General features: G+C 74.6%; 44 protein-coding genes (1 of these 44 running past the window's edge). 13 read left to right on the top strand and 31 right to left on the bottom strand.

What is annotated here, in order from left to right; translation table 11 throughout:
* Together eccCa and ABD345_RS28660 are read left to right on the top strand one after the other, a co-directional pair.
* Positions 1-3,548: the 3' portion of a type VII secretion protein EccCa gene (gene eccCa, locus ABD345_RS28665; RefSeq protein WP_344556146.1), read on the top strand. 406 nt of this gene lie to the left of the window's left edge; the window shows 3,548 of its 3,954 coding nt (coding positions 407-3,954); its start codon lies off the left edge, out of view; the stop codon is at positions 3,546-3,548.
* A 472-nt stretch (positions 3,549-4,020) separates the two neighbouring features.
* The gene (locus tag ABD345_RS28660) at positions 4,021-5,430 is read left to right on the top strand and encodes an APC family permease (protein ID WP_344556144.1); all 1,410 of its coding nucleotides are present in this window, start codon (positions 4,021-4,023) and stop codon (positions 5,428-5,430) included.
* A 133-nt stretch (positions 5,431-5,563) separates the two neighbouring features.
* Here ABD345_RS28660 and mycP read toward each other — a convergent pair whose 3' ends face one another.
* The 4 genes from mycP to eccB all read right to left on the bottom strand — a co-directional run bounded on the left by mycP (position 5,564) and on the right by eccB (position 9,519).
* Positions 5,564-6,931 carry a type VII secretion-associated serine protease mycosin gene (mycP, locus tag ABD345_RS28655; RefSeq protein ID WP_344556143.1) on the bottom strand — a complete coding sequence of 456 codons (1,368 nt, stop codon included), beginning with the start codon at positions 6,929-6,931 and terminating at the stop codon, positions 5,564-5,566.
* Between the two features lie 143 nt (positions 6,932-7,074).
* A complete protein-coding gene (locus ABD345_RS28650; protein WP_344556141.1) occupies positions 7,075-7,365 on the bottom strand; it encodes a WXG100 family type VII secretion target in 291 nt (96 codons plus the stop codon).
* Positions 7,366-7,443: 78 nt separating this feature from the next.
* Positions 7,444-7,743, bottom strand: a complete 300-nt coding sequence (locus tag ABD345_RS28645; RefSeq protein ID WP_344556140.1) for a WXG100 family type VII secretion target — start codon at positions 7,741-7,743, stop codon at positions 7,444-7,446.
* A gap of 180 nt (positions 7,744-7,923) precedes the next feature.
* Positions 7,924-9,519 carry a type VII secretion protein EccB gene (gene eccB, locus ABD345_RS28640; protein ID WP_344556138.1) on the bottom strand — a complete coding sequence of 532 codons (1,596 nt, stop codon included), beginning with the start codon at positions 9,517-9,519 and terminating at the stop codon, positions 7,924-7,926.
* Between the two features lie 261 nt (positions 9,520-9,780).
* On the opposite strand from eccB, the gene eccE reads away from it, so the two are divergent.
* The 3 genes from eccE (at position 9,781) to ABD345_RS28625 (ending at position 14,317) form a co-directional block, all read left to right on the top strand.
* Positions 9,781-11,166 (top strand): type VII secretion protein EccE, encoded by a 1,386-nt coding sequence (eccE, locus tag ABD345_RS28635; RefSeq protein ID WP_344556134.1) that lies wholly within the window; start codon positions 9,781-9,783, stop codon positions 11,164-11,166.
* Positions 11,166-11,924 carry a hypothetical protein gene (locus tag ABD345_RS28630; RefSeq protein WP_344556132.1) on the top strand — a complete coding sequence of 253 codons (759 nt, stop codon included), beginning with the start codon at positions 11,166-11,168 and terminating at the stop codon, positions 11,922-11,924. The genes eccE and ABD345_RS28630 overlap by 1 nt, the downstream gene beginning before the upstream one ends.
* Positions 11,925-12,109: 185 nt before the next feature.
* Positions 12,110-14,317: a MinD/ParA family ATP-binding protein gene (locus tag ABD345_RS28625; protein WP_344556131.1), complete on the top strand. Its 2,208-nt coding sequence runs from the start codon at positions 12,110-12,112 to the stop codon at positions 14,315-14,317.
* Between the two features lie 59 nt (positions 14,318-14,376).
* Here ABD345_RS28625 and ABD345_RS28620 read toward each other — a convergent pair whose 3' ends face one another.
* Together ABD345_RS28620 and ABD345_RS28615 are read right to left on the bottom strand one after the other, a co-directional pair.
* The gene (locus ABD345_RS28620; RefSeq protein WP_344556130.1) at positions 14,377-15,321 is read right to left on the bottom strand and encodes a bifunctional riboflavin kinase/FAD synthetase; all 945 of its coding nucleotides are present in this window, start codon (positions 15,319-15,321) and stop codon (positions 14,377-14,379) included.
* Positions 15,322-15,384: 63 nt separating this feature from the next.
* Positions 15,385-18,891, bottom strand: a complete 3,507-nt coding sequence (locus tag ABD345_RS28615) for a serine protease (protein WP_344556128.1) — start codon at positions 18,889-18,891, stop codon at positions 15,385-15,387.
* A gap of 377 nt (positions 18,892-19,268) precedes the next feature.
* Between ABD345_RS28615 and ABD345_RS28610 the strand changes: the two genes are divergently transcribed.
* A complete protein-coding gene (locus tag ABD345_RS28610; RefSeq protein ID WP_344556126.1) occupies positions 19,269-19,778 on the top strand; it encodes a GNAT family N-acetyltransferase in 510 nt (169 codons plus the stop codon).
* 29 nt (positions 19,779-19,807) lie between these two features.
* On the opposite strand, the gene truB is transcribed toward ABD345_RS28610, so the two are convergent.
* From truB to rimP, 8 genes are all read right to left on the bottom strand, one after another.
* The gene (gene truB / locus ABD345_RS28605) at positions 19,808-20,713 is read right to left on the bottom strand and encodes a tRNA pseudouridine(55) synthase TruB (RefSeq protein ID WP_344556125.1); all 906 of its coding nucleotides are present in this window, start codon (positions 20,711-20,713) and stop codon (positions 19,808-19,810) included.
* Positions 20,714-20,807: 94 nt separating this feature from the next.
* On the bottom strand, positions 20,808-21,983 hold the full coding sequence (locus ABD345_RS28600) for a DHH family phosphoesterase (RefSeq protein ID WP_344556123.1): 1,176 nt from the start codon (positions 21,981-21,983) through the stop codon (positions 20,808-20,810).
* A gap of 2 nt (positions 21,984-21,985) precedes the next feature.
* Complete coding sequence (rbfA, locus tag ABD345_RS28595) at positions 21,986-22,423, bottom strand: 30S ribosome-binding factor RbfA (protein ID WP_344556119.1); 438 nt, start codon at positions 22,421-22,423, stop codon at positions 21,986-21,988.
* A gap of 139 nt (positions 22,424-22,562) precedes the next feature.
* On the bottom strand, positions 22,563-22,859 hold the full coding sequence (locus ABD345_RS28590) for a DUF503 domain-containing protein (protein ID WP_176190225.1): 297 nt from the start codon (positions 22,857-22,859) through the stop codon (positions 22,563-22,565).
* Positions 22,860-22,986: 127 nt separating this feature from the next.
* On the bottom strand, positions 22,987-26,088 hold the full coding sequence (infB, locus tag ABD345_RS28585) for a translation initiation factor IF-2 (protein ID WP_344556116.1): 3,102 nt from the start codon (positions 26,086-26,088) through the stop codon (positions 22,987-22,989).
* Between the two features lie 190 nt (positions 26,089-26,278).
* On the bottom strand, positions 26,279-26,581 hold the full coding sequence (locus ABD345_RS28580; RefSeq protein WP_344556168.1) for a YlxR family protein: 303 nt from the start codon (positions 26,579-26,581) through the stop codon (positions 26,279-26,281).
* 69 nt (positions 26,582-26,650) lie between these two features.
* A complete protein-coding gene (gene nusA, locus ABD345_RS28575; protein ID WP_344556114.1) occupies positions 26,651-27,652 on the bottom strand; it encodes a transcription termination factor NusA in 1,002 nt (333 codons plus the stop codon).
* 2 nt (positions 27,653-27,654) lie between these two features.
* On the bottom strand, positions 27,655-28,197 hold the full coding sequence (gene rimP, locus ABD345_RS28570) for a ribosome maturation factor RimP (protein ID WP_344556112.1): 543 nt from the start codon (positions 28,195-28,197) through the stop codon (positions 27,655-27,657).
* Positions 28,198-28,425: 228 nt separating this feature from the next.
* On the opposite strand from rimP, the gene ABD345_RS28565 reads away from it, so the two are divergent.
* The 3 genes from ABD345_RS28565 (at position 28,426) to ABD345_RS28555 (ending at position 31,123) form a co-directional block, all read left to right on the top strand.
* Positions 28,426-29,385: a ferritin-like domain-containing protein gene (locus ABD345_RS28565; RefSeq protein ID WP_344556110.1), complete on the top strand. Its 960-nt coding sequence runs from the start codon at positions 28,426-28,428 to the stop codon at positions 29,383-29,385.
* A gap of 237 nt (positions 29,386-29,622) precedes the next feature.
* Positions 29,623-30,522 (top strand): aminoglycoside phosphotransferase family protein, encoded by a 900-nt coding sequence (locus tag ABD345_RS28560; protein WP_344556108.1) that lies wholly within the window; start codon positions 29,623-29,625, stop codon positions 30,520-30,522.
* A gap of 49 nt (positions 30,523-30,571) precedes the next feature.
* On the top strand, positions 30,572-31,123 hold the full coding sequence (locus tag ABD345_RS28555) for a GNAT family N-acetyltransferase (RefSeq protein ID WP_344556106.1): 552 nt from the start codon (positions 30,572-30,574) through the stop codon (positions 31,121-31,123).
* Between the two features lie 7 nt (positions 31,124-31,130).
* Here the strand turns inward: ABD345_RS28555 and ABD345_RS28550 are convergent, their stop codons facing one another.
* The 7 genes from ABD345_RS28550 to ABD345_RS28520 form a co-directional block, all read right to left on the bottom strand.
* On the bottom strand, positions 31,131-32,006 hold the full coding sequence (locus tag ABD345_RS28550) for a GNAT family N-acetyltransferase (RefSeq protein ID WP_344556166.1): 876 nt from the start codon (positions 32,004-32,006) through the stop codon (positions 31,131-31,133).
* An 81-nt stretch (positions 32,007-32,087) separates the two neighbouring features.
* Positions 32,088-33,248 (bottom strand): flavodoxin-dependent (E)-4-hydroxy-3-methylbut-2-enyl-diphosphate synthase, encoded by a 1,161-nt coding sequence (gene ispG, locus ABD345_RS28545; RefSeq protein ID WP_033253947.1) that lies wholly within the window; start codon positions 33,246-33,248, stop codon positions 32,088-32,090.
* 128 nt (positions 33,249-33,376) lie between these two features.
* Complete coding sequence (locus ABD345_RS28540; protein WP_344556164.1) at positions 33,377-34,672, bottom strand: M50 family metallopeptidase; 1,296 nt, start codon at positions 34,670-34,672, stop codon at positions 33,377-33,379.
* A gap of 31 nt (positions 34,673-34,703) precedes the next feature.
* Positions 34,704-35,933, bottom strand: coding sequence for a 1-deoxy-D-xylulose-5-phosphate reductoisomerase (gene dxr / locus ABD345_RS28535; RefSeq protein WP_344556103.1), 1,230 nt, complete (start codon positions 35,931-35,933; stop codon positions 34,704-34,706).
* 109 nt (positions 35,934-36,042) lie between these two features.
* On the bottom strand, positions 36,043-37,485 hold the full coding sequence (locus tag ABD345_RS28530) for an aldehyde dehydrogenase family protein (RefSeq protein ID WP_344556101.1): 1,443 nt from the start codon (positions 37,483-37,485) through the stop codon (positions 36,043-36,045).
* 126 nt (positions 37,486-37,611) lie between these two features.
* Positions 37,612-39,177 (bottom strand): PucR family transcriptional regulator, encoded by a 1,566-nt coding sequence (locus ABD345_RS28525; protein ID WP_344556099.1) that lies wholly within the window; start codon positions 39,175-39,177, stop codon positions 37,612-37,614.
* A 151-nt stretch (positions 39,178-39,328) separates the two neighbouring features.
* The gene (locus tag ABD345_RS28520) at positions 39,329-41,344 is read right to left on the bottom strand and encodes an ATP-binding protein (protein ID WP_344556097.1); all 2,016 of its coding nucleotides are present in this window, start codon (positions 41,342-41,344) and stop codon (positions 39,329-39,331) included.
* Positions 41,345-41,563: 219 nt separating this feature from the next.
* Here ABD345_RS28520 and gabT point away from each other — a divergent pair, with 219 nt between their 5' ends.
* From gabT to ABD345_RS28505, 3 genes are all read left to right on the top strand, one after another.
* A complete protein-coding gene (gene gabT, locus ABD345_RS28515) occupies positions 41,564-42,919 on the top strand; it encodes a 4-aminobutyrate--2-oxoglutarate transaminase (protein WP_344556095.1) in 1,356 nt (451 codons plus the stop codon).
* Between the two features lie 366 nt (positions 42,920-43,285).
* Positions 43,286-43,924, top strand: a complete 639-nt coding sequence (locus ABD345_RS28510; RefSeq protein ID WP_344556093.1) for a phosphatase PAP2 family protein — start codon at positions 43,286-43,288, stop codon at positions 43,922-43,924.
* Positions 43,925-44,045: 121 nt separating this feature from the next.
* Entirely contained in the window at positions 44,046-45,125 is a 1,080-nt protein-coding gene (locus ABD345_RS28505; RefSeq protein ID WP_344556092.1) for a glycoside hydrolase family 18 protein, read from the top strand.
* A gap of 22 nt (positions 45,126-45,147) precedes the next feature.
* Here the strand turns inward: ABD345_RS28505 and ABD345_RS28500 are convergent, their stop codons facing one another.
* Positions 45,148-45,480 carry a DUF2218 domain-containing protein gene (locus ABD345_RS28500; RefSeq protein ID WP_344556091.1) on the bottom strand — a complete coding sequence of 111 codons (333 nt, stop codon included), beginning with the start codon at positions 45,478-45,480 and terminating at the stop codon, positions 45,148-45,150.
* Between the two features lie 139 nt (positions 45,481-45,619).
* On the opposite strand from ABD345_RS28500, the gene ABD345_RS28495 reads away from it, so the two are divergent.
* Positions 45,620-46,090, top strand: coding sequence for a MarR family winged helix-turn-helix transcriptional regulator (locus ABD345_RS28495; RefSeq protein WP_344556089.1), 471 nt, complete (start codon positions 45,620-45,622; stop codon positions 46,088-46,090).
* A gap of 9 nt (positions 46,091-46,099) precedes the next feature.
* Here the strand turns inward: ABD345_RS28495 and ABD345_RS28490 are convergent, their stop codons facing one another.
* The 9 genes from ABD345_RS28490 to ABD345_RS28450 all read right to left on the bottom strand — a co-directional run bounded on the left by ABD345_RS28490 (position 46,100) and on the right by ABD345_RS28450 (position 57,446).
* Positions 46,100-46,873: a ZIP family metal transporter gene (locus ABD345_RS28490; protein WP_344556162.1), complete on the bottom strand. Its 774-nt coding sequence runs from the start codon at positions 46,871-46,873 to the stop codon at positions 46,100-46,102.
* A 221-nt stretch (positions 46,874-47,094) separates the two neighbouring features.
* On the bottom strand, positions 47,095-47,538 hold the full coding sequence (locus ABD345_RS28485) for a DUF6278 family protein (protein ID WP_344556088.1): 444 nt from the start codon (positions 47,536-47,538) through the stop codon (positions 47,095-47,097).
* A gap of 61 nt (positions 47,539-47,599) precedes the next feature.
* Positions 47,600-49,261 (bottom strand): restriction endonuclease, encoded by a 1,662-nt coding sequence (locus ABD345_RS28480; protein ID WP_344556087.1) that lies wholly within the window; start codon positions 49,259-49,261, stop codon positions 47,600-47,602.
* A 202-nt stretch (positions 49,262-49,463) separates the two neighbouring features.
* The gene (locus ABD345_RS28475; RefSeq protein WP_344556085.1) at positions 49,464-50,969 is read right to left on the bottom strand and encodes a hypothetical protein; all 1,506 of its coding nucleotides are present in this window, start codon (positions 50,967-50,969) and stop codon (positions 49,464-49,466) included.
* 320 nt (positions 50,970-51,289) lie between these two features.
* The gene (locus tag ABD345_RS28470; RefSeq protein WP_344556083.1) at positions 51,290-51,937 is read right to left on the bottom strand and encodes a YigZ family protein; all 648 of its coding nucleotides are present in this window, start codon (positions 51,935-51,937) and stop codon (positions 51,290-51,292) included.
* 80 nt (positions 51,938-52,017) lie between these two features.
* The gene (locus ABD345_RS28465; protein WP_344556081.1) at positions 52,018-53,304 is read right to left on the bottom strand and encodes a DUF6986 family protein; all 1,287 of its coding nucleotides are present in this window, start codon (positions 53,302-53,304) and stop codon (positions 52,018-52,020) included.
* 149 nt (positions 53,305-53,453) lie between these two features.
* On the bottom strand, positions 53,454-55,100 hold the full coding sequence (locus ABD345_RS28460; RefSeq protein WP_344556079.1) for a DUF2637 domain-containing protein: 1,647 nt from the start codon (positions 55,098-55,100) through the stop codon (positions 53,454-53,456).
* Between the two features lie 313 nt (positions 55,101-55,413).
* Entirely contained in the window at positions 55,414-56,082 is a 669-nt protein-coding gene (locus tag ABD345_RS28455; protein WP_344556078.1) for a response regulator transcription factor, read from the bottom strand.
* Positions 56,034-57,446 (bottom strand): sensor histidine kinase, encoded by a 1,413-nt coding sequence (locus tag ABD345_RS28450; RefSeq protein WP_344556076.1) that lies wholly within the window; start codon positions 57,444-57,446, stop codon positions 56,034-56,036. Before ABD345_RS28450 ends, ABD345_RS28455 begins: the two co-directional genes overlap by 49 nt.
* Positions 57,447-57,671: the final 225 nt, after the last annotated feature.

Genomic DNA, 57,671 nt, shown 5'->3' with positions numbered 1-57,671 from the left:
TGGCCGAGGGCCGCCGCCTGTGGGAGCGCCGGCCCACCGACGCGGACTTCGCGCAGATCCGGGTGGGCCTCGGCCCGCTGCAGCTGTCGACGCCGCTGGTCGCGCCGCAGACCGCGCCGATGGACGAGTTGGAGCCGCTCGCCGCGGAGGCGATGGGCACCTTCATCAAGACCCACGGCACCCTGCAGGACCTGCCGCTGGCGGTCTCGCTGCGGGCGTTCTACCACATCACGGTGTGCGGCGACCCGGACTCGGTGTACGGCAACGTGCGGGCGATGGTGGCCCAGTTGGCGACCCTGCACTCCCCCGAGGACCTGATGATCGGGGTGGCCGCCGCGCCCGGCGCGGTGGAGGAGTGGGAGTGGGCGAAGTGGCTGCCGCACACCCAGCACCGCAAGGAGAGCGACGGGGCCGGTTCGCGGCGGCTGATCGCCTCCGGGCTGGGCGAGTTGGAGGAGCTGCTGGCCAACGAGCTGGCGGGCCGCAAGGGCTTCTCCCGGGACAGCACGCCGACCCCGGACCAGCCGCACCTGGTGGTCATCATGGACGGTGCCTCGGTGCCGGTCGACTCGATGATCGCCGGGGCGGAGGGCGTCCAGGGCGTCACCGTGATCGAGGTCGTCCCGGGTGACCTGGACGAGCCCAACGGCCACCTGGTGATCACCGTCGGCAAGGACGAGCTGCTGCTGGAGGCGGCGTCCGGGGCGAGCTACCCGGGCAAGCCGGACAGCCTGTCGGCGTGGCAGTCCGAGGCGCTGGCGCGGCAGTTGGCGCCGTTCCGGGCGTCCGCGGGCGGCGACGACAGCGACCCGTCGCTGGTGTCGATGGACTTCACCGAGATGATGCACACCGGCGACCCGGGCTCCTTCGACCCGGCCCGGCACTGGCGCCCCAAGCCGATCCGCGAGAAGCTGCGCGTCCCGCTGGGCGTCGGCGTCAACGGCGAGTACGTCTGGCTGGACCTCAAGGAGGCCTCGCTGGAGGGCATGGGCCCGCACGGCATGTGCGTCGGCGCGACCGGTTCCGGCAAGTCCGAGGTGCTGCGCACCATCGTGCTGGCGCTGGCGGTCACCCACTCCTCCGAGGTGCTGAACCTGGTCCTCGCGGACTTCAAGGGTGGTGCGACCTTCGCCGGCATGTCGGAGATGCCGCACACCGCGGCCGTGATCACCAACCTCGAGGGCGAAGCGACCCTGATCGACCGCATGCGCGACGCGATCGAGGGCGAGATGAACCGCCGCCAGGAGCTGCTGCGCGCGGCGGGCAACTACGCGAACATCAACGAGTACGAGCGGGCCCGCACGGCCGGCGCGCCGCTCGACCCGCTGCCCTCGCTGCTGATGATCATCGACGAGTTCTCCGAACTCCTCACCGCGAAGCCGGACTTCATCGAGCTGTTCATCCAGATCGGCCGCATCGGCCGTTCGCTCGGCATGCACATGCTGCTGGCCTCGCAGCGACTGGAGGAGGGCAAGCTCCGCGGCCTGGACACCTTCCTCTCCTACCGCCTGGGCCTGCGCACCTTCTCGGCCGCCGAGTCGCGGGCCGCGATCGGCGTGCCGGACGCCTACCACCTGCCGCCGATCCCCGGCGTGGGCTACCTCAAGTTCGGCTCCGACGTGATGGACCGCTTCCGCGCCGCCTACGTCTCCGGCAAGTACCGGGCGCCGGGCACCCAGCGCGCGGTCGGCGGCGTGGTGGTCACCGCTCAGCCGGTGCTGTTCACCGCCGCCGAGGTGGAGGTCGTCGAGCCCGAGGTGGAGGTCCTCCCCGAACTCCCCGAGGAGGAGGAGAAGGACGAGGCGCTGCTGGACACCATGCTCGACGTGTTCGTGCAGCGCATGATCGGCCAGGGCCCGCCCGCCCACCAGGTGTGGCTGCCCCCGCTGGACGACTCGCCGTCCGTGGACAGCCTGCTGGAGCCGCTGCAGATCAGCCCGGACCGCGGCCTGACCCCGGCGGCCGTCCGCCAGGGCAACCTGGTCGTCCCGGTCGGCATCGTCGACAAGCCGCGCGACCAGCGCCGCGACGTGATGTACCTGGACTACTCGGGCGCCGCCGGCCACGGCATGATCGTGGGCGGTCCGCGCTCGGGCAAGTCCACCATGGTGCGCACCATCGTGGCCGGCTTCTCGGTCACCCACACGCCGGTGGAGACGCAGTTCTACCTGCTCGACTTCGGCGGCGGCGGCTTCGGCTCGCTGGCCGACCTGCCGCACGTCGGCGGCGTCGCGGGCCGGCTGGACGTCGAGAAGGTCCGCCGCATGATCAGCGAGGTGCACGGCGTGCTCAACCGCCGTGAGGAGCTGTTCCGGGCGACCGGCATCGACACCATCGCCACCTACCGGGCCCGCCGGGCCGCCGGGCAGCTGCCCGACGAGCAGTTCGGCGACGTGTTCCTGTTCGTCGACGGCTGGCTGACCTTCAAGCAGGAGTTCGAGGTCCTGGAGCCGGTCATCGCCGACATCGTGCAGCGCGGTCTCGGCTACGGCGTGCACGTGGTGATCACCGCGGCCCGCTACGCCGAGGTCCGCCCGGCGCTGAAGGACCAGCTGCAGAACCGGGTGGAGCTCAAGCTCGGTGACTCGATGGAGTCCGAGATCGGCCGCAAGGTCGCCGCGAACGTGCCGCCGATCCCGGGCCGCGGTCTGACCGCCGACCAGCTGCACTTCCTGTCCGGCCTGCCCCGGATCGACGGCTCCAGCAGCACCGAGGACCTGGTGGACGGCGTGGCCGGCCTGGTCGCCCAGGTCAACGCGGCCTGGTCGGGCCCGCGGGCCCCGCAGGTGCGCATGCTGCCGCCGGTGCTGGACGGCCACTCGCTGCCCAAGGGCTTCGAGCACCCGGAACTGGGTGTCGCGTTCGGTGTCGACGAGGTCGAGCTGGCGCCGGTGTTCGTCAACTTCGAGAACGACCCGCTGTTCGTCGTCTTCGGCGAGAGCGAGTCCGGCAAGTCGGCGATGCTGCGGATGCTGATCAAGCAGATCACCGAGCGGTACACCCCGGACCAGGCGGGCATCGTGGTCGGCGACTTCCGCCGCTCGCTGCTCGGCGTGGTGCCGCCGGAGTACCTGGTCGAGTACGCGGCCGCCGCGCCCGCCATGTCGGCGATCGTGGAGATGCTGCGCGGGGCCTGCGGGCGCCGCCTGCCCGGCCCGGACGTCACGCCGGAGCAGCTGCGCAACCGCAGCTGGTACAGCGGCAAGGACATGTTCGTGATCGTGGACGACTACGAGCTGGTCGCCACCCAGTCGGGCAACCCGATGGCGCCGCTGGCGGAGTTCCTGCCGTTCGCGCGCGACATCGGCCTGCGCCTGATCATCGCCCGCAACGCGGGCGGCGCCGGCCGCTCGCTGTTCGAGCCGGTGATGCAGCGCATGCGCGAGCTGGGCGGCCAGGGCGTGATCCTCTCCGGTGACAAGGGCGAGGGCGCGCTGCTCGGCACGGTCAAGCCGCAGCCGCTCCCGCCGGGCCGCGGCGTGTTCGTCTCCCGCCGGATCCAGGCGGGCCAGACGGTGCAGACGGGCTGGCTGCCGACGCAGATGTAGGACCGCCGCCGTTCACGCACGGTGACCGAAAGGGCCGGACTCCGGAAGGAGTCCGGCCCTTTCCGCATCCCGGAACCGGGCCGGTGCCATAACGTTATCTTCCGTTTTCCGCGGTTTCCCTTCGGTTCCCGTACCCCCCGGCGGCCTGCGGCGGCCCTTTTCGGCCCAGCGCCGCGGTACGGCAGGGCGCCTTGGAATCAAACGTTAGCCAGCTCACTTCGCCTTCGATTCAAGCGCGATCAATGGGAGTTGACACTACGGAAACATGCGTCCCAGCCGCCCGGAAGCTGCGTTCCGCAGGCCGAACGGCCTTACGACAACGGAATCCGCAGCTGATCACGCGTTGACGGGACCAATTCACCCAGGCAACCTGGCGAACCGGGAGCGAAGCAGAACCCAGACCGCGAGACCGTGCTTCGGAGGCGATACCGCTCCCGTCCCCCACATCACCGCTCAGTGGATCGGATGCCCCATGACCGACACGCTCCCCCCGAAGGTGGTCGCCCCCGCGGGGGACGCCGACACCGCGGGCAGCCCGAAGAAGCTCGCCCGGTCGCTCGGCGTCGTGGGCGGCACCCTGCTCACGCTCTCCTGCGTGACACCGGCGTCCTCACTCTTCGTGATCGTCCCGGAGCTCTTCAACTCGCTCGGCACCTTCACCCTGATGTCGATCCTGATCGGCACGGTCATCTGCGTCGCGGTGGCGTTCTGCTACTCCGAGCTCGGCACCCTGGTGCCCTCCGCGGGCGGCGAGTACGCGATGGTCGGCACCCTGGCGGGCAAGTTCACCGGCTGGCTGGTGTTCATCCAGTCGCTGATCGTGGTGATGATCGTGCCCTCACTGATCGCCATGGGCACCGCCGACTACCTGGAACCGATCATCCACCTCGACCCGAAGTGGGCCGGCGCCGCGGTGATGCTCGCGGCCACCGTGGCCGGTCTGCTGGACCTGCGGGCGAACGCCTGGATCACCGGCATCTTCCTGGTGCTGGAGGTCATCGCCTGCGCCGTGGTCGCCTTCCTGGGCTTCGGCCACTCGGAGCGCGGGGTGAGCAGCCTGCTGCACGGCTCCGTCGTCGACGCCACCAGCGGCGCCACCAGCGGGGTGGGCTTCGCGGCGATCCTGGCCGCGATGGGCACCGCGCTCTTCGTCACCCAGGGCTTCTCCACCGCGATCTACCTCTCCGAGGAGCTGGAGAACCCGCGCAAGAACGTCGCCCGCACCGTGCTGTGGACGCTGGGCCTGTCCACCGCCATCATCCTGGTCCCGGTCGCCGCGATCACGATGGGCGCCCCCGACCTGAAGGCGCTCAGCGAGGGCAACATCTCCTCGTTGGTCATCGGCTGGAGCAACAGCGGCGTCGGCACCTTCATCAGCCTGTGCATCGCACTGGCGATCATCAACGCCGGCATCGTGATGGTCATCCAGAACTCCCGGGTGCTGTTCGCCTCCGGCCGCGACAAGGCCTGGCCGGAGCCGGTCAACAAGGCGTTCGGCACCCTCAACAAGTTCAGCGCCCCGTGGATCTCCACCCTGGCGGTCGGCGTCCCCGGCGCCGCGCTCTGCTTCGTCGGCCAGGACCTGCTGACCAACATCACCGGTGTCGCGGTCGCCGCGCTCTACCTGCTGGTCGCCGTCGGCGCGCTGTTCTCCCGCCGCGGCCACCACAAGGACGCCCCGGCCTGGCGCCAGCCGCTCTGGCCCGCGCTGCCGGTCCTGGTGATCGTCGCCCTGGCCTACACCCTGACCAAGCTCGACCCCACCGCGCTGTGGTGGACCCTCGGCATCACCGTCGCCGCCAGCCTCTACTGGGCGCTCTACCTGCGGCCCCGCCCGGAGACCCGCTGGGTGATCACCCTCCCCGAGGACGAGCGCGTCTGACCCCCGCGGACCCGCTCCCGCGTCGGCCCCCGCTCCGGTCCCCGAGACCGGAGCGGGGGCCGGCCCCTTTCCGGGACCGGCCCCCGCTCCGTCCTGCGCGGCGCGTCGGCCGCCGTGCGCCGAGCGCGGCGGGTCAGCCGTGGCGGCTGCGGCGGCGGCCCATGTCGCGGGCGACGATCGAGCCGCCCGCCAGGCCCGCCACCACCAGGGCGCCGATGCCCAGCACGAAGGTGCCGGTGCGGCGGTCCCGGTCGGCCTGGGTCTCCTCCAGCCCGAGCGGCTGCGCGACCAGCGTGGCGGCGTCCAGCTTGGTGGACGGGTCCGGGTGCGGCGACTCGGACGGGCCGGGCACCTTGGTGTACTCGACGGCCTTCACCGGGTCGACCACGCCCCAGCCGATGTACTTGTTGGGGCCGTGCTCGGTGCGCTGCGCGGTCTGCTCGATCACCGTGCGGATCTGCTGGGCGGTCCAGCCCTTGTGCATGCCCTTGAGGATGGCCGCCACGCCCGCGACGTACGGGGCGGAGAAGCTGGTGCCGTTGTCGGTGCACTGGCCGTGGCCCGGGACGGTGGAGAGCATGTCGACGCCGGGCGCGGCCACGTCGACGAAGTCGCCGTACTGGGAGAACGGGGCCCGCTCGTTGTTCCGGTCGGAGGCGCCCACCGAGAGCACCGTGCTGAAGGCGGCCGGGTAGGTGGGGCCCTCGGCGCCGTCGTTGCCCGAGGAGGCGACGACCACGATCCCGGCCCGCTCGGCGCTGTCCAGCGCGCTCTTGAGCTTGTCGGCGTCCTGGAAGGTCGGGTTGTCCAGGTCCGCGCTCGGGGACGCGGACGGGTCGTTCTCGATCCGGACGTCCTGCGAGATGTTGATGACCTTGACGCCCTTGCTGATCGCGTCCTGGATCGCGGCGGCCAGGGTCCTGACGCTGCCGTGGCCCTCGGCGTCGTTCTGCCGGATCGCCAGGATGGTCGCGTCCTTGGCCAGGCCGACGAAGCCGATGCCCGGCTTCTCGGCGGCCGCGATGATGCCCGCCACCTTGGTGCCGTGGCCGACCGGGTCGGTCCGGCTGTCACCGGCGGGGCGCTGCTGGCCCTCCGCGACGTTCTCGCCCAGGTAGTCGTGGCCGGCCTCCACCTTGCCCGCCAGCTGCGGGTTGGCCTGGTCCACCCCGGTGTCGATGACGGCGACCTTGACGTCCTTGCCGGTCCGGTTGTTCGGGTCCTCCCCCGGGTCGGCGCCCGGGTCGGCGCTGGGCTTGGCGGCCTGCCGGCCCTCGCCCCACAGTTCGCTGAGGAACACCCGCTGCAGCGCCCACGGCTTGGACACCACGTCCTGCTCGATGGGGAAGTTGCAGTCCCCCGCCGCGGCCAGCGTCAGCGCCGCCCCGGGGGCGCCGCCCGCGGGCGCCGGCCCGGCCCAGGCCGGAACGGTGCCGACCGAACCGACCGCCCCGAGCACCAGCAGCACCGCACCGGCCCGGCGCAACGATCCTGACGACACCTCTGCTCCACCCCTCATCGTTCTCCACCCGTGTCCGTCCGTGTACCGCCCCGCACGGCGTGCGAAGGGGGGGCGCCCTGAGGACGCCCGCCCGTGTCAAGCACTGCCGTGCCGGTTCCCCCGTGCCGTTGCCGGCCCGCCGATCACTGGTTCCAGATGCCCGCGTTGGTGTTCTCGGTCTGCTGGTAGCTCTGCGCCGCGTTGTCCAGCGCGCCGGCGATCCGGCCGAGCACCTCCTGCAGGTCCGCCGCCTTGGCGTCCCACTGCGCCTGCCGGGCCTGGTAGCCCTGCTGAGCCGCGCCCTCCCAGCTGGAGGCGATGCGCTGGACGCCCGACTTCAGGTCGTCGAGCTGGCTCTGGATGCGAGCGGCGGTCTGACGGACCTCGGTGCTCGCGTTCTGGATGGTCTGGAAATTGACGAGAATGCCGGACATTGATCTCTCCCCTTCGATGGATTCACGGCGCGCCCCCGGAAGGGCGCAGTGAGGCTGGTTGCTCCAGAGCTACCGGCGTCAGCCGATGCCACCGACCGCGGCGCGCTGCTCCTCTTCGGTCATCGAGTAGGCCTTGGTGGTCGCCTCGATGGCCTGGCGGATCTCGTCGAGGATCCGGTTGAGCGCAGTGGCGTCGTCGTTGAACTGCGACTGCATCTGCTGGTACGCGGACGCGGCCGCGCCCTTCCAGCCCGAAGCGATCTCGGAGACCAGGTTGTTCAGGCGGCTGATCTCGCCCTGGACCTGGTTGTTGACCTCGCCGATGCGGTTCGCGAAGGCGGTCATTTCCTCCGCGGTCGTCGTGAACTGACCTGCCATGATCCACCGTCCCCCATGAGACAGACAACGTCCGGACGCCCCTGTGGCGAACGTCCGTACGGGCACCACCTGTGTGGTGCTCTGAAGCACTGTAACGGCCAACTGGCCCGCGCCCAACACCGGGTAGCGGGTAGTTACCAGACCATGACACTGGACCGCCGCACCGGTCCTGACACCGCGTCAGGCGTTCTGGGCCTGAAGTGCGGAGTTGGTGTTGAGCACCGGACCGGCCGGCACCAGCTTCGACCAGGCGGCGGGCACCTGGGGCATCAGGACGTCCTTGTAGCCGAGCCGCGCCTGGGCCTCGTTGGTGTTGTTCGACTTGCCCCCGTCCGGCGAGGCGCTGGCCGTGCCCGCGGCGGCGCCGTCGCCGTTGGCCGGCAGCGAGTAGCGCAGGCCGGAGTCGGTGATCAGGAAGTCGCTGCCGGAGGAGGCCGCCTGGGTGCCGGTGCTGAGCACCTCGCCCTCCACCGCGCGGTACAGCAGGCCGTGACCGGGCGTCACGTGGGCGCTGACCGAGCCGGAGGTGACCTGCGCCGGGTACGCCGTGCTCGCCCAGACCGAGCGGATGATGCCGCCCTTCTCGTCGGCGCCCTCGTAGGTGGAGCAGACCACCGTTCGGGCGCCGCTGGCGGCGACGTTGACGGCCTGCTGCTTCTTGACCGGCAGGTTCCCGGCGGCCGTGATCATCTCCTTGGTGGTCTTGGACTCCAGCTTGCTGATGTCGCCGGCGCCGACGTCCTCGATGGCCGGCGTGCCGTCCTTCGGGTACGCGCTCTGCAGCAGCGGGTCGGTGCGCATCAGCTCGGCCTGGAACTCGGTGATCTGGTAGAGCTGGTCGAGCCCGACCGCGTAGTACACGCCCTGGAACTTCAGCAGCCGGCCGACCTGCTTCTGCTCCGGGTTGGACAGGTCCAGGTTGGACTTGGCGGAGGTCTTGGTGGTCTTGAAGGTGTCGATCCGGGGGAACTTCACCGGGTCGCCGGCGGCCAGCGTGTCCAGCCACTCCTTGGTGACCTGCTGCGGCTTGGTGCCCGGGCTGCTCAGCGCCGTCATCAGGTCGCTGCGCTCCTTGCCGTCCATGTCCCGCATGCCGAGCGCGTGCTTGACGCCCTTGGAGTCGACCAGGTAGATCGACCCCTGGGTGTGCCCGCTGTCCAGCAGGGGCTCCTGGACCAGCAGCATCTGGCCGTCGTTCAGCTTGTCGCCGCTCGTCTTCAGGGCCTTCTCGTCCTGACCGGCGGCGACGAACACCGACTGGCTGACGGTCGTCTGCAGGTTGTCCTTGCCCATCTTGTCGCAGACCGACCAGGTCTTCGCGGTCCCGGCGTCGCCCTTCGCGGGGAGCTTGTCCGGCGCGTACGGGATGCCGATGGTCGCGCCGCGCCGCGGGTACTTGTCCAGCACGTCGTCGGCGACGGTCTGCACGGTGGCGCTCTCGGGCAGCACCAGCCGGGCCGAGGACATGTTCAGCACCTGGTGCAGGGTGGGCTCCTTGTTCGGCCCGTCGTTCAGGATCACGTAGCGGGTCGTGGAGGACTTGCCCTGGATGACGAACTTCCCGCTGTCCCAGTTCGGCGGCGCGGCGGGCTTGAGCACGCCCCACATCCCGAAGCCCGCGACGACCACCGCGGCGACCACGAAACTCGGCAGCACCGCGCGCAGCGGACGCGGCGCGTCCTCGTCGTTGCCGCCGCCGCCCGGCTGCAGGAAGGCCCCCACCATCCGCTTCCGGGCGAAGGTGTAGGCGTTCAGCTCGTCCCGGCGTGATGCCATGCTCGTCCCCGTCTCCCCTGTTGTTCCGCTGTGCGGCCCGCCCGGCGGGCCTGTCAACGCGCTTGCGCCGTGCGTGAGTCTGCCACCCGGCGGGCGGGCCTCGCGGCCACCCCTCTACGATGCGGCAGCAGACGGTGAGTACGGTAACGGGTAGGCTCCGACGGTCCGCCATCCGGGCCGCCGACCCGGCCCCCGCCCGCACTTTCCGGGCCCGCGGGGGGATCTGACGGGACATCTGAAGCAGAGAGGGCAATTCGGGGGATGCCAAGCCAGTCCGCTCCAGCACGACGACGCTCCACCTCGCACGGCCGGAGGCCGGACGCCCCGGGCGGACGCCGGGCCCGCACCGCGCCGCCCGCCCCCGCGGCGGTCGGTCCGGTGGGCCTGCGGCTGCTGCCCAGGCCCGGGCTGCTGGGCCGCCGCCTGGAGCTCAAGCAGATCGTCCAACTGGAGGTCGCCGCCGCCCTGGTGGCGGTCGGGTGGTCGATCAACACGATGATGGCGGGCGTCTTCGCGGTGCCCGCGCTGATCCTGGTCGCGGTCGCGCTGCTGCGCCTCGGGGGCCGCACCACCGGCGAGGCGGTGGGCGTCCGCTCGACGTACAACTCCCGCCGCCGGGACGCGAAGTACAACGTCCCGCCGCCCGGCACCGACCCGGCGATCGCGCCGGTGATGGAGCTCGACCCGGCGCTCAAGACCTGCACCCACGCGATCGAGACCGACCTCGGCGACGGCCGTCCGCTGCGCCGCGAGACCGGCATGGTCGGCGACGGCACCTTCTTCACCTCGGTGCTGCTGGTGCAGTCCAAGGACCAGCCGCTGCGCCCCGGCCGGGCCGCCTCCTCGGTGCCGCTGGACCTGATCTGCTCGGTCCTGCAGGTCGACGACATCGGCCTGGAGTCGGTGCAGCTGATCCAGCACACCCAGCCGGCGCCCGCGCCGCACCTGCCCGAGCACTCGCTGGCCGCCCGCGCCTACCAGCAGACCCCCGGCGGGGTGAGCACCCCGGCGCTGCGGCTGACCTGGGTCGCGCTCAAGCTCGACCCGGAGCGCGCGGCCACCGCCGTGCTGGCCCGCGGCGGCGGGGAGGAGGGCGCCCGCAAGACCCTGCAGCGGGTCACCGACCAGCTGGCCGGCCGGCTCAACAGCGCCGGGTTCACCGCCACCGTCCTGGACGAGCGCGAGCTGATCGCCGCGCTGGCCATCTCGGTGTGCGCCAACCCGGTGGCGGTGGCGGGCCGGCAGGGCTCCGGCGGCGGCGGGGTCGGCGTGCGCCGCACCCAGGAGTCGGCGAAGTACTGCCGGATCGACGACCGCTGGCACGCCACCTACTGGATCTCCAAGTGGCCGGTGCTGTCCCGCCCGGGCATGGGCGGCGGCCGGGTGGCCGCCCCCGACCTGGTCAACCAGCTGACCGGCACCCCCGCGTTCGCCTCGACCTTCTCCATCACCGCGACCCGCGCGATGGGCGGCTCGGTGGCGCTCAGCGGCCACCTGCGGCTGACCGAGCACAACGAGTCCCGGCTCGACCAGATGGGCCGCCAGGTGGAGTCCCGGGCGCAGCACAGCGGCGCCGCGCTGACCCGCCTCGACCTGGAGCACGCCCCCGGCCTGCTCGCCACGCTGCCCCTGGGAGGGACGTCCTGATGGCCTACCAGACCTACCCCGGCCAGGCCCCGCAGCCGGTCGAGCAGCGCCCGGTGCGGGTGCGTCCCGGCTACGGCCTGCGCGGCCCGCGCCGGGAGAAGCACGTGCTGACGGTCGAGGACCTGTCGGCGCTGGCCTTCCCGGTCGGCGACGACGGCGTGGTGATCGGCCTGGACCACCAGCAGCAGCCCGCCGTGATCGGCCTGTTCCGCCCGTCCGCGTTCGAGGTGGTGCTGGTCGGCGGCATGTGGACGGCGCAGCTGATCGCGCTGCGCGCGGCCGCGACCGGCGCCCGGATCGCGGTGGAGACCGGCCGTCCGCAGGCGTGGGCGCCGATGGCGCAGGCCGCGGGCGGCGGCCAGCCGTGCGTGACGATCCACCAGGTGGGACGGCTGGGCGCGCAGGGCGCCTCGGTGGCGTCCCCCGTTCTGGTGGTGCGCGACCTGGGCGCGCGGCCCAACCGCAGCCGGCTGTCGGCGGCGCCGTGGCAGACCACGCTGACCGTGCTGCCGTACCTGGGCCCGAACGCGAGCCGGGTGATCAACGCGGCCGACCTGGTCGGCCTGCAGCGGGTCTCCCCGCAGGAGTCCGAACTGCTGGGCCGGCTGCTGTCGCTGGCGCCCGGCGACGTCAGCGCGCTGCCGACGCTGCCGGACAACGTGACGCTGTGGGCGACCCGGATGCGGCGCCAGTACGTGATGACCAACCAGGGCGAGGCCGAGACCCAGGTGCTGGGCGGTCCGCGCCGCATGGACTGACCGGTGCCCGGCCGGTCGGCGCACTCCGGGCGGGCCCCCGGCGCGCACCGGGCCGGCCGGTCGACCGGGTCCGCCGGATTCGCCGTCAGGTCGGGCACCGCCTTCAACGCGGGCACCTGCACGGCCTAGTCTTGTTGCCCGACGGCAACCGCCGAAGCAGCTTCGGCGAGAACGAGGGAGCCCCAGTGAGCAGCGATCGGGACGGCGTCTACGTCGGCGACAACGCGGCCGAGGACGACGATGACTGGTCCGACGCCCCGGACTACAGCGCCCCGTCCTGGTACACCCAGAGCGCCGCGCCCGGCGCTCCGGTAGCGGCGCCGCAACCGCCCGTCCAGCAGCAGGCGCAGCCGCCGCAGGTGCAGCCGCCACCGGTCCAGCAGGCCCCGCCGCCGCAGGTGCCGGGCCCGCCGCAACCGCCGGTCGGCCAGCAGGCCCCGCAGCCGCCGTTCCCGCAGCAGGGCCAGCAGCCGTTCCCGCCCCAGGCCCCGCAGCCCGACGCCCAGCAGCCGCCGTTCCCGGCGCAGGAGCAGCAGCCGTTCCCGCCGCAGCCGGACGCCCAGCAGCCGGCCTTCCCGGCGCAGGAGCAGCAGCCCCCGCAGCAGGTGCCCGGCCCGCCGCCGGTGGCGGAGCAGCCGCCGGCGCCGCAGCCGCCGGTCGCCCCGCAGGCCCCGCAGCCGCCGGCCGTCCCGAACGCGCCGGTGCCGAACGCGCCGGTGCCGAACGCCGCGCCGCCGGTGGAGCAGCCGCCGCAGCAGCAGGTGCCCGGCCCGCCGCCGGTCGGCCAGCAGGCTCCGTCGCAGCCGTTCCCGCCGCAGCAGGGCCAGCAGCCGTTCCCGCCGCAGCCCGACGCCCAGCAGCCGCCGCAGCAGTGGCCGAACCAGCCGTACCCGCCGCAGCAGGGCCAGCCCCCGGTCGGCCAGCAGGCCCCGCAGCCGCCGTTCCCGCAGCAGGGCCAGCAGCCGTTCCCGCCGCAGCCCGACGCCCAGCAGCCGCCGCAGCAGTGGCCGAACCAGCCGCAGCCGCCGCAGCAGGGCCAGCCCCCGGCCGACCCGCGGGCGGGCGGTTGGCCGCAGCCCGGGCAGACCATGGGCGGGCAGCAGTACGCGCCTCCCGGCCCGCCGCAGCAGCACGGTGTCGGCGGTGCGCCGCAGGCTCCGGCGCAGTTCCAGCAGGCGACCGGGCAGCCCTCGGCGCACGGTGCGGCGCTCGGTTACACGGCCGCGGTGGAGCTGTCCTCGGACCGGCTGCTGCGCGGCCAGCCGAAGCCGCAGAAGCAGTCGCGGTTCCAGTTCGGCGGCAAGTCGGCGCAGGCCGGCCGGCAGCAGAAGCTGGAGCTGATCCGGCACCCGGTGATGACCTGCTACCGGATCGCGGTGATCAGCCTCAAGGGCGGTGTCGGCAAGACCACGACCACCACCTCGCTGGGCGCGACGCTGGCCAGCGAGCGGCAGGACAAGGTCATCGCGATCGACGCCAACCCGGACGCGGGCACCCTGGGCCGCCGCATCAAGCGGCAGACCGGGGCGACCATCCGCGACCTGGTGACGGCGATCCCGAACATCCGCAACTACATGGACATCCGCCAGTACACCTCGCAGGACCCGAACTCGGGCCTGGAGATCGTCGCCAACGACGTGGACCCGGCGGTCTCCACCACCTTCGACGACTCGGACTACCGCCAGGTCATCCAGGTGCTCGGGCAGCACTACCCGATCATCCTGACCGACTCCGGCACCGGTCTGCTGTACTCGGCGATGCGCGGCGTGCTGGACCTGGCGGACCAGCTGATCGTGGTGGCCACGCCCAGCGTGGACGGCGCCTCCAGCGCCTCGACCACCCTGGACTGGCTGTCCGCGCACGGTTACGCGGACCTGGTGCAGCGGTCGATCACGGTGGTCTCCGGGGTGCGCGAGACCAGCAAGATGATCAAGGTCGAGGACATCGTGGCGCACTTCCAGACCCGCTGCCGCGGCGTCGTGGTGGTGCCGTTCGACGAGAGCCTGGCGGCCGGCGCCGAGGTCAACCTGCAGATGATGCGCCCGAAGGTCCGCGACGCCTACTTCGAGCTGGCGACGCTGGTCGGCGAGGACATCGCCCGCTCGCAGCAGCAGGCCGGCTGGCAGGGCCAGCAGCAGTACCCGCCGCAGGGCGGCTACCCGCAGCAGCAACAGCAGCAGTACCCGCCGCAGCAGCAGTACCCGGGGCAGCCGCCGCAGCAGGGCGGCTACCCGCAGCAGGGCCAGCCGTGGCAGCAGCCGCCGCAGCAGGGCGGCTACCCGCAGCAGGGCCAGCCGTACCCGCCGCAGGCCCCGCAGCCCGGCTACGGCTACCCGCCGCCGCACGAGGCGCCGCCCCCGGGGTACGGCTACCCGCCGCCCCACCAGGGCTGAGCGCACGACGGGAGCCCCCGCGGAACGCGCGTTCCGCGGGGGCTCCGACGCGTCGCGGGTCAGGGGCGCTCGGTGAGGTCCCGGGCGCGCTTGACGTCCTCGGCCATCCGCTCCAGCAGGGCGTCGATGGAGTCGAACTTCTCCATCCCGCGCAGCCAGGCCAGGAAGTCCACGGCGACGTGCTGCCCGTACAGGTCGAGGCCGACCCGGTCGATGGCGTACGCCTCGACGGTGCGGGCGGTGCCGTCGAAGGTCGGGTTGGTGCCGACCGAGATCGCGGCGGGCATGGTCTCGCCGTCGGCGGTCAGCCAGCCCGCGTACACGCCGTCGGCCGGGATCGCCGAGTGCGCGACGGTGTCCACGTTGGCGGTGGGGTAGCCGAGTTCGCGGCCGCGCTGGGCGCCGCGGACGACCTCGCCCTCGACCCGGTGCGGGCGGCCGAGGATCTCGGCGACGCCGGTCATGTCGCCGGCCGCGACCAGCCGGCGGCACAGGCTGGAGGAGAACGGCTCGCCGTCGCCCGCCGCGCCGCGCACCTGCAGGTCGACCACCTCGACGGTGAAGTCGGCGTCCCGGCCGAGCTCGGCCAGCAGCTCGACGTTCCCCGCCGCGCGGTGCCCGAAGCGGAAGTTGGGGCCCTCGACGACCGCCTTCGCGTGCAGCGCGTCGACCAGCACCGACCGCACGAAGTACTCCGGGGACTCCTTGGAGAACTCGGCGGTGAACGGCAGCACCAGGACGGCGTCCACGCCCAACTGCTCGACCAGTTCGGCCCGCCGCGGCTGCGGGGCGAGCAGCGGCGGGTGGGTGCCGGGCCGGACCACCTCGCTGGGGTGCGGGTCGAAGGTGACCACCACCGACTTCGCCCCCAGCTCACCGGCCAGCTCCACCACCCGGTTGATGATCAACTGGTGTCCGCGGTGGACCCCGTCGAACGATCCGATGGTGACGACGCTGCGCCCCCAGTCCCCGGGGATCTCCTCCAGGCCGTGCCAGCGCTGCACCTGACCGCTCCTTGTTCCTACGGTGTGCACAACCCGTGCACTCGAAAGACCGAAACCGAACCCCTATAGCGTGCCATGCGACCGGCCCTGCCCAGGTACCGGAAGGCCCTTGGTGTGACCGGTCAGACGGCCGTCCGGACGGTCGACCTGCCGTTCGGCCTCGGCCGCGGCGTACTGCGGGTCCCGCCCGGCGGCGGTGAGGGCCCGCATCCGGGCCAGCCGGGGCCCCTGCGGCGGCGGCGGGGCGTCCGCGGGCCAGGACGCCAGCAGGCGGGCGAAACCCGCCCAGCGGCCCGCACAGCGCACCAGGGCGGCGTCCGCGCCCGGCCACCGCTCGGCGACCAGGCACAGCAGCTCGCGCACCCGCCGCCCCGGGTGCCCGGCGTGCCGGGCCGCCAGCGCCTCCACCACCGCCGCCAGCACCCCGCCGTCCCGCTCGGTGGCCAGCAGGGCGTCCAGCAGCTCCTCCCGGCCGCCGCCGGGCGCGGCCAGCACCGGCACGAAGAGCGCCCGCACCGGCGGCCCGGCGGCCAGCACCGCGTCCAGCAGCGGACGGCCGTCCCGCCCGGCGTCCAGCAGCCGGTCCAGGTGCCGGGCCAGCTCCCCGGCCCGCTCCGGCCCCTCCCGCAGCAGCTCGGCGGCGACCAGCAGCCCGGAGCGGGCCACCGCCGGGTCGGTGGCCGCGGTCAGCACCCGCAGGTCCTCCGCCAGCCGGGCGCCCGGCACCCGCAGCCGCTCGCGCACCGCCGCCAGCACCTCGGCCGGGTGCTCCGCCACCAGCTCGGCCAGCACCCGGGCGGTCAGGAACGGGTCCCCCGCCCGGTACGCGGCCAGCGCGGCCGGCAGGTGCTCGGCCCGGCCCTCCGGGTCGCGCACCAGCAGCGCCAACGCCGCGCCGTGCAGGGCCGGTTCGTCCTCCCGGGCGAGCAGCGTCCGGGCCGCCAGCCGCAGCAGCCGGGCCCCCGAGCCGCCCGCGTGCGGGGCGGTGCGCAGCGCGTGCACGGCCGCCGCGACGTGCCGCTCGGGGCGCGGGTCGTGGCTCCACCGGTCGACCGCCCGGCACAGCGCGGACGGCTCCCGCTCGGCCAGCCGGCCCAGCAGCGCGTCCGCCCGCGGGTGGGCGGCGACCACCAGCGCCTCGGTCAGCTCGTCCAGCGCCAGCGCCCGGTGCTCGTACAGCAGTTCGTCGGCCAGCCCGGCCGCCACCTGGCCCTCCTCGTACCAGGCGCACAGCAGCGGCAGCACCCCGCGCGGGTCCGCGGCCAGCAGCTCGGCCGCCGCCGCCCGGACCACCTCCGCGCGGCCCGGGCCGCGCGCCAACCGGCCCAGCAGCGCGACCCGTTCGGCCAGCGGCAGCGGCAGCCCGGCCCAGAACGCGGCGCCGAACCGCTCGTCCCGGCCGGCCCGTTCGGCCAGCAGCTCCAGCAGCTCCCGGTGCGCGGACGGCTCCGGGCTCCCCGCCAGGCCCGCCACCAGCAGCCGGCCCGCCCACCAGTCCGCCTCCCCGCCGCGCTCCGAGCGCTCCAGCGCCGCCAGCGCCCGCCGCAACCAGCCGTCCAGCGCCGCCGCCCCGCGCAGCTCCCCGGCCCGCCGCAACGCCCCCAGCACCACCCCGACCCGGCACCGCCCGACCCCGGCCCCGGCCGGCGCCCCGCCGGACTCCCGACCGGACTCCCCGCCGAAGGCCCCGTCAGGGGTCCGGGGAACGGCGGGCCCGTGGCTGCTGCCGTCCGACGGGGCACGGAGCGTCCCGCCGCTCCCGGCCTCCCTCCCACCCCGCTCCCCGCCCGCCGCCTCCTCCACCTCCCCCTCCTGCGCCTCCTCCAGCACCAGCCGCAGCGCCGCGTCCAGGTCCAGGTGGAGGCTCTGCAGCCACTCCCCCCACTCCTCGTGCCCGGCCCGGTGGCCGGCCCCCGCCGGGACCAGCAGCCGCTCCTCCCGGACGGCCCGCGCCCAGCCGCCCGGCTCCGGGAACAGCCGCGCGAACTCCGCGGCGGGCAGCGCCCCGTCCCCCGCGCCGAGCATCAGCCGGGCGGCCTCGTGCAGCCGCCCGGCCGCGACGGCGGCGAGCCGCCGCACCTGCCGGGCGTCCTCGCCGGGCGCGGGCGGTCCGCCGCGGCGGTGCCGGCGGGAGCCGCCCGGGGTGAGGGCGACCCGGCGGGCGACGTTGAGGCAGGCCAGGTCGAGCCAGCCGTCGAAGAGTTCGGCCCGGCTGCCGACCGGGCCGTGCACGCCCGCGCCGCGCAGTTCGCCGGCCAGCCGCAGGGCCAGCGGGTGGCCGTGCTCGGCCGGGCCGAGGAAGGCGCCGGGCAGCCCGTAGCGGCGCCGGGCCCGGGTCGCGGCGTCGTCGGTGAGCGGGCCGAGCCACAGCGCGCGGGCGGCGGGACGCCAGGGGCCGAGCTGTTCCCAGCCGTCGGGCCGGCAGGCGACCAGGGCCCGGGCCCGGTGGGTGCGCAGCCACTCCAGGGCGGCGCCCAGCCAGCGCGCGGACAGTGCGAGCGGCGCTTCCTCGGGCCCGTCGAGCACCACCAGCAGCGGCCGTCCGGCGTCGGCGCACAGCGCGGCGAGCTCCTCCGGCCCGGCCTCCGGGAGGCCCGCCCGCCGGGCCGCGGCGGCGAGCCGGCGGCGCAGCGGGTCGCCGAGGGCGCGGTCGCCCGGGGCCAGGTCGGCGCCGCGCAGCCACAGGGTCGGCAGCGGCTGGGCGGCGCCCGACCGGCGGACGGCGAGGGCCGCGAGTTCGGTGGTGCGGCCGCTGCCGCTGTCGCCGAGCAGCACGGTGAGCGCGTCCTGCGGCTCCTCGCCGCTGAGGCCGTCGGGGCGGTCGACCCGGTCGGCGGCGAGTTCGGCGATCCGTCCGGGCCCGGCGGCGGCGTCGGCGAGCTGGGCCCGGGCCAGCCGCAGCGCGCCGCCGAGGTTGAGCGCCGGCCCGTACGCGGGGGCGTCGGCGGCGTTGCGGGCCAGCAGCCGGTCGAGCGGGCCGTCCCCGCCGGGCGGGCCGTCGGCGCCGAGCGGGACGGCGGCCGTGCCGGGGCCGGGGACGGCGCGCACCCGGGGGGCGATCACGGCGAGCACCGCGCCGGTCCCGGGGTCGAGCACGGGCGCCCCGGCGAGCGGGGTCACCGGCAGGTCGAGCAGCACGATGCCGGGGACGGTGCGCACCCGGGCGCCGTCCCCGCAGCGGCCGTTCTCCCGGCCGAGCGGGCCGCCCCGGGCCAGGGCGGGCGCGCCGTCCTCCCAGCGCTGGTGCGGCACCGCGACGGGGCCGGTGACCGGCCCGCGCCCGACCGGCAGGGCCGGGCCGGGGACGCCGCCGACCGCGGCGGTGCGCAGCAGGGCCAGGCCGCGGTCGGGGAGCAGGTCGACGCTCTCCGGGCCGAGCACCCGGGTCTGCCCGCCGGGGGTGTGCAGCACCAGCCGGGGCAGTCCGGCGACCGCCTCGTGCGCGGTGACCACCGTGCCGTCCCGGTCGGCGACGAAGCCGAGGCCGCACAGTCGGCCCTGCTGGTCCCTGATCCGCAGCAGCGCCTGCGCCGGATCCCCCGCGAAGCCGGCGTCCGCACCCTCGCCCATCCCGCCAGTCCTCCCGCCGGGCCGCACCCGGACCCGTGCGGGACCGGGGTACGGCCGCCGTACACGCCGCCGGTCAGCCTGCCCCCCACCAGCCCCACAGCACCCCGCACGCCCCTCTCACCACACCGCTTCACTCCGTGCGCCCCCGGCACCGGCGTCCGGCGCACACCCCGCGTCGAACCACCCGGGCCGCTCCCGTCCGCCCCAACTGCCGCCCCGGACGACGCACTTGGCCCGCCCCGCGCCCCGGCCCGGCCCGGTCGCCCCTGACACCCGCCCCGCCCGCCCCCGTACCCTGCGCCTCCGCGCCCGCGCCTCCGCGCCCCGGCCGGAAATCCGCTGGCGCCCGGCCCGCGCCCCGGGCCACCCTGCCGGTCATGGACGTCCGCCTGGAACCCTGGTCCGACTCCCGCCTCGGCCTGCTGCGCCGCATCAACACCCCGCTGATGCGCCGTCACGTCGGCGGCCCGGAGACCCCCGAGCAGCTGCTGGTGCGCCACCGCCGCTACCTCGACCTGCCGTCCCTGGGCGGTGTGGTGTACGCGGTGCTGGTGGACGGCGCGGAGGCCGGGTCCATCGCCCGGCACCGGCGCGGGTGGCGGGGCGCCGAGGTGCACGAGACCGGCTGGAACGTGCTGCCGGAGTTCCAGGGCCGGGGCGTCGCGCTGGCGGCGGGCCGGGCGATGCTCGCCGCGCTGCGCGCCGAGGTGGCCGCCGACCCGTCGGCGCCCGGCGTGCTGCACGCCTTCCCGGCCGTCGACAACGCGCCCTCGAACGCACTCTGCGCCCGCCTGGGCTTCACCGACGGCGGCCCGTGCGACTTCGAGTACCCGCAGCGCTCGGGCCGCTTCCTGCGCAGCACCGACTGGCGCCTGGCGCTGCGCTGAAACCCCGCGCGGCCCGCGCGCGCCGGCCCTCAGCCGACGAACACCGCCACCGGCTTGGCCTTGCCGCCGCTCTCCTCGATCAGTGCCAGGAACCGCCCGTCCGGGTCGAAGACCGCGACCGGCCCGTCCACGCCCAGCCCGGGCGCGTCCAGCCGCACGCCGTTGGCGAGCAGCCGGGCCTGTTCGGCGTCCACGTCCCAGCGCGGGAAGGCGGCGGCCGCGGCCTCGGCGATCGGCAGCACCTCCAGCTTCTCCTCCAACTGCTCCAGGGTGCGCGCCGATTCGACCGAGTACGGCCCGACCCTGGTGCGCCGCAGCGCGGTCAGGTGCCCGCCGACGCCGAGCCCGGCACCGAGGTCGCGGGCCAGCGCCCGGATGTACGTGCCGGAGGAGCACTCGACGGTGACGTCCAGGTCGAGCACCGGCGTGCCGTCCTCGGCGACGGCCGGGCGCACCCCGTGCACGGTGAAGGAGTGCACGGTGGTGGGCCGGGCGGCGAGTTCGAAGTCCTCGCCCTCGCGCACCCGGGCGTACGAGCGCTTGCCGTCGATCTTGATCGCGCTGACCTTGGACGGCACCTGCATGATCTCGCCGGTCAGTTCGGCGATCCCGGCGTCGATCGCCCCGCGCGTCACGCCGTCGGCCGGGACGGAGGCGGTGACCTCGCCCTCCCGGTCGTCGGTGACGGTGGTCTGCCCGAGCCGGATGGTGGCCTCGTAGGTCTTGGCGGTGAGCATCAGGTGGCCGAGCAGCCGGGTGGCCCGCTCGACGCCGATCACCAGCACGCCGGTGGCCATCGGGTCGAGGGTGCCCGCGTGCCCGACCTTCCGCGTCCCGGCCAGCCAGCGCAGCTTGGCGACCACGCCGTGCGAGGTGATGCCCTCCGGCTTGTCGACGACGACCAGCCCGTCGGGGCCCGTCCCTTTACGCTTCATCGCTCATCATCATTTCGAAATCCCGCGCGCTTCCCTGCCCCGCGCGCACCCCTGCGCGGCCGCTGCCGCGGCCCGGCCGCCGAACCGCACGAGCCTAGCGCGCGCCCGGCCCCCCGGCGTCCGCCCCGGGCGTCGCGGCGACCTCGGCCAGCGCCGTGCGGAACCGCTGCACGGCGCTCTCCACGGCCTCCCGCGCGCTGAACCCGGCCGCGTACACGTGCCCGCCGCCGCCGAGCCGGGCGCAGACCGCCGCGACGTCGACCGCGCCGCGGGAGCGGCAGGAGCCGCGCAGCGTGCCGTCCGGGTCCTGCTTGAGCACCAGCGCGACGTCCGCCTCGGCGGGCTTGCGCAGCACGTCGATCAGGCCCTCGATCTCCTCGACCGTGACGCCGAACAGCGCCAGGTCCTGGTAGGGCACCCAGGTCCACACCAGCCCGTGCCCGCCGGCCTCCTCCGGCTCGAACGCGGCCCGCTCCAGCGCCCCGGCGAGCACCTTGAGGTACCCGAAGGAGGTGGTGTCCCACAGCTGGCGGGAGATCAGGTCCTGCCGGATGCCGGTGGCCAGCATCCGCCCGGCCATCTCGTGGGTGGCGGGCGTGGTGGCCCGGTACTTGAACGAGCCGGTGTCGGTGGCGATGCCGGTGTACAGGCAGGTCGCGATGGACTGGTCGAGCGGCACCCGCAGCCGCCGCAGCAGTTCGTCCACCAGGACGGCGGTGGCGGGCGCGGCCGGGTCGATCAGCCGGACGGTGCCGAAGCCGGGGTTGGAGGCGTGGTGGTCGAACACCACCAGCGCGTCGGCGGCGAAGGCGTTGGCCCGCAGCAGGCCGAGCCGCTCCTCGGAGGCGGCGTCGAAGGCCAGCACCAGGGCGGGCGCGGCGGGCACCGCGGCGGCGGGGACGACCAGTTCCTGCCCGGGCAGGAAGGACAGCGACTCGGGGACGACCTGCGGGTCGTCGCCGAAGGAGACCCGCACCCGCTTGCCGAGGCCGCGCAGCGCCAGCGCGGCGGCCAGCGCCGAGCCGAGCGCGTCGCCGTCCGGGCAGATGTGGCAGATCAGGTCGATCTCGTCGCTGCCCGCGATCAGTTCGAGGGCGCGCCGCCACTCCTCCTCGAACCGGCCCGCGCCGTCCGGCGCGTCGGCGTCCGGCTCCGCCCCGGATCCGCCCGATGACGCGCTGCGAGGGCCCGGAAGCACCGCGAGGGCGGTCTCCACCCCGATGGTGGAGACCGCCCTCGCGGTACCGGACTCGGCCGGCTCCCCGGCCACGGTCACTCGTCCTCGTCGTCGTCGCGGGAGGACTTGTACGGGTCGGCGTCGCCGGCGAACGCGGCTCCGGCGGCGGCCGTGCGGACGGCGGCGTCGGAGAGCCGGGCCTTGTCCAGCAGGTCGTTGATGTTCCGGGCGTTGTCCGGCAGGGCGTCGGCGACGAAGGTCAGGGTCGGCGTGAACCGGACCCCGGTCTGCTTGCCGACCTCGGAGCGCAGGATGCCCTTGGCGCTCTCCAGCGCGGCCGCGCTGGACTCGCGCTCGGCCTCGTCACCGTAGACGGTGTAGAAGACGGTGGCCTCGCGCAGGTCCCCGGTGACCCGGGCGTCGGTGATGGTGACGTACCCCAGGCGGGGGTCCTTGATCCGGCGCTGCAGGGTCTCCGCCACGACCACCTGGATGCGGTCGGCGAGCTTGCGCGCCCTAGCGGTGTCGGTCACGTTGCCTCCTCGTGCAGTAGGCGCGTACCCCGGGTCATGACCTCGCCCGGTGGGGCCCTCTCCCCAACGTACCCGCCCGCGCCCAGCCTTGTGGGCGCTCTCGGTCCTGTGCGGGTGTGACGGTGGTGACTCCCGCAGGTCATTCGTCGTCGTCGTGGTGGTACCGCCTCCGTGCGGAGAGCAGCACCACCTCGGGGCGGCCGGCGACGAGCCGCTCACAGCTGTCCAGGATCTCGCTGACGTACCCGGCGTCGCCGGACACCACCGCGCAGCCGATCTCGGCCCTGCGGTGCAGATCCTGGTTGCCTACCTCTGCGGCGCACACGCTGTACTTGCGCTGCAGTTCGGCCACGATGGGCCGCACGATCGACCGCTTCTCCTTGAGCGAGTGCACGTCGCCGAGGAGCAGGTCGAAGGTGAGTGTTCCTACGAACATGTGGGACAGACCTGAGCCGGTCTGGGGGCCTCGAAGGATTGTTCCGACTGGGCCCGACCCTAACAAGCGCGGCCGGGGCCGGTCGACGGGTTAAAGCACCCGCCGACCGGCCCCGGTACGGCACCTGTTACGAGCGCGGCTTCTCGCGCATCTCGTAGGTCTCGATGACATCCTCGATCTTGATGTCGTTGAACGAGCCCAGGGTGACACCGGCCTCGAAGCCCTCGCGGACCTCGGTGGCGTCGTCCTTGAAGCGGCGCAGGCCCTCGATGTTGAGGTTCTCCGCCACGACCTTGCCGTCGCGCAGCAGGCGCGCCTTGGTGTTGCGGCGGATGATGCCCTCGCGGACGAGCACACCGGCGATGTTGCCGAACTTGGAGGAGCGGAACACCTCGCGGATCTCCGCGGAGCCGAGGCGCACCTCCTCGTACTCGGGCTTGAGCATGCCCTTGAGCGCGGCCTCGATCTCCTCGATCGCCTGGTAGATGACCGAGTAGTACCGGATGTCGACGCCCTCGCGCTCGGCCGCGGTACGGGCACGCCCCTCGGCGCGCACGTTGAAGCCGATGATGATGGCGTCCGAGCCCATCGCCAGGTCCACGTCGGACTCGGTGATGGCACCCACACCGCGGTGCAGGATCCGCAGCTCGACCTCTTCGCCCACGTCCAGCTTGACGAGGGCGTCCTCGAGGGCTTCGACGGAACCGGAGACGTCACCCTTGATGATGAGGTTGAGCTTCTCGATGTTGCCGGCGAGCAGCGCGGCCTCGAAGCCCTCCAGCGAGACGCGGACGCGACGCTGGGCCATCGAGGCGTTGCGGTCGCGGGCGGCGCGCTTCTCGGCGATCTGGCGGGCGGTGCGGTCCTCGTCGACGACGATGAAGCTGTCGCCGGCGCGGGGCACCGAGGTCAGACCGAGCAGCAGCACCGGACGGGACGGGCCCGCCTCGGAGATGTTGTTGCCGTTCTCGTCCAGCATCGCGCGGACGCGGCCGTAGGAGTCGCCGACCACGACCGAGTCGCCGACCCGCAGGGTGCCGCGCTGGACGAGCAGCGTCGCCATGGCGCCGCGGCCCTTGTCCAGGTGGGCCTCGATCGCGATGCCCTGGGCGTCCTGCTCCGGGTTGGCGCGCAGGTCGAGGGAGGCGTCCGCGGTCAGGACCACGGCCTCCAGCAGCTCCTCGATGTTGAGGCCCTGGCGGGCGGAGATGTCGACGAACATGGTGTCGCCGCCGTACTCCTCGGCCACCAGGCCGAACTCGGTGAGCTGACCGCGGACCTTGGTCGGGTCCGCGCCCTCGACGTCGATCTTGTTGACCGCGACCACGATCGGGACGCCGGCGGCCTTGGCGTGGTTGAGCGCCTCGACCGTCTGCGGCATGACGCCGTCGTTGGCCGCGACCACCAGGATCGCGATGTCGGTGGACTTGGCACCACGGGCACGCATGGCGGAGAACGCCTCGTGACCCGGGGTGTCGAGGAAGGTGATCGGGCGCTGCTCGCCGTTCACCTCGGTGACCACCTGGTACGCACCGATGTGCTGGGTGATGCCGCCGGCCTCGCCCGCGACCACGTTGGTCTTGCGGATCGCGTCGAGCAGGCGGGTCTTGCCGTGGTCGACGTGACCCATGACGGTGACCACCGGCGGACGCGGGGCCAGCATCTCCTCGTCGCCCTCGTCGACACCGAAGTCGATGTCGAAGGACTCCAGCAGCTCGCGGTCCTCGTCGTCCCGGCTGACGATCTCCAGCACGAAGCCCATCTCGTCGGCCAGCAGCTGCAGCGTGGCGTCGGAGACCGACTGGGTGGCGGTGACCATCTCACCGAGGTTGAACATCACCGAGACGAGCGCCGCCGGGTTGGCGTTGATCTTCTCCGCGAAGTCCGTCAGCGAAGCGCCGCGCGAGAGGCGAACGGTCGAGCCGTTGCCGCGCGGCAGCATCACGCCGCCGACGGACGGGGCCTGCATGGCCTCGTACTCCTGGCGCTTCGCCCGCTTCGACTTGCGACCGCGGGCCGGACGGCCACCGGGGCCGCGACCGAAGGCGCCCTGCGTGCCGCCACGGGCACCCGGGCCGCCGGGACGACCGCCGAAGCCACCGGGACGGGCACCGCCGCCGCCGAAGCCACCGCCGCCACCGGCGCCGCCACCCGGACGGGGACCGCCGAAGCCGCCACCGGCCGGACGCGAGCCCGGACCGGCCGGACGGCCCTGGAAGCCGGGACGGGCACCGCCCGGAGCACCCGGACGCGCACCGGGGCCACCCGGACGCGCACCGGCACCCGGACCCGGGCGCGGGCCCGGACGCTGCGGCATCATGCCGGGGTTCGGACGGGGCATCCCGGACGGGCTCGGCGCACCGGGGCGCGGAGCGGCCGGACGCGGCATGCCGTCGGGGCGCGGCGCACCGGCACCCGGACCACCGGGACGCGGGGCGCCACCGGGACGGGGACCGCGCTCGCCGGCCGGGGCACCGCCCGGACGCGGGGCACCGGCGCCCGGCGCACCGGCCGGACGGGGACCGCGCTCGCCACCGGGACGGGGACCGCGCTCGCCACCCGGCGCACCGGCCGGACGGGGACCGCGCTCGCCACCGGGGCGCGGACCGCGCTCACCGGCCGGGCCGCCCGGACGCGGGGCGGACGGACGGGCCATGCCCGACGCGCCGCCCGAGGTGAAGGGGTTGTTGCCCGGACGCGGACCGGCCGGACGCGGGCCCGGACGGGCCGCGGGGTTGGCCGGGGCCGGCCGCGGGGCGGCCGGACGCGCCGGGGCCTCGCCGGCCGGGGCCGGGGAGGAGAACTCCGCCGCCGCCGCCGGAGCGGCCGGGGCGGGCGCCGCCGGACGCGGACCCGGGGTCGGGGCCTGGCCGGCCGGCTTCGGCGCGGCCGGAACGGCGGCGGCCGCGGCGGCGGCGGGGGTGGGACGGGGGCCCGGCGTCACGGTGGGACGCGGGCCGGGGGTGGGGGCACCCGGCTTGGGTGCGGCCGAGCCGGCACCGCCGGACGGCTGGGGCGCCGCGGGCTTCCGCGGGCCCGGCTTCGCGGAGGACGCGCCGCCGGACGGCGGGGTCGCTCCCAAAGCGTCAGTCAACTTGCGCACGACCGGCGCCTCGATCGTCGAGGACGCCGAACGCACGAACTCGCCCAACTCGGTGAGCTTGGCCATGACGGCCTTGCTCTCCAAACCGAGTTCCTTGGCGAGCTCGTATACCCGGACCTTAGCCACTTCGCTCCTGTCTATGCGTCCGGGGTATTCGTCCGCCGGACTGCCGTTACTTCATGGGCGTACTCATCGCGTACTCATCGAGTGCTCATCGCAATCTCGACCTACTTCCATCTCGCGAGGTACCTGACTGGGGCGCACGGCGGCGTAGCACGTGCCGTGCGCTGGTGCGTGTTGCCGGGCACGGGGCCCGTCAGTGGGCCGACTGCCGGTCGGCCGGACCTGCTCCCGCCCCGAGGTGCTCCCGCAGGGCGCCGGGGTCGAGCGCGCCCTGGGCCTTGAGGGCCCGGGGGAACGCCCGGCGGCGGACCGCGAGGTCGAGGCAGTTCGGGTCGGGGTGCAGATACGCGCCCCGGCCCGGCAGAGTGCCGCGGGGATCGGGGACGCATCCGCCCTCGCCCGCCACGACACGCAGCAGCTCGTGCTTGGCCGCGCGCTTGCGGCAGCCCACGCAGGTGCGTTCAGGGCATGCCCGGACATGCGTCCGGCCAGACACGTTCAAGTCTACCCCTCCGAAGGGACTCACCGCCGCCGAGTAGATCGCCGGAGGCACATGACAACGTTGCTAGCGGTTGGAGGATTCCTCGGCGGGGGCCTCGGTGTCCGGACGGATGTCGATCCGCCAGCCGGTCAGCCGGGCGGCCAGCCGGGCGTTCTGCCCCTCCTTGCCGATCGCCAGCGACAGCTGGTAGTCCGGCACGATCACCCGGGCGGAGCGCTGGGCCAGGTCGACGATCTCCACCTTCGTCACCCGGGCGGGCGACAGCGCGGCGGCGACCATCTCGGCCGGGTCCTCCGACCAGTCGACGATGTCGATCTTCTCGCCGTGCAGCTCGGCCATCACGCCGCGCACCCGCATGCCGTTCGGGCCGATGCAGGCGCCCTTGGCGTTCAGGCCCTGCCGGCGCGACCAGACCGCGATCTTGGTGCGGTGGCCGGCCTCGCGGGCGATCGCGGCGATCTCCACCGAGCCGTCCGCGATCTCCGGGACCTCCAGCGCGAACAGCCGCTTCACCAGGTTCGGGTGGGTCCGCGACAGCGTCACCGACGGGCCGCGGACACCGCGCCGCACGCCCACCACGTAGCACTTCAGCCGGGTGCCGTGCCGGTAGTCCTCGCCCGGGACCTGCTCCTGCGGCGGCAGGATGGCCTCCAGCTTGCCGATGTCGACCAGCACGCTCTTCGGGTCGTTGCCCTGCTGGACGACACCGGTGACGATGTCGCCCTCCTTGCCCGCGTACTCGCCGAAGGTCTGGTCGTCGGCGGCGTCCCGCAGCCGCTGCAGGATGACCTGCTTGGCGGTGGACGCGGCGATCCGGCCGAAGCCCGACGGGGTGTCGTCGAACTCCTTCGGCTCGACGCCCTCCTCCAGCTCGGACGCGTCCTCCAGCGCCCAGACCGTCACGTGGCCGGTCTTGCGGTTCAGCTCCACCCGCGCCCGGCGGCGCGAGCCCTCGGTGCGGTGGTACGCGATGAGGAGGGCCGACTCGATCGACTCGACCAGCAGGTCGAACGGCACGCCCTTCTCGGTGACCAGCCCGCGCAGGGCACTCATGTCGATGTCCACGACTACGCCTCCTCTTCCTCTTCGTCCACGTCCGCGATGTCGGCGGCGGCGTCGAGCAGTTCCTCGTCCTTGCGGTTGAACTCGACCTGCACCCGGGCCCGCGCGATCTCCGCGAACTCCAGTCGGCGCTCCTTGGGGCGGCCGCGCCCCTTCACCGGCTGCACCTCGACCAGCGCGCCGTCCTCGTCGCTCTCCAGCACCCGCGCGGTCAGCTCCGCGCCGTCCACCAGCTTCACCGCCGCCAGCCGGCCGGTCGCCCGGCGCCAGTGCCGCGGCTCGCTCAGCGGGCGCTCGGCACCCGGCGAACCGACCTCCAGCAGGTAGGGGGCCTCGCCCATCAGGTCGGAGGCGTCCAGCGCCTGGCTCACCAGGCGGGAGAACTCGGCGATGGCGTCGAGGTCGACGCCGCCGTCGGCGTCCACGTCGATCTGCACCTGGCGGCGGCTGCCGGCCTGGGTCACCTTCACCTCTTCGAGGTCGAGCCCGGCCTCGGCGGCCAACGGCTCCAACAGGGCGCGCAGCCGGTCAGTGGGGGTGGTGCTCATCCGGGTGACTCCTCGGCCGCGTCTGCTGTTGTCGAAGGTGCTAACTCACCGCGAAGCCTATCGGGTCAACCCCCGAACCACCGATTCCGACCCGGGGCGCCCGCACCCCCTGCGAGGAACCTCACAACGGTCGGATACCGTCCAAGCTCCGTACGGGGCTCGTGTGGCTCCGGTAGAGATTCTCCCGACGGGGGGCACCCGGCCCCCACCGACCCCGCTGGAGCCACGATGCCCGTGCCCGCACGCCGGACCTTCCTGGCCCTCGGGGCGCTCGCCGGGTTCCAGCTGCTCACCGGCTGCACCGGCGACCACCCCGCGCACCCCGCGCAGCCGGGCGCCGAGGACCCCGACCTTCCGCTGAGGCGCCGTCAGCTCGCCGCCACCGAAGCCCTGCTGGCCGACTACGACGCCGTCCTCGCCACCGCCACCGCCGACGCCGACAAGCTCGGCGACCTGCGCGAGGACCTGCTCCGGCACCGCGAGGCGCTCGCCCCCGCCGCCGCCTCCCCCGCTCCCCCCGCGTCCCCGTCCTCCACCGCCTCCGCCTCCCCCTCGACGCCCTCCCCGGCCCGGACGGCCGCCGACCTGGCCGCCGCCGAACTGCGCACCGCCGAACTGCGGCTGGCCGACCTCGCCGCGGCCTCCCCGGAGCTGGCCCGCACCCTCGCCTCGGTCGCCGCCTCCGACGCGGCCCACGCGGCGGCCCTCGGCGACACCACCGCGCCCGCCGCCGACCCCTCCCCCTCCGCCGCGGCCCCGCCCGCCGCGCTCCCCACCGCCGACGCCGACGCCCTGCAGGCGGCCCTCGCCGCCGAGCACGCGGCCGTCTACGGCTACGGCGTGGTCGGCGCCTTCCTCCCCACCGGCCCCCGGCGCGAGGACGCCCGCGGCAGCTACGCCGCGCACCAGGCCCGCCGCGACACCTGGCAGCGCGTCCTGGCCGCCGGGGGCGCCTCCCCCACCGCCGCGGCCGCCGGCTACCGCCTCCCCTTCCAGGTCAAGGACGCCGACACCGCCGCCCGGCTGGCCGCCCACCTGGAGACCCAGCTCACCGCCGCCTACGCCGACCTCGCCGCCCGCGCCGCCTTCCGCGCCCCGGCCGCCGCCGCCCTGCGCGAATCCGCCCTGCGCGCCGCCCACTGGGGCGCCGACCTCCCCGCCCTCCCGGGCCTCGCCGCCACACAGTGAGCACGCATCCCGGGAGGCCCCCATCAGGGGCCCGGGGAACGGCGGGTCCGTGCTGCTGACGGCCGGAGCCCATCGAAGGTCCGTGCTGCTGCGTGCCGTGAACAGAACCCGAAGCAGACCCGCGCCACGGCAGTGAACCTCTCGCAGCCACGGCCTCGCCGTTCCCCGAGCCCCTGGCGGGACTCTCGCCGTTCCCCGAGCCCCTGGTCGCGCCCCCCGGGCCGGATAATCGTCCCCATGGCACAACCTGCGCGGTTCAGCGTCCCGGAACGTCTCGTCGAGTCGGTGCGGGCGGAGGACGACCCCGCCGGGGAGTCCTGGTTGGCGGAGTTGCCCGGGCTGGTCGCGCAGCGGCTCGCGCACTGGCGGCTGGTGCCGGAGCGGGTGGTCGAACCGGGCGGCCGGGGCAGCGTGGTGGTGTACGCGCACCGCGCGGACGACCTGGCCCCCGTGGCGCTGAAGGTGGCCCGGCCGTCCGCCGAGGCCGCCGCGCTGCGGGTGTGGGCGGGCCGGGGCGCGGTGCTGCTGCTGGACGAGGCGGACGGGTCGCTGCTGCTGGAGCGGCTGCACGGCGAGGTCCCGCTGCGTTCGCTCGCCGAGCCGAAGGCGATGCTGGAGGCCACCAGCCTGCTGCGCCGGCTGTGGGTGCAGGCCCCGCCGGAGCACCCGTTCGAATCGCTGGCCGACCGGGCCGGGCGGGTCGCCGACCGGATCGCCGGGCGCCGCGCGCTGCCCGCCGCGGTCGACGCCGGGCCGCTGGTGGACGAGGCCCTGGAGGCGGTCGCGCTGGCCGCGGACGGCGGCGACTGGCTGCTGCACGGGGACTTCCAGCACGGCCGGGTGCTGGCCGCGGACCGCTCCCCGTGGCTCGCGGTGGCGCCGCGCCCGCTGGTCGGCGACCGGGCCCACGACCTGGCCCGCCTGGTGCTGGACCGGATCGACACCCTGGCCGCCTCGCCCGGCCCGCGCGGCGCGGCCCGGCGGCGGCTGGCGCAGCTCGCCGAGGCGGTGGAGCTGCCCGCCGACCGGGTCCGGGCCTGGACCCTGCTGCGGGCGGTGGACACCGCGCTGGGGGCGTTCGCGGCGGGCGACGCGGCGGCGGCCGAGCTCCGCCTGGAGTTCGCGGCCTGGCTGTGAGACCGGGGCGATCGGCCGGCCGCGGCGGCAGGTAGTAACGTCCCGCTTCATGGAGCAGCTCACCGGGGTGACGATCGAGGCCATCGACCTGGCGGCGTGGGCGCCCGCCGTGCTGGAGGTCCAGGCGGTCGCGTTCGGGCTGGGACCGCACGAGGTCGCGGTGCGGCTGCCGATCGTGGGCCGGCACGCGCTGCAGCCGGGGGTGGTGGCGCTGGGCGCGATGTCCCGGGGGCGGCTGGTGGGTTTCGGGTACGGGATGCCGAACCAGCGGACGCACTGGTGGTCGACGGTGATCGAGCCGTACCTGGCGGCGCGCGGCCACGAGGACTGGCTGGACGGGGTGTTCGCGGTGACGGAGCTGCACGTGCTGCCGGAGTTCCAGGGCCTCGGGGTGGGCACCCGGCTGATCCGTTCGCTGTGCGGGCGGTCGGGCCTGGACCGGTCGATCCTGTCGGCGATCGACGCGGAGACCCCGGCCCGCCGGCTGTACCGCTCGCTCGGCTACCGGGACCTGGCGCCGGCGGTGCGCTTCCCGAACACGGCCCGCCCGTACGCGGTGATGGGCGCGCACCTGCCGCTGCGCGACCCGGCCCGGGGCTGACGGCGGATCAGAACAGCACGCTCATGAACGCGCCGACCTCGCGGAAGCCGACCCGGCGGTAGGCGGCGCGGGCCCGGACGTTGAAGTCGTTGACGTACAGCGAGACGACGGGGGCGACCTCGGCGAGGGCGGTGTTGACCACGGCGGCCATGCCGCTCTCGGAGAGCCGCTTGCCGCGGTGCTCGGGGGCGACCCAGACGCCCTGGATCTGGCAGGCGGCGGCGGTGACGGCGCCGATCTCGGCCTTGAAGACGACCCGGCCGTCCTGGTCGAAGCGGGCGAACGAGCGTCCGCCGGAGACCAGTTCGGCGACCCGGGCCTGGTAGAGCAGCCCGCCGTCGCCGGCCAGCGGGGAGATGCCGACCTCCTCGGTGAACATGGCCACGCAGGCGGGCATCAGCGCCTCGACCTCGGACCGGCCGACCCGGCGCACCAGCGGGTCGGGCTCGACCTCGGTGACGGGCGTGGAGGTGGCCATCAGCGGCTGGTGGGCGCGGACGTCGCGGGCCGGGCCCCAGGAGCGCTCCAGCAGCGCCCAGAGCATCGCGGTGGCCTCGGCGGGGCCGACGATGGAGGAGCAGCGGCGGCCCTGCCGGCGGGCCCGCTCGGCGAAGGCCCGGACGGCCTCGGGCCCGGCGCCCACCGGGACCAGGTTGGCCCCGGCGTAGCAGAGCGCGTCCAGCCGTCCGTCGGCGTCGTGCCAGCCCCACATCTCGCCGCCGAGCCGCCAGGGGTCGAGGCCGACCGCCTCCACCCGGGTGGCGACGAAGGCGTTGGCGACGGGGTCGCGGCGCAGGATCTCCAGCGCGTCGTCGAGGTCGGGGGCCTCCAGCACGCGGGTGGCGGCGAGCGCCCGGGCGGCCTGGAAGGGGCCGGGCAGCATCAGACCTCGGTCGAGCACGGGGGCACCTCTCGAACGGGCGGGGCCGCCCGCTGGGCGGCCCCGCCGGGGGACTTCAGGCCGTCACTCGGCGGCCACGACCACGGGGGCGCCGGATTCGACGCCCTCCTCCTGCATCTGCTCGGCCAGCTTCATGGCCTCCTCGATCAGGGTCTCGACGATCTTCGACTCGGGCACGGTCTTGATCACCTCGCCCTTGACGAAGATCTGGCCCTTGCCGTTGCCGGAGGCCACGCCGAGGTCGGCCTCGCGGGCCTCGCCGGGGCCGTTGACGACGCAGCCCATGACGGCGACCCGCAGCGGCACCTCCATGCCCTCCAGGCCGGCGGTGACCTCCTCGGCGAGCTTGTAGACGTCGACCTGGGCGCGGCCGCAGGACGGGCAGGAGACGATCTCCAGGCCGCGCTGGCGCAGGTTCAGCGACTCCAGGATCTGGATGCCGACCTTGATCTCCTCGGCCGGCGGGGCGGACAGCGAGACCCGGATGGTGTCGCCGATGCCCTCGGCGAGCAGCGCGCCGAACGCCACCGCGGACTTGATGGTGCCCTGGAAGGCCGGGCCGGCCTCGGTGACCCCGAGGTGCAGCGGGTAGTCGCAGGCGGCGGCGAGCTGCCGGTAGGCGTTGATCATCACGACCGGGTCGTTGTGCTTGACCGAGATCTTGATGTCGCGGAAGTCGTGCTCCTCGAACAGCGAGCACTCCCACAGCGCGGACTCCACCAGCGCCTCGGGGGTGGCCCGGCCGTACTTCTCCAGCAGCCGCTTGTCGAGCGAACCGGCGTTGACGCCGATCCGGATCGGCACCCCGGCGTCCTTGGCGGCCTTGGCGATCTCGCCGACCTTGTCGTCGAACGCCTTGATGTTGCCGGGGTTGACCCGGACCGCGGCGCAGCCGGCGTCGATCGCGGCGAACACGTACTTCGGCTGGAAGTGGATGTCGGCGATCACCGGGATCTGCGACTTGCGGGCGATGATCGGCAGCGCGTCGGCGTCGTCCTGCGAGGGCACGGCGACCCGGACGATCTGGCAGCCCGAGGCGGTCAGCTGGGCGATCTGCTGCAGCGTGGCGTTGACGTCGGAGGTGAGCGTGGTGGTCATCGACTGCACCGAGACCGGCGCGTCGCCGCCGACCGGCACGTTGCCGACCATGATCTGACGCGAGTGGCGGCGCTGGGCCAGCGGCTTGAGCGGCAGGGAGGGGATACCGAGCGAGATCGCGGTCATGTGCGCAGTTTTTTCCTCTGGAGAGGTTCGGTGAGTCGGGGCGCGCGCGCCGTGGTGGCGGGCGCCCGGCGTCCAACGGTACGGCACGGCCGGGTGGCGGAGCACACCCGGCCGCGGGTGGCGCGCGGCTAGTTGATGCGCACCGGGTTGACGATGTCGGCGGCCATCACGAGGCCGGTGAAGCAGACGAAGATCCCGGCGACCACGTAGGCCAGCGGCATCAGCCGGGCCACGTCGAACGGCCCGGGGTCGGGCCGCCGCAGCACCTTGGCGGCGGTGCGGCGGACCGACTCCCACAGGGCGCCGGCGATGTGGCCGCCGTCCAGCGGCAGCAGCGGCAGCATGTTGAACAGGAACAGCATGAAGTTCATGTACGCGAGCATCTGGACGAAGAAGGCCAGCTGCTGGGTGGCGGGCAGGTCCATCGCGAACACGTCGCCGCCGAGCCGGGCCGCGCCGACCATGCCGACCGGGGAGTCCTGCTCGCGCGGGGCGCCGTCGACCACGGAGTGCCACAGGCCGGGGATCTTGCCGGGCAGCTGGCCCAGCGACTCCACGCCGTGGCTCGCCATCTTGCCCATCTCGTCGAGGCTCCCGCCGACCGACAGGTGCTGGACGCCGGTGGCGGGGGTGATGCCGAGGAAGCCCGCGGTGACGGTCTTGTCCTCGATCGGGACGCCGTCCTCGTCCATCGCGGCGAGGGTGTTGGTCTTGATGTCGGCGGCCAGCGTCTCGGCGGCGCCGTCCTTGTGCCGGACCTCGATCGCCACGTGCTTGCCGGCCGAGTCCCGGATCAGGGCCTGCAGCTGGGCGTAGTCGTGGATCGCGACCCCGTCGAAGACCTTGATGGTGTCGCCGGCCCGCAGCCCGGCCGCGTTGGCCGGGGACTTCTCGGCGTCGGCCGCGCAGGTGTCGGTCTTCTCGCCGTACGGGACGACGCACTCGCTGACCGAGCTGACGGTCGGCGTGGACCGGGTGACGCCGATGCCCATGAACAGCGTGAAGAACAGGCCGATCGCCAGGACCAGGTTCATGCCCGGGCCGGCGAACATCACGATGACGCGCTTCCACGGCTTGCGGGTGTAGAACAGCCGGGTCTCGTCGCCGGGCTGCAGTTCCTCGTAGGAGGCGGCCCGGGCGTCCTCGATCATGCTCCGCCAGGGGGAGGAGGACCGCTTCGTTATCCGGCCGTCCGCGCCCGGCGGGAACATGCCGATCATCCGGATGTAGCCGCCGAACGGGATCGCCTTGAGGCCGTACTCGGTCTCGCCGCGCCTGGTCGACCAGATCGTCCGGCCGAAGCCGACCATGTACTGCGGCACCCGGATCCCGAACAGCTTCGCGGTGGACAGGTGGCCGAGCTCGTGCCAGGCGATCGAGAACAGCAGCCCGACCACGAAGAGCAGGATGCCCAGCGCTTTCATCACCAAGTCCACCGCGTCGCCTCCGTCGTGCCTAACCTGCCGCCAGTTCCCGGGCCCGGGCGCGGGCCCAGTGCTCCGCCTGGAGTACGTCCTCCACCGTGAGCGAAGTTCCCGCCGCCGGGGTGCCGTGTTCGGCGACCACCTTCGCCACAGTGTCCACGATTCCGGTGAAGGGCAGCACGCCCTTCAGGAAAGCGTCCACACATTCCTCGTTCGCGGCGTTGAAGACCGCGGGAGCGGTCCCGCCGAGCGTACCCACCTCGCGGGCCAGCTCGACCGCCGGGAAGGCCACGTCGTCCAGCGGGAAGAACTCCCAGGTCGCGGCCTTGGTCCAGTCGCAGCCGGGCGCCGCGTCGGGCACCCGGTCGGGCCAGCCGAGGCCCAGCGCGATCGGCATCCGCATGTCCGGCGGGCTCGCCTGGGCCAGCGTGGAGCCGTCCGTGAACTCCACCATCGAATGAACGACCGACTGCGGATGGACCACCACCTCGATCCGGTCGAAGGGCACGTCGTACAGCAGGTGCGCCTCGATCACCTCCAGGCCCTTGTTCACCAGGGTCGCCGAGTTGATCGTCACCACCGGGCCCATCGCCCAGGTCGGGTGCGCCAGCGCCTCGGTGGGGGTGACGCCCGCCAGCTGCTCGCGGGTGCGGGTGCGGAATGGGCCGCCGCTGGCGGTCACCACCAGCTTGCGGACCTCGGCGCGGGTGCCGCCGGCCAGCGCCTGGAACAGCGCGGCGTGCTCGGAGTCCACCGGCACGATCTGGCCGGGCTTCGCGACCGCCTTCACCAGCGGGCCGCCGACGATCAGCGACTCCTTGTTGGCCAGCACCAGCACCCGGCCGGCCCGCAGCGCGGCCAGCGTCGGGGCCAGGCCGATCGAGCCGGTGATGCCGTTCAGCACCGAGTGGCACTCCGAGGCGGCCAGCTCGGTCGCCGCGTCCGGGCCCGCCAGCACCTCGGGCAGCGGGGCCCCGCCGGCCTTCGCCGCCAGCGCCGCGCGCAGCGGCCCCACCGCCGCCGGGTCGGCCACCGCCACGGCGCGCACGCCGAGCGCGACGGCCTGCTCGGCGAGCAGCTCCACCCGGCCGCCGGCCGCGGACAGCGCGACCACCTCGAACCGGTCGGGGTTGCGGAGCACCACGTCGACGGCCTGGGTGCCGATCGAACCGGTCGAACCCAGGATGACCAACTCCCGGGGGCCCTGCGGGTCCCGGACGACCGGAGTGAAGCGCGACTGCGGATGGGCGAGCGAGTTCATGCCCCCCATTGTGTCCTGCCGCCGGGCCTGCCCCGGCCCCCGGCGCGAACGCCCCGCCGACCGCCGGGGGCGGCGGCGGGCGGGGCGTCCGGAGTCCTGCCGGGACCGCTCAGAGGTCCAGACCGGTGAGGACCAGCACCTTCTCGAAGGTGAAGTCGTCCATCGCGTAGCGCACGCCCTCGCGGCCCACGCCGGAGTCCTTCACCCCGCCGTACGGCATCTGGTCGGCCCGGTAGGACGGCGCGTCGCCGATCACCACGCCGCCGACCTCCAGCTCGCGGTGGGCCCGGAACGCGGTCTGCACGTCGTGCGTGAACACGCCCGCCTGCAGGCCGAACGCCGAGTCGTTGACGGCGGCGAACGCCTCCTCGGTGCCCTCCACCCGGTGCAGCGACAGCACCGGGCCGAACACCTCGGCCTTGGCCAGGATGGCGTCCGCGGGCAGCTCGGCCAGCACGGTCGGGGCGTACGCGGCGCCGTCCCGGCTGCCGCCGGTCAGCAGCTTGGCGCCCTTGGCGACCGCGTCCTCGACCCAGGACTCGACGCGCACGGCCGCGTTCTCGTCCACCAGCGGGCCGACGTCGGTGGCCTCGTCCGACGGGTCGCCGGTGACCTGCGCCCGGACCTTCTCGACGACCTTCTCCACCAGGCGGTCGTAGACGCTCGCGTCGGCGATCACCCGCTGCACCGAGATGCAGGACTGGCCGCCCTGGTAGTTGGCGAACAGCGCGATCCGGCTCGCCGCCCAGTCGAGGTCCGCCTCGGAGTTCCAGTCCGCCAGCACCACGGCCGCGGCGTTGCCGCCGAGCTCCAGGGTGACGTGCTTGCGCGGCACCGAGTCCATGATCTGGTAGCCGACCTTGTCGGAGCCGGTGAACGAGATCACCGGCAGGCGCTCGTCCCGCACCAGCGCGGGCATCTTGGCGTTCTCCACCGGCAGCACGCTCCAGGAGCCGGCCGGCAGGTCGGTCTCGGCCAGGATCTCGCCCAGCACCAGGGCGGACAGCGGGGTGGCCGGGGCGGGCTTCAGGATGATCGGCGCGCCCACCGCGATCGCCGGGGCCACCTTGTGCGCCCCCAGGTTCAGCGGAAAGTTGAACGGCGCGATGCCCAGCACCGCGCCGCGCGGGAAGCGCCGCACGATCGCGTACCGGCCGGTGCCGCCCGGGTCGGTGTCCAGCCGCATGGTCTCGCCGTTGGTGCGGCGGGCCTCCTCGGCGGCCCAGCGGAACACCGACACGGCCCGGCCGACCTCGCCGCGCGCCCACTTGATCGGCTTGCCGTTCTCCGCGGTGATCAGCCGGGCGATCTCCTCGGTGCGCTCGGCCAGCCGCTTGGCGACGTGGTCCAGCGCGGCCGCCCGCTGGTGCGCCGGGGTCGCGGCGAACACCGGCACCGCGGCGGCGGCGGCCGCCACGGCCTCCTCCACCTGCGCGTCCGTCGGCACGCCGACCGTCGCCACCAGACCGCCGTCGTGCGGGTGGCGCACCTCGAACGCCGTCTCGCCGCTCGCCCGCCGCCCGGCCAGCCAGAACTCATGAGTGGTGGTCACGGTCGCACCGGCCCCTTCCCTCGAAAGACTTGTCGCCTTCACGGTAGGGGCCGGGATCGGGGTTTCCGATTGGCCGGACGGGACGAAACCGGGGCCCGATTAGGACGCCGCGGAGGACGGGACGGCCTACTCCTCGCCCGACCTGAGCGCCAGCCACAGCTCCATCCGGACGTCGGTGTCGTCCAGCGAACGCCCGAGCAGCTCCTCGACCCGGCGCATCCGGTAGCGCAGCGTGTGCCGGTGCACGCCCAGGTCGGCCGCGGCCGCGTCCCACTGGCCGTGCCGGGAGAGCCAGGCCCGCAGCGAGGCGACCAGGTCGCCGCGGGCGGTGCGGTCGTGCTCGCGCAGCGGGCGCAGCAGGCCCTCGGCGAACGCGGTGACGGCGTCCTCGCCGAGCAGCGGCAGCAGCGAACCGGCGCCGACCTCCTCGTGGTCGACGGTGCGCCGGCCGCCGCGCTGGGCGACCGCGAGGGCCCGCTCGGCCTGGGCCCGGGCGGTACCCGCGTCCTCCAGCTCGGCCGGGGCGGAGACGCCCAGCGACAGGCCCTCGTGCTCCTCGACGGCGCCCAGGCAGGCCCGGTGCACCGAGCCGTTGTCCAGCGCGAGCACCGTCAGCCGCGGCCCGTGCGCGCCGTCCTCGCGGGACACCAGCAGCTTCTCGCCGACCTTGCCGCCGGCGTTCTCGGCCCGGTCGGCGAGCTCGCCGAGCGCCTCCGCGGCCTCCGGGCCGGGCCCGGCGGCCGCCACCAGCACCCGCACGGTGCCCTCGGGCAGGCCGCCGAACAGCCCGGCGGCGACCTGCCGGGCGGTGCCGACCTCGCCGGCCAGCACCATCCGCAGCAGCGCGGCGCCCATCTTCTCCTCGGCCTGCCGCAGCTCGCGCGAGCGCTCCAGGGTGAGGGTGAGCAGCGCGACGGCCGCGTTCAGCACGTACCGCTCGGTCGGGGTGATCCGGTCCTCGGTGCCGACCGCCAGGAAGCCGCGCGGGCGACGGTCCGCCCCGAGCGACTGGACCACCACGTAGTCCTCGTCGGCGGTGTCGATCGTCCCGGCCCGGCCCTGCAGGGCAGCGCTCGACGGGGCCGGGCGGCGGCGCAGCCGGTCGACCTCGGCGGCCAGCCGGCCGGCCCGCCGGGCGGCCCAGTCGGGGGCCACCGCGGACAGCGCGCCGGAGCCGTCGTACAGCGCGGCCCAGCCGCCCAGCCGGGCCGCCAGCCGGCGCACCACCGCGGTGGTGCCGTCCTTGCCGAGCGCGGCCCGGGTCAGCTCCTCCTGCGCCTCGAAGCTGGTGGTGACGGCCTCGTACTGCTCGGCGGCCAGCGCGGCCGAGACGGTCTTGGAGATCGCGATGAACGGCGTCGCCTCCGGCACCCGCAGCAGCGGCAGCCCGCGCTGCGCGGCGGCCTCCACCAGCGCCTGCGGCACCTCGCTGTGCGAGAGGCCGACGCCCAGCCCCAGGCCGACCACGCCAGCGTCGGCCAGCCGGTGCACGTACGCCTGCAGCCCGGCGGCCCCCTTGCCCAGCTTGATGCCGGTGGTCAGGAGCAGCTCTCCCCCCTCCAGGAAGGGGGTCGGGTCGTCCAACTCGCTGGTGTGCACCCAGCGGACGGGTCGTTCCAGGTGGTCCGCGCCGGCCAGCACCGTCAGGTGGAGCGCGGTGGTGCGGACGACGGAGGCGAGAGTGGGGGGCATGGCACCTTCGGTGGTTCGACCTGGACGCGCCGTTGCGGCCGGGCGAGGAGGGGTCTCCCCCATTATGGACGCTCCGGACAACCCGGAGTGCCGAAATCCGCCGGTCCGTAGCTTCCGTGACCCAACGATGATCGGCCCGCGACCCGCCCGCTCAGTGCCGCAGGTCGACCAGCAGCGGCGGCACCTGCTCCCCCGTCACCGAGGTCAGCGAGATCACCGCGTGCCCGGACGGCAGCGCGTGCGCCAGGTCGGACGGCGACCAGCGGTGCCGCTCGACGTCCCGGGTGGTGACCGACTCGGTCTGCGCGGTGGTGCCGGACAGCGCCTTGCGCACCAGCCGGCCGGCGCGGCGAACCGTTCCTCCGGAGGTGTCCGGGACGTGCGTCACCGCGGTCTCCCGCACCAGGTGGGTGCCCCACGCCTCGGAGAACAGCCGGCCGTCCCAGGGCGCGATGCCGGGGAACGCCATCCGGTTGCCGACCGCGCCGAACAGCGGCGCCCGCAGCGCCTCCGGCAGGTCCGACAGCGTGCGCAGCAGCAGCACCACGCCCGCGTTGGCGCCGCGCAGCCGCTGCACGCCGCGCACCGCCTGCGCGTCGACCGCGGCGGTCGCGTCGTCCAGCACCAGCCCGGCGAACAGCTCGCGGTCCCGGCGGTCGGCGGCGGCCTGGGTGAACTGGCCCAGCAACAGCCGCGACAGGATCCGGGCGGCCTCCGGGTGGCTGCGCTCGGGCAGCTTCACCCGCACCCGCAGCGGGTGCTCCAGGGCGCGCATCGCGAACGCGGGCTTGGCGTCCGGCCCGCCGGAGAACCCGGCCGCCAGCGCGGGCCGGTCCAGCAGCGCCAGCCGGTCCGCGAGCAGCGCGCCCGGGTCGTCGGCCCGGCCGTGCGCCCGCTCGCGCTGCTGCAGGTCCGCCTCGAACTCCGCCCACCGGCCCGACTTGCGCAGCCGCTCGCCGAGCTCCGCCCAGCCCTCCTCGTCCCCCGCCAGCAGCGCCCGCAGCGCCCGCACCCCCGGGTAGCCGCCGTACGCCGCCCGGTACGGCCCGACCACCTGCTGCATCGCGGCCCGGGCGCTCTCCGCCCGCGGCGCCAGCTCGTCCGGCAGCAGCGCGTCGGCCAGCCGGGCCGCCGCCTCGTCCGAGTGCGGCACCGCGCCGTACAGGTCCAGGCCGTACGGGGCCGCCGGGTCGCCGGGGGCGATCACCACGTCGTACCAGTCGTCCGGCCCGAGGTCCGCGTCGGCCGCGCCGACCACCACCGCGCAGGCCGCGCCCGCCAGCGCCTGCAGGCACAGCGCCTCGGCGACCGGACGGGCCAGCGAGGCGGTCTTGCCGGTGCCGGCCGGGCCGACGGCGAGCAGCGAGGTGCCCAGCACCCGCGGGTCCAGCGCGAACCCGGCGTTGCGGTGGGTGACCGGGTTCTTCGGCACGTCCTGCGCCGTGCCCAGCCGCACCTGCCGCACCAGCAGGTCGTGCCGCGCCGCCCGCCCGCCCGGCAGGTCCCGCTGCTCGGACGGGTGCGCGCAGGCCGCCGCGCCCCTGGCCGCCAGCTGCTGCGCGAACTCCTGCCACGCGACCGGGTCCGTCCCCACCGTCCGCCACGCCTGGTGCAGCCGCACGTAGTCCACGTCCCCCACCGGCTCCCCGTCCAGCCGCCGCACGGCCTCACCGGCCGGCCGCAGCTCGGCCCACACGTCGACGACGGGGACCGCCTCGGGGGTGGTCGGAACCTCGGTGACGGTGTGGGACAGCACCGGGAGCAGGAAACGGCGCCCGACCTCGCGCCAGCGGCCCATCCGGCCGAAGACCCAGATCTCCAGGACCGCGGCGACCACTCCTAGCAGTAGGGCGATCGGGTTGGCGAGCGCGCTGGTGAGCTGGGTCCCCAGGCCCACGGCCTGGATCAGGAACACCTCGGCCTCGACCACGTACCGGTACAGGAAGAAGGCCACCAGCAGGTTCAGCGCAGCCCGCAGCAGCAGCGGCCCCGCCGGGGTCTTCGCCTGTTCGGCGGCCTTCGGGTCGTGCGGGGTGTGGTGCTGCCGGTAGATGCCGGGGGCGGCCTCGGGGCGGGGGGCGCTGGCCCAGGTGGGGAGGTGGAAGGGTGCGCGGGGCGGGGGGAGATGGGGGTGGGTGTGCTGGGTTCTCGCGTCGTTCAGTTCCACTTCGGGCCCCTCCTACGTTGCCGGCGGTGCCATACCCGCTCCGCCGTCCCACCGACACACCCGGGGCCAATGTAGTGGAGTGCGCGGGCGCGCAGCCGATCTTCGGCCACTGGCCGCGCCGGACAACTGGGGCGGCCCAGCAGTACCGAGTGGCGCATGCCTGGGCCGCGCGGCCGGTCGTAGCCTGCGGTTACCGCGTCAAGAACTTGGAGAAGACAGATGAGCGCTGCAACGCCGCTCCCGCAGGAGCGCCGACTGGTCACCGCGATCCCCGGCCCGAAGTCGCAGGAGCTGCAGGCTCGCAAGCTCGGCGCGGTGCCGGCCGGTGTGGGCACCACGCTGCCGGTGTACGTGTCGCGGGCCGGCGGCGGCGTGCTGGAGGACGTGGACGGCAACAGCCTGATCGACTTCGGTTCGGGCATCGCCGTGACGAACGTGGGCAACAGCGCCGCGGCCGTGGTGGCGCGGGCGACCGAGCAGCTGGCCGCGTTCACGCACACCTGTTTCATGGTGACCCCGTACGAGGGCTACGTGGCGGTGGCGGAGCAGCTGAACGAGCTGACCCCGGGCGACCACGACAAGCGCACCGCGCTGTTCAACTCGGGCGCCGAGGCGGTGGAGAACGCGGTGAAGATCGCCCGCGCCTACACCAAGCGGACCGCGGTGGTGGTGTTCGACCACGGCTACCACGGCCGGACCAACCTGACCATGGGCCTGACGGCGAAGAACATGCCGTACAAGCAGGGCTTCGGCCCGTTCGCGCCGGAGATCTACCGCGTCCCGGTGGCGTACCCGTACCGCTGGCTGACGGGCGCGGAGAACTGCGCCGCCGAGGCCGCCGCGCAGGCGATCGAGGTCATCACCAAGCAGATCGGCGCGGAGAACGTCGCGGCGATCATCATCGAGCCGATCCAGGGCGAGGGCGGCTTCATCGAGCCGGCCAAGGGCTTCCTGCCGGCGATCGTGGAGTTCGCGAAGGCGAACGGGATCGTGTTCGTGGCGGACGAGATCCAGACCGGTTTCTGCCGCACCGGCCAGTGGTTCGCGTGCGAGGACGAGGGCGTCGTCCCGGACCTGATCACCACCGCGAAGGGGATCGCCGGCGGCCTGCCGCTGGCGGCCGTGACCGGCCGGGCCGAGATCATGGACGCGGCGCACTCGGGCGGCCTGGGCGGCACCTACGGCGGCAACCCGGTGGCCTGCGCGGCCGCGCTGGGCGCGATCGAGACCATGAAGTCCGAGGACCTGAACGGCAGGGCGCGGCGGATCGGCGAGGTCATGCTGGGCCGGCTGCGGGCCGTGCAGGAGAAGTTCGCCGACTCCGACCGGGTGCGCATCGGCGAGGTCCGCGGCCGCGGCGCGATGATCGCGGTGGAGCTGGTGAAGCCGGGCGGCAAGGAGCCGCACCCGGAGGCGACCGCGGCGATCGCGAAGGCCTGCCACGCGGAGGGCCTGGTGGTGCTGACCGCCGGCACCTACGGCAACGTGCTGCGCTTCCTGCCGCCGCTGGTGATCCCGGAGCACCTGCTGACCGAGGGCCTGGACATCCTGGAGTCGGCCTTCGCGGGCGTCTGATCCGGACCTCCGGAACGGACGGATCCGCTGGTGGGCGGCGCGGGGGCGGAGCGGAGCGGATCCCGCCCCGCCCCCGCGCGTTCAGCCGCCGGACGGGTGGGTGGAGGTGGCCCCGCCGGTGGTGAAGATGCTGTGCACGATGGCGGGTCGGCCGTTCCGGGACTCGGCTTTGACGTACTGTCATCACAGATGGACAGCGAACAGCACCCACTGCCCACCACTCCGTCCGCCGCCGAGGCGGACGCACCTGACCGATCGACCGGCCGTCCCGCCCACACCCCCCGGGCCGCACGGCGCGGCGATCGCCTTGGCCGCCCCGGAGCTCTCCCCCCTGCTCCGGGGCGGCCGATTTTTGCTGTCCTGGCCATGACACTCGCGGTGGTGCTGACCGTCGTCTCCTGGCAGGTGGCGGTGGACGGGCCGCTGCTGGGGCTCGACACCGCGGTGCGCGACGGGGTGCGGCACCTGCGCCGGTCGATCGGTTCGGCGCCGCTGAACCACCTGGGCGTGGCGCTGTCGGACCTGGGCGGCGGGCTGGTCGCGGTCCCGGTGCTGCTGGGCTGCGCGGGCCTGGCGGCCTGGCTGGCCCGGCGCGGGGGGCGTCCGCGCTGGTGGGTGCCGGTGCCGGTGGCGGTGGTGGCCGCGGTGCTGGTCCCGCTGCTGGTGGTGCCGGCGAAGGTGTGGTTCGCCCGGCCGGGCCCGTACGGGGTCCCGCTGGCCGGGAGCCAGTGGGGCTGGTACCCGTCGGGCCACACGGCGACCTCCTCGATCGCGTACGGGACGGCGGCGCTGCTGCTGACCCGGGTGCTGTCGGCGGCGGCCGGACGGCGGGTGGGCGCGGTGGCCGCGCTGGTGTGCCTGGGGGTGGGGGCGGGCCTGGTGTGGAGCGACTTCCACTGGCTGCTGGACGTGCTGGCGAGCTGGTGCCTGGCCGGTCTGCTGCTGCTCGGGCTGCGCCGACTGCTGCCGCGCCTACTGCCGGACCGGCCGCGACCTGGCGACTGACGTTCCGCCAGCCGCCGTTTCGGTCCAGACCATTGACGCCCTCCCGGCCCGCGCGCACCCTGTTCCCCACCCATCAGCACGCGATCGCCGGGAGGCGAATGTGCGTTCCCCAGTCATGCCCATGACGCGTTTCTCGGTGGCGGCCTCGCTGCTCGCCCTGGCGGTGACGGCGCTGCCGGTCCAACCGGCCGCGGCGGCGGCCGCCCCGGTGCAGGTGTACGGCGCCTGGCACTGCAGCAACGACGCCTGCACCTGGGCGAAGACCCGCGACCTCGCCGAGTTCGACGCCGCCAACCACTGGCTGGTCGACCGCGGCGACGGCCGCCCCTCGGTGAACGTGGTGGTGCTGAGCTTCGTCAACCCGCTGCGGCTGCTGAACGGCACCACCGACGCGGGGAACGCCGCCGGGGTGCCGGTCGGCATGGACCAGCGGGTGGTGGACTACTTCACGGCGCACGGGATCCGGGTGATGCTCTCCATCGGCGGCATCACGTACACCGGCGACTGGGACACCGCGCTGGCCCGGAACGGCGCGCTGCTCGGCCAGAAGGCGGCGGCGCTGGCGAGCAGGCTCGGCGTGGGCATCGAGATCGACTACGAGAACAGCAACAGCCCGAACCTGACCGGCCTGCAGGCGTTCGTGGACGCGTACCGGGCCGCCCACCCGTACGACGCCTCGGGCGCGGACCCGACCGCCCGGCTGACCATCGACGTGGCCGCCGGGGACCGCTGGCTGATCGGCATCGACCAGTACGCCACCGCGCACTGGCTGACCACCGCGAACCCGGTGCTGGACTACGCCAACGCGATGGTGCCGAGCAAGCAGCCGTCCGCCTCCTCGGCGGTGGCCAACTGGCAGGAGCACCTGGACGGCAAGCCGACCTACAACCCGGCGATCCCGCCGCTGGCCCCGGCGAAGTTCACCGGCGGCCTGTACATCGCGGAGGGCTCGCAGGTCCGCCCGGAGTGCACCGACTTCGCGAACTCGGTGCAGAAGGCCACCGGCAGCTGGGTGCAGAGCGCCGCGCCGAACGGGGCGGGGACGACGCCCGGGCTGCTGGGCTTCATGTTCTGGGCGGCCGAGAAGCCGTCCACCCGGGGCGTGACCACCGCGCCGCCGAACAGCTGCGAGGGCGGGGTCGGCGCGGGGGCCACGGCCTTCGCGGTGCCGGTGCCGATGCCCCCGCTGCGCCAGGGCTGAGCGGCCGCGGGCGGCGGGACGGTCAGCCCTCCTCGCCGGTGAGGCGCTGGACGGTGCCGGCCTCGCCGCCCTCGCGCCGCCAGGCGACGACCAGCTCGTCGCGGGTGCCGAAGCGGACCAGGTGGCGGCCCACCACGTCCTCCAGCTGGGCGAGGGCCTCCTCGGCGCCCTCGACGGACAGCAGCAGCGCGCCGTCCTCGGCGGTGAGCTCGGCCCGGCCGGCGCCGAAGGCGAGCGAGCCGCGGCCGGTCTCCTCCGACCACTCGGCGGGGACCTTGCGGCCCATGTGGGCGGCGAGCTGCTTGGCGTAGCGGGCGGGGCGGTCGGTGGTGACGCGGGCGGTGGAGCGGGCCACGGCGGACTCCTCGGATCGATGGCACAGAGGTGGTTAGGCTCGCCTAAGCTACTCGATTGCTGAGCCAAGCTCAACAAGTTATCGAGGCGAGATCGATCACCCTCCGTACCGTCCCCGAGCCGACCGCTAACCTGTGCCCATGACCTCCCCCGGCCCCGCCGACACCGCCGCGGAACTCGCCGACGCGCTCACCCGGGCGATGAAGCGGATCCGCCGACGGACCATGCAGCGGCTGGAACCGTACGGCCTCACCCCCGCCCAGGGCCGGGCGCTGCGCACCCTCGCCCACGCGCCCGGCTGCGAGAGCGCCCGGACCATGCGGCTGAGCGAACTCGCCGAGCGCCTGCACATCGCCCCGCGCTCCGCCACCACCGTGGTCGACGCCCTGGAGGAGGCCGGCCTGGTCGCCCGCACCCCCGACCCGGCCGACCGCCGCGCGGTGCGCCTGGTCCTCACCGAGGACGGGCACCGCGCGCTGGAGCGGATCTCCCGGGTCCGGCACGAGGTCGCCCAGGAGTACTTCGGCCCGGTCAGCCCCGCCGAACAGGACGCCCTGCTCCGCGCCCTGCGGCACGCCGAGGAGGTCTACGAGGCCGGTCCCACCCCGTAGCGTCCCCGTTCACGCCAGCCCCACCACCAGCCACATGAACGCCACCCCCAGCAGCGTGCAGGCGAGGGTGCCCTTGGACGGGTGCGGGCTGTGCGCCTCGGGCAGGATGTCGGAGGTCGCCAGGTACATCAGGAACCCGCCGAAGAACCCGAGGTAGAGCCCGAGCAGCTGTTCCGGGATGGTGAACAGCAGTGTGATCCCGGCCCCGGTGACGGGCGCGAGCGCGTCGGCGAACAGCAGCGCGACGGCCCGCCGCCGGTTGTTCCCGTACAGCCGGGTGAGGGTGTACGTGTTGAAGCCGTCCGCGAAGTCGTGCGCGACGACGGCGATGGCGACGACCGTGCCGACCGTCGTCCCGGCCTGGAAGGCGGCGCCGATCGCGAAGCCGTCCATCATGCTGTGCACGACCAGCGCGGAGGCGGCCGCGATCCCGACGCCCTGCTCGCGCTGCCGTTCGCCGGGCGCGTGGCCGGTCCCGGGCGCGTGCCCGGGCGCGTGACCGTGCGCGTGGCCGTGCGCGTGGCCGTGGCTGTGCGCGGCGTACTCGCCCTCGTGGCCGCGGTGGATGGCGACGGCGCGTTCGACGACGTGGATGGCGAGGAAGCCGGCGGCGAACATCAGCAGCGCCTCGGGGACTCCGTGCAGCTGCTGCGGGGCCTGCTCCATCGCCTCGGGCAGCAGGTCGAAGGCGACCACGCCGAGCATCAGTCCGGCGGCGAAGCCGAGGACGAGGTGGCGGCGGTCCCCGGTGCGCTGGGCGACGAAGCCGCCGATCAGGGTCATCAGGAAGGCGCCCGCGGCGACCAGCACGGCGGTCAGTTTCGGCCTCCCCCGTCACGGTGCCGGGGGCCGGACGGCTGCGCTGACCGCTGCCCACGGGCATCCAGTCCGTCCGGCCCGGGCCGGACGGTGCCGGGCCCTGCGACCAGCCTGCGGGCGGCACCGGCGGCGCGCCGCCCGGACGGACCGTCGGGGTGACGGCCGGGGCCCCGGCGCGGCGGCGCTCAGCCGTCGTCGGCGGCCCGGTAGACCGCGGCGAGCTGCGGGGCGCCCTGCTCGGCCCAGTCGCGGCCGATCGCGGTGGCGTCGAGCTCGAAGCCGGTGCCGAGCACCATCAGCGGGCGGCCGTCGGCGGCGAGCCGCCAGCGGGCGTCGGGCACCCGGCGGCGGATCACCGTGCCGAGGTAGAGGCCGGCGTCGGTGCCGAGCCACTGGGAGACCTGCGGGTCGTCGCGCCAGCGGGGCAGCAGCTGGTCGAGGGCGGTCAGCGAGTCGACGGTGTCGTCGAGGCGGACGCCGGCCGACTCGGCGAGTTCGCGCAGCAGGCCGCACTCGGCGTACATCTCGGCCATCGCCAGTTCGCGCTCGTGCTCCTGCTCGGCCGTCTGCCGGGTGCCCCGCGCGGCCGCGCGCCGGTCGTTCCGGTGGCCGGGGAATCGGTTCTCCACTCCCCCAGCCTGACAGCCGGTCGGGCCGGCCGCCGGGCGGACCCGCCGGTTCCCGGCGGGCTCACGGGGTCAGCGGCAGTTCCAGGTGGGTGCGGGCCAGTTCGCGGATGCCGGGGCCGTCCATCAGGTGGATGCGCTGGTGGCCCTCCTCGGCGGTGAGGTCGAGCGCCTCGTCGGTGAACCGGCCGCAGGTCATCCGCAGGCCGCGGTCGGCGCCCTCCTCGCGGACGGCCTCGGCCAGGGTGGCGATCTCCTCGGCGGTGACCGGGCCGGGGCCGCGGGAGGCCCAGACCACCCAGCGGCCGGGCAGGCCGCTGCCGGGTTCGCCCTCGGCGGTGGCGACCAGGCCGGCCGGGCCGCGCAGCCGCACGCTCCAGTCCCGCAGGCCGCCCGCGGTCAGGACGGAGCGCACCAGCAGGGCGAACTCGCCGGGCGACAGCTCGCCGAGCGCGGGCACCGCCGAGGAGGCGCTGCCCCAGGGCAGCACGGCCTCGCCCGCGTACGGGTCGGGGGTGATCACGGCGGCCAGCGCGCGCAGCCGCAGCAGCGAGTCGTCGTGCTCGGCCTCCGCGTATACGCCGCCGTCCGCGCCCTCGTCGCCGAGGTGCCCGGCGTCGGGGACGAGCCGGGTGCGGGCCAGCGCGTCGCGGTCGGCGTCGACGGAGAGCAGGCACTGCGGGGGCTGCCCGGGGACGCGCAGCCAGCCGTTCAGGACCACGCCGGCCAGCACCCCGTCGGTGTCGACGGCGTCGGCGGCCTGCAGGGCGCGCAGCGCGAGCCGGGCGGCCAGCCGCAGGTAGTCGGTGCGGACGTCGGCGGCGGGGCGGGGCACGGGGGCGACCTCGCCGGTCTCGGTGAGCCGGTAGCCGGCCAGCGCGGGGACGGTGTCCAGCGGCGGCAGGTCGAGGTCGAGGACGGCGGTGCGGGTGAGGGCGCGGAACACGGCGCGGCAGGGGGCGGGCAGGTCCCGGGTGGCGCCCTCGGCGGCGGCCAGGGCGCGTTCCAGCAGCGATTCGACGGCGGCGGGCTCGGCCTGCCGGTAGGCGCGGCGGCACTCCTCCAGGCTGTCGTTGTACTCCTGGACGGCCCGGGCCCGGGCCCGCTCGGCCTCCTCGTGGGCCTGCCGGGCGGCGACGGCGCCGCTGTCGGCGAGTTCGGCCTGCCGGGTGCGCCACTCGCGCAGCGCGCGCTGGTGGCGCAGCCGGGCCTGGGCGAGTTCGCGCTGGTAGCCGGAGTCGAGCAGGCGGCGCGAGCGGGGCCGGTCGGGGTCGGTGTCGGCGGGCTCGGGCGGCGCGAAGTCGGCCCAGGCGGGCTCGGGTTCGGCCTCGGGCCCGGCGTCCGGGAACGGTTTGGGCTGGTAGCTGCGCAGTTGGCTCCCGAAGTCCATCGCGGACACCGGCTGGGCGGCCCGGCGCAGCAGGTCGGCGAGGCGCTGGTGGTCGGCCTGGACGGCGAGGGTGCGGTGGTGGGTGAGCGCGGCGGCCCGGCCGTGCGCGGCGACCGGGTCGTCCGCCGCTTCCGCCGCTTCGGCCGGTCCGGGCTGCGCGGGCACCGCGGTCGGGGCCGGCCCGGCGGAGCGGTCCCCGGCGGGACCGGCGGGGCCGGACGCGGTGGCGGGTTCCTCGTCCTCGTCGGCGCCGAGCTCGCGGAACAGCGAGGCGAGGAATCCGGGCTGGAGCACCGTGGTGGTGCCGTCGGGGCTGCCCTCGGCTGGATGCTGCATCGGCGGTGCTTCCCCCTGCTCGTCCGGTCGTCCGGTCGTCCGGCGCACGTCGGCGGGCCGCCGCGGCGGGGCCCGAGCAGCATTGTCCCCCGTCCGGGCTCCGCGGTCAGCCAACACCGGCGGTTTGGCCGACCCTTGACGTCTGGTCAGCCCCGGGGGCCGGGCCCGGGGGGCCGGTGCGGCACCGGCCCCCGGGGAGCGGTCAGTTGGTGCGGGTGTTGGTCAGGTGCAGCCCGATGTAGCCGACGTAGATCCGGCCGCTGCCGGAGCAGTCGTCCAGGTAGTGCACCCGGGGGGCGGTGCCGCCGCCGCCGATCCGCAGGTGGGCGCCCATGAACGCGCGGCAGGAGGAGTCGACGACGGCGGGGACGGGCAGCATCCGCTGGCGCTTCCACTTGCCGTGACTGGCGACGGTGCGGGACTCGCCGCGGACCGCCTTGCGCGGCGGGAAGCGGTGGCAGCCGGGCGGGGTGTGCTCGCACCACTGCTTGAAGTCGCCGCCGGCCTTGCCGTGGACGGCCGCGTCCGCGTACTCCTGGAGCGCGGTCAGGCCGTCCCAGGTGAGCCGGGCCCAGCCGTCGGCCTCGCTCTGGCCGTCCAGGGCGAGCGTCTCCTTGCTGTCGCCGGTGAACTGCAGCAGCGGGAACTCGCCGAAGCGGTCGACGAGTTCGCCGAAGCTGACCGGCCCGGTGCCGCACCGGGAGCGGCGCGGTTCGCGCGGGGGCTCGATCCGCAGCCGGCAGCGCTCCAGGCGCACCGGCGGGCGCTCGACGACGGCCCGGGGCGCGGCGGGGGCCTTGCGGACCTCGGGCGGCAGCCACAGCGCGGGGACGGCGTCCAGCGGGGCGGGCAGCGGCAGTTCGGCGGCGATCCGGCGCGGTTCGCGGGCCAGCAGGGCGGCGGCCCGGCGCGGGTTCTCGTCGATCCGGCCGCGCGGCAGGACGGGGTGGCGGGCGGCGTCGGCCCGGGAGGCCGGATCGACCTCGGGCAGGAAGGTGCGCACCGCGCCGCCGTACACCTTGTGGTACTCCAGCGCCAGGTTGAACCGGGGCAGCGCGCCGTGCCCGAGCACGTACAGCGAGGCCAGGCCGGGGAGTTGGCGCAGCAGCGGGTCGAGCACCTGGTGCCGCCACTGCTCGACCGGGACGGCGGGCGGCACGCTGGCCACCACGGTGGGCAGCCGCCGTTCGGGGTCGCAGAGTTCGTCGATCAGGCCGTCCAGGTCGGCGGGCGCCAGCAGCCGGGGGGCGACGGTGAGCGGCACGGGGCCCTCGGCGGCGTCGAGCAGCGGCAGCAGGCGGCGGACCAGGTCGGGGACGGGTGCCCGGCCGGGCGGGGCGACGGTGGGCCCGGCGGGGAGGTGCTCGGCCTCGATCCGCAGCCGGGTCGGGCCGTCGGCGGTGTCGGAGGCCAGGGTGAGGGTCAGTTGGTCGGTGCCGTGCGCGGCGGGCGTGCGCAGTCTGCGGCGGCCGTAGCGGGCGCCGGGGCCGCGGCCGGGCAGTGGGCCGCCGTCGCGGTCCAGCAGGACCCGCTCGCCGAGCCGTAGTCGCTCGGGGGGTGCGTGCCGTTCGCGGGGCGCGGGCTCCTCGTGGCCTTCGGACTTCAGCCAGTCGGCGAGCAGTTGGTCGACGAGGGCGGCGGTGTCGTGGTGCGGGCGGGGTGTCGCGGCCGTCAGCCGGTAGGGCGGCTGGGCGTGGTCGGTGGGCATGCGCGGAACCTCCCGTGGTGCGGTGCTGGGCTCTGCGAGTCCTCCTCCCGGAGGTCGATGGCGGATCGGGCGAATCGTTGTTCCTGCTATCTAGGAGACGAAATGACCAGGAGCGGAAGTTCCGCATCCGGCCCCGTTTCCTTCGATCGGGTGTCATCCGGCGGCAACGGGGACACCTCCGGTGCCGCCTCTGCTACCCGCTCCTCCGCGAGGGATGCACGCGTTCCCGGACGAGGACCCGAATGGTCCCGCCGCACCGCACGCCCCGCTGCCGGGGCCGGAACTGACCAGCCGTCAGGCGGCCTCCCCGGGTCCCGGCCTCAGACCTCGACCTCGACGAAGGTGCGCCCCGCCGGGCGGGCCCCGGCCGATCCGCCGGTGGCCTCGGCCAGCCAGGTGTGGAACCGCGCCGTCTCCGGCTCGGGGACGCCCACCTCGATCCGCACCCCGTCCGCCAGGTACTCCAGCCCGGCCACCGCGTACCCGGCCGCCCGCAGGTCGTTCTCCAGCCGCCCGGCCCGGGTGTGGTCGACGGTCACCGACAGCAGCGCGACGGGCCGCCGCTCCAGCAGCCCGAGTCCGTCCAGCGCCTCGGACACCACCGCCCCGTACGCCCGCACCAGGCCGCCCGCGCCGAGCTTGATCCCGCCGAAGTACCGGGTCACCACGGCCGCGGTGTCGGTCACCCCGCGCCGCCGCAGCACCTCCAGCATCGGCACCCCGGCCGTCCCGGCGGGCTCGCCGTCGTCGCTGGAGCGCTCGCGCGGCTGCTCGCCGCCGACCACGAACGCGGTGCAGTTGTGCCGGGCGTCCCAGTACTGCTTGCGGATGCCCGCGATGAACGCCTGCGCCTCCTCCTCGTCGGCGACCCGCGCCAGGTGGCAGATGAACCGGGACTTCTTGATCTCCAGTTCACGGCTGCCGGAGCCCCGGACGGTCAGGTACGGCTTGGGGCTCGGCTCCGCCATGGCGCTGTTGCTCTCCGCTGTCGGTCGGTGCGTACGGTTCGGGCACCGCCCAGCCTATGCCCCGGGCCCGGGGCTCCCGCTCACCGCCCGGCCAGGGCGTCCAGCCGGGCGCGGTCGAGGCCGGTGCGCCCGGTGACCTCGGCGAGGTCGACGGCGCCGCAGTCCAGGCCGCGCAGTACGTAGCCGCTGAGCGCGCGGGCGGTGGCGGGCTCGTCCAGCACGTCGCCGCCGGCCTTGGCGACGTACGCGGCGAGCCGGGCGCAGGCCGTCTCCAGGCCCTCCCGGTAGAAGGCGTAGACGGCGGCGTACCGGGTGGGCAGGTGGGCGGGGTGCATGTCCCAGCCCTGGTAGTAGGCGCGGGCCAGCGAGCGGCGGACCAGGCCGTGGTGCAGCCGCCAGGCGGCGTGCACCTGCTCGGTCGGGCCGGCCGGGACGACGTTGGTGGAGCCGTCGGAGAGCCGGACGCCGGTGCCGGCCGCGGCGACCTGCATGACGGCCTTGGCGTGGTCGGCCGCCGGGTGGTCCATGCTCTGGTGGGCGGCGGAGACCCCGCAGGCGGCGCTGTAGTCGAAGGTGCCGTAGTGCAGGCCGGTGGCGCGGCCCTCGGCGGCCTCGATCATCAGCGCGACGGTGGCCCGGCCGTCCGGGCCGAGGATCGCCTGGGTGGTCTCGATCTGGATCTCGAACCCGATCCGCCCGGCGGGCAGGCCGGCCCGGCGCTCGAAGTCCTCCAGCAGCCGCACCAGCGCGCCGACCTGGGCGGCGTGGGTGACCTTGGGCAGGGTCAGCACCAGCCCGTCCGGCAGGCCGCCGCCGTCGGCCACCAGGGTGCCGAGGAACAGTTCCAGGGTGCGGATGCCGCGGGCCCGGACCGGGGCCTCCATGCACTTGATCCGGATCCCGACGTACGGCGGGGCGCTGCCGTCGGCGACCGCGGCGGCCACCAGGCGGGCGGCCCGGACGGCCTCGGCGTCCTCCTCGGCGTCGGGGCGCGGGCCGTAGCCGTCCTCGAAGTCGATCCGGAGGTCCTCGATCGGCTCGCGCTCCAGCTTGGCCCGCACCCGGGCGTGCACGTCGGCCAGCAGTGCGTCGTCCGCGACCCCGAGCGCCTCGGCCAGCCGCTCCGGCGTCCCGGCGTGCTCGTCGAGGGCGGCGAGCGCCTGCGCGCCCCACTCCCGGACGGTGTGCGCCCCGAACGCGTCGGCCGGCACGTACACGGTGTGCACCGGCTGCCGCGCGCCGCGCTCGCCCGGGTAACGGCGCGTCAGTTCGGCGTCCACCGGCGTCAGGAGCGCCTCGACGGCCGCCCGGGCGGCGTCCGAGAACGAGACGGACCGGGCGGCACCGACCTGGGCAGGCTGCGACATCCTGGGGCTCCTCCACTCACCGCACGACTTCAACAATTTGTTGATGCGAAAGTAGTGGTGGTCCCGCGGAACCGTCAATGGCCGCCCGGCCGGAAGAACCGGCGGACGGCCATCGCGCGTTCGTGGTTGTCTCCGAACGGCGCCGCGGGTCACTCCCCGCGGCCGGACTCCATGTACCGCTCCTGGAGGTCCTGCCAGACCTTCTCCACGTCCTTCACCGCGACCCCGCCGTCCGGCCGCGACCCCTGGACGCCGCGCTGGCTCAGGTACTCCGCGAAGCGGCGCTCGTCGGGCTGCCGCTGGTTCTCCTCCATGTAGCTGACCAGCGCGTCGAAGCACTCGTTGGCGTCCAGCGGCTCCGCCCCGCCCGGGATCGGACGGCGCGCCGGGGCGTCCTCCGGCTCGAACGGCAGCGGCTCCGGCTCGGGCGCCATCATCGCCTCCAGCCGCATCGGCCGGCCGGGCACCAGGATCGGCTCCGCCCCGACCTCCACCTGCACCTGCTGCTGCACCTGCTGCTGCGGACGCGGCGCCTGGCCGTGGCCGTTCGCCACCGGCCGGTACCCCTCGGACTGGTACTCCTCGGGCTGGTACTCCTCCGGACGGCCACCGCCCTGCTCGGCGTACGCCTCTGAGCGCGGCGGCTGGTAGCCGGACTGCGGACGGAGCTCCTCCTCCGGGCCGCTCGGACGCGGTGCCTTGAACCACGGCGACGCCTGCCCCGGCACCCGCGCCGTGTGCACCTCCTGGTCGGGCGGCGCCACGTGCGAGCGCACCGGACGGGCCGTCCACACGTTCAGCTCGGCGGACGGGTCGATCACCGGCGCGGCCTGCGCCGCCTCCGGGTCCTGCTGGTCGCGCAGCCGCACCGCGGCCAGCTTCGCCAGCGTCGGCACCGCCACCGCCGCGGAGACCTGCGGCACCGCCTGCGCCTGCGCCTGCGCCTGCGCCTGCGCCTGGGGCACCGTCTGCGGGGCCGGCGCGCCCAGGGCCACCGGTCGGGCCTGCGCCGCCGGCTGAGCCTGCGTCACCTGGCCGCGACCGCCCAGCACCGCCGGCACCTCCTGCCCGGACGCCTCCACCGCACCGCCCGGCACCGCGCCGCCCGGCACCGTCAGCGGACCGTCGATCCGGTCGAGCACCGTCGGGTCCAGCGGGACGCCGTACTTCGCCAGCTTCAGCGGCAGCAGCGCCTGGAACGGCGCCGAACGCCGCCAGCCGCGCCCGTACCGGAACCGCAACTGCGCCCGGTACACCAGCCGGTTCTGCTCCAGCCGCACCGTCTCGTCGTACGAACGCAGCTCCCAGAGCTTCATCCGCCGCCACAGCCGGAAGGTCGGCACCGGCGACAGCACCCAGCGCATCAGCCGCACCGACTCCATGTGCCGGTCCGCGGTGATCGCCGCGATCCGCCCGACCGCGTGCCGGGACGCCTCGACCACCACCACGAACAGCACCGGGATCACGGCGTGCATCGCCATGCCCAGCGTGTCGCCCCAGGAGGCCGCCGCGTTGAAGGCGATCGTCGCCGCGGTCAGCAGCCAGGCCGTCTGCCGCAGCAGCGGGAACGGGATCCGCAGCCAGGTCAGCACCAGGTCCAGCGAGAGCAGCACCACGATGCCCGCGTCGACGCCTATCGGGAAGGCGTACGAGAAGGCGCCGAAGCCCTTCTCCATCGCCAGGTCGCGCACCGAGTTGTACGACCCCGCGAAACCGATGCCCGAGATCACGCACGCACCGACGGCCACCACACCCAGCAGTGCCCGGTGCGCGCGGGTAAGGGAAGGACGTGCCATTCGTTGATCAACCCCTGGGACTCGGCAGCTGCCGTATACGACCTGTAGCCGCCGAGTACACGTCCCCGCCCCGGGGTGCACGCTTCACGTCATCGCGTCAGAACGCGATGTCGGTGCACCGTCGACAGACTCGGCCCACCGGATACTACTCGCACGGGCGTTCTCCCCCGGCGCCAGCCCGGACCACGGCCTCCGATCGCCACCACACCTCCACTGGTCCGAACCAATGCGCGCACCGCTCCCGGGCCCGCACCGCACGCCCTCCGGCCCGCCGGCCCCGCCGCCCGTCCGGCGCCCTCGCCCGGCTGGCGGCTCAGTTGCCCACCGACCGCTCCACCGCACCGTTCAGGTACGCCAGCACCGCCAGCACCCGCCGGTTGCCGTCCTCGGTCGGCGCGAGCTCCAACTTCCCGAAGATGTTGGCGATGTGCTTGGCCACCGCCCCGTCGCTGACCGTCAACCGCGCCGCGATCGCCGAGTTCGAACAGCCCTCCGCCATCAGCCCCAGTACCTCCCGCTCCCGCGGCGACAACCGCTGCAGCGGCTCCGACCCGGCATTGTGCTGCAGCAGCCGACCGATCACGTCCGGGTCCATCGCCGTTCCGCCCGCCGCCACCCGCCGCACCGCGTCCACGAACTGGTCCGCGTTGAACACCCGGTCCTTGAGCAGGTACCCCACCCCGCCCGTGCCGTCGGCCAGCAACTCCCGCGCGTACAACTGCTGCACGTGCTGCGACAGCACCAGCACCGGCAGCCCCGGGATCTCCCGGCGCGCCGCCAGTGCCGCCTGGAGCCCCTCGTCCGTCAGCGTCGGCGGCAGCCGGACGTCCACCACCGCCACGTCCGGCCGCTCGGACAGCAGCGCCGCCAGCAGATCCGGCCCGGTCTCCACCGCCGCCGCGATGGTGAACCCGTGGATCTCCAACAGCCTGCTCAGCCCCTGGCGGAGGAGGTAGAGGTCCTCGGCGAGGACAACGCGCACGGCAGCTCCATCGTGATCGTGGTCGGCCCGCCCACCGGACTGTCGAGCGAGATCGTTCCGTCGAACGTACCCAAGCGCTTCTCGATCCCGCGCAGCCCTCCGTCCACCTCCATCCGCGCCCCGCCCAGGCCGTCGTCCGTCACCACCACCCGCAGCCGGCCCGCCCGGTGCAGCACGTCGACCCAGACGTGCCGGGCCCGGGCGTGCTTCGCCGCGTTCGCCAGCAGCTCGCTCACGCTGAAGTACACCGCCGTCTCCAACGCCGCCTCCGGACGCCCCGGCAGACTCACCGTCACCTCCGTCGGCACCACCGCCGTCAACGCCAACTCGCGCACCGCGTCCGGCAGTCCGCGCTCCGCCAACACCGGCGGGTGGATGCCCCGCACCAGATCGCGCAACTCCTGCAACGCCTTCGCCGAAGCCTCCCGGGCCTCCGCCAGCAGCTCGCGGGCCGCCGTCTGACCCGGGGCCATCAGGTGCTCGATCGTCCCCAGCGTCAGCCCGATCGTCACCAGCCGCGCCTGCGCCCCGTCGTGCAGATCGCGCTCGATCCGCCGCAGCTCAGCCGCCTGCGCGTCCACCGCGTCGGCCCGGGTCTCCGTCAACTGCGCCACCCGCTCGGTCAACTGCGCCCGGCTGGGCTGCGGCCCGCCGCCCAGCACCCGGCAGGCGAACGCCCCGTGCATCCGCACCGCCCACGGCATCGCCGACAGCCCGGCCGCGGCCAGCACCCCGCCGATCAACGTGGAGAACAGCAGGTTCAACGGCTGGCTGTTCAACCCGAAGAAATGCCGTGAGTCCACCGTGGCCGAGCCCATGAAGACCAGGCCGCCCCACAACGACGCCATCGGCACCCCCAGCAACAGCACGACCCCCACCGGATTGGCCAGCAGCCACGCCCCCTCCCGCTGCACCTGGTGATCCCGCACCGCCCAGCGCACGAACTGCACCAGCCGCGCCACTTCCTGCCTCCGGTGGTACGACACCCCCGTCCACCAGAATCCGCGCGCGTCCTGCTCCAACGCCTCCCGCGGCGAGTACACCACCCTCCACGGCTCGCCGGCCTCCCGCCCCACCCGCCACCGCGTCCACCCCGCACCGCGCCGCACGAACCAGTACAGCGTCGACACCCCCACCACGGTCGCGCTCGGCACCGCCGCGTACAGCCCCAGCGGCCCCTGGTCGAACAGCTGCCCCACGATCAGAACCGTGCACACGACCGCCAGCACCGGCACCACCAGACCAGCCGCCGCGACCCCCACGATCACCACGGCCTGCCCGCAGGCCCGCACCCCCGCCCGCGCCCGCTCAGCGACCAGGGACCTGGCGGCCCCGCCATCACCGAACCATGCTGTCGTCGCCAAAATCCGCTCCCCGAGAAGTAGGACGCCGTCCCCTGAACGCTCTCAGTCTCTCGTCAGCACCACGGCCGGCACATTGGCCGTGCCACCCGTCTTTGAGGTGGAGCTAGCACCACCCCGGCCGACCCTTACCGCCCCGGGAACGCGAAAAAGCCCCCCGACTTCCCGTCGGGGGGCTTTTCCTGAATGATTGTTCGGCGGCGTCCTACTCTCCCACAGGGTCCCCCC

This window comes from Kitasatospora saccharophila, assembly GCF_039529925.1.
GTDB classification, from domain to species: domain Bacteria; phylum Actinomycetota; class Actinomycetes; order Streptomycetales; family Streptomycetaceae; genus Kitasatospora; species Kitasatospora saccharophila.
The sequence above is the reverse complement of the archived record's forward strand: the minus strand, read 5'-3'. Positions and strand labels throughout refer to the sequence as shown.

Coding starts and splice junctions, on each gene's coding strand:
- ABD345_RS28660 (WP_344556144.1), top strand. CDS start 4,021: ATGACCGACACGCTCCCCCCGAAGGTGGTCGCCCCCGCGGGGGACGCC.
- ABD345_RS28650 (WP_344556141.1), bottom strand. CDS start 7,365: ATGTCCGGCATTCTCGTCAATTTCCAGACCATCCAGAACGCGAGCACC.
- ABD345_RS28645 (WP_344556140.1), bottom strand. CDS start 7,743: ATGGCAGGTCAGTTCACGACGACCGCGGAGGAAATGACCGCCTTCGCG.
- eccB (WP_344556138.1), bottom strand. CDS start 9,519: ATGGCATCACGCCGGGACGAGCTGAACGCCTACACCTTCGCCCGGAAG.
- eccE (WP_344556134.1), top strand. CDS start 9,781: ATGCCAAGCCAGTCCGCTCCAGCACGACGACGCTCCACCTCGCACGGC.
- ABD345_RS28630 (WP_344556132.1), top strand. CDS start 11,166: ATGGCCTACCAGACCTACCCCGGCCAGGCCCCGCAGCCGGTCGAGCAG.
- ABD345_RS28615 (WP_344556128.1), bottom strand. CDS start 18,891: ATGGGCGAGGGTGCGGACGCCGGCTTCGCGGGGGATCCGGCGCAGGCG.
- ABD345_RS28610 (WP_344556126.1), top strand. CDS start 19,269: ATGGACGTCCGCCTGGAACCCTGGTCCGACTCCCGCCTCGGCCTGCTG.
- truB (WP_344556125.1), bottom strand. CDS start 20,713: ATGAAGCGTAAAGGGACGGGCCCCGACGGGCTGGTCGTCGTCGACAAG.
- ABD345_RS28590 (WP_176190225.1), bottom strand. CDS start 22,859: ATGTTCGTAGGAACACTCACCTTCGACCTGCTCCTCGGCGACGTGCAC.
- rimP (WP_344556112.1), bottom strand. CDS start 28,197: ATGAGCACCACCCCCACTGACCGGCTGCGCGCCCTGTTGGAGCCGTTG.
- ABD345_RS28565 (WP_344556110.1), top strand. CDS start 28,426: ATGCCCGTGCCCGCACGCCGGACCTTCCTGGCCCTCGGGGCGCTCGCC.
- ABD345_RS28560 (WP_344556108.1), top strand. CDS start 29,623: ATGGCACAACCTGCGCGGTTCAGCGTCCCGGAACGTCTCGTCGAGTCG.
- ABD345_RS28555 (WP_344556106.1), top strand. CDS start 30,572: ATGGAGCAGCTCACCGGGGTGACGATCGAGGCCATCGACCTGGCGGCG.
- ABD345_RS28550 (WP_344556166.1), bottom strand. CDS start 32,006: ATGCTGCCCGGCCCCTTCCAGGCCGCCCGGGCGCTCGCCGCCACCCGC.
- ispG (WP_033253947.1), bottom strand. CDS start 33,248: ATGACCGCGATCTCGCTCGGTATCCCCTCCCTGCCGCTCAAGCCGCTG.
- ABD345_RS28540 (WP_344556164.1), bottom strand. CDS start 34,672: ATGAAAGCGCTGGGCATCCTGCTCTTCGTGGTCGGGCTGCTGTTCTCG.
- dxr (WP_344556103.1), bottom strand. CDS start 35,933: ATGAACTCGCTCGCCCATCCGCAGTCGCGCTTCACTCCGGTCGTCCGG.
- ABD345_RS28525 (WP_344556099.1), bottom strand. CDS start 39,177: ATGCCCCCCACTCTCGCCTCCGTCGTCCGCACCACCGCGCTCCACCTG.
- gabT (WP_344556095.1), top strand. CDS start 41,564: ATGAGCGCTGCAACGCCGCTCCCGCAGGAGCGCCGACTGGTCACCGCG.
- ABD345_RS28510 (WP_344556093.1), top strand. CDS start 43,286: ATGACACTCGCGGTGGTGCTGACCGTCGTCTCCTGGCAGGTGGCGGTG.
- ABD345_RS28505 (WP_344556092.1), top strand. CDS start 44,046: ATGACGCGTTTCTCGGTGGCGGCCTCGCTGCTCGCCCTGGCGGTGACG.
- ABD345_RS28495 (WP_344556089.1), top strand. CDS start 45,620: ATGACCTCCCCCGGCCCCGCCGACACCGCCGCGGAACTCGCCGACGCG.
- ABD345_RS28490 (WP_344556162.1), bottom strand. CDS start 46,873: ATGACCCTGATCGGCGGCTTCGTCGCCCAGCGCACCGGGGACCGCCGC.
- ABD345_RS28480 (WP_344556087.1), bottom strand. CDS start 49,261: ATGCAGCATCCAGCCGAGGGCAGCCCCGACGGCACCACCACGGTGCTC.
- ABD345_RS28475 (WP_344556085.1), bottom strand. CDS start 50,969: ATGCCCACCGACCACGCCCAGCCGCCCTACCGGCTGACGGCCGCGACA.
- ABD345_RS28470 (WP_344556083.1), bottom strand. CDS start 51,937: ATGGCGGAGCCGAGCCCCAAGCCGTACCTGACCGTCCGGGGCTCCGGC.
- ABD345_RS28465 (WP_344556081.1), bottom strand. CDS start 53,304: ATGTCGCAGCCTGCCCAGGTCGGTGCCGCCCGGTCCGTCTCGTTCTCG.
- ABD345_RS28460 (WP_344556079.1), bottom strand. CDS start 55,100: ATGGCACGTCCTTCCCTTACCCGCGCGCACCGGGCACTGCTGGGTGTG.